This window comes from uncultured Oscillibacter sp. (assembly GCF_910584465.1).
Lineage (GTDB): Bacteria > Bacillota > Clostridia > Oscillospirales > Oscillospiraceae > Oscillibacter.
Genome location: NZ_CAJUBK010000011.1, coordinates 1 through 49,563, shown reverse-complemented (window position 1 = coordinate 49,563; position 49,563 = coordinate 1). Strand labels below are relative to the sequence as shown.

Genomic DNA, 49,563 nt, shown 5'->3' with positions numbered 1-49,563 from the left:
CCACCCTGGGGGGCATCTTCACCATCATGGGCTTCTCCGCCTTCGGCAAGCACGCGAGGAACATCCTCCCCGTCATGCTGGGGGTGTTCATCGGGGCCTACGGCATGCACCACACCCCGGACTATCCGGCCCTCCAGCTGGCGGGCCTCTTCGGCACCACCCTGGCCCCCATCTCCGGGCACTTCGGCTGGCCCTACGGCGTCCTGGCCGGGTTCATCCACGCCTCCCTGGTCCTCCAGACCGGCGGGCCCGTGGCGGGGCTGAACCTCTACAACAACGGCTTTTCCGGCGGCCTGATCGCCATCGTCCTCTATCCCACCATCACCGCCATCAGCCGCAAGCGCCGCCCCACCCTCCAGGACAAGGATTACTACGACCAGTTCCAGGAGAGCGCCCCCATCGACACCTCCGACCTGGAGGAGACCCACGGGGAGGCCGCTCCGGAGGAGCCTCCCGAGAACGAGGAGACCGCCCCTCCGTCCCCGCCCCCCGCCGGGGCGCAGGACGGAGGCTGAACGCCAGGACCGCCCGCCGGATCGTCCCCCGGCGGGCTTTCTCATATGCAGATCTCTCCTATGCAGGTTTAAAGAGCGGGAGATCTGTCCATCCTTCTATCAAGCAAAGGCTTCGAGCCAAGGAAGGGATGGACGGCATATGAAAGCTCTGACTGCAAAGAGGCCCGGCAGGCTGAAATGGATCGAAATCGCGGCGCTGCTGTTCCTGGCGGCGTTCCTGGCCACGGGGGCCCTGGCCCTGCAGACGGGACAGGAGCTCTCGGACAAGGTGGTCCGCCTCCACGTCCTGGCGAACTCCGACTCGGAGGAGGACCAGGCGCTGAAGCTGGAGGTCCGGGACCGCCTCCTGGCCCACGTGGAGCCCATCCTGGAGGGCGCGGCGGACCGCCGGGAGGCGGAGGCCCTGCTCCGGGGCCAGCTCCTGGAGCTGGAGCGGATCGCCGGCGAGGAGATCCGGGCCCAGGGCTACGACTACGCTGTGGACGTCCGGCTGGAAGACACCATGTTCCCCACCCGGGAATACGACGGCTTCACCCTGCCGGCGGGGGAGTACCTGGCCCTGCGGGTCCTCATCGGCCAGGGCGCGGGGCAGAACTGGTGGTGCGTGGTGTTCCCGCCCCTGTGCGCCGCCGCGTCGGCGGAGGTGCCGGAGGCGGCCCTGGCCGCGGGGCTGGCCCCCTCCCAGGTGGGGCTCATCACCGAGGAGGACAGCGGCTATGTCTTGAAGAGCAAGCTGGTGGAGTTCTGGGGGGAGCTCCAGGCGAAGCTGGGATGATCCTGCGAGCGAGAGGGCCCGCCGTCTTTCGACGGCGGGCCCCAGGCTGTCGAAACGTCTTTTCGACAGCCTGAGCAAGTTTTCAGAACTTTCAAAAAAGTTCTGAAAACTTCTTTATTGAAAACGAAAGGGACCCCTCCTGGGTCCCTCTCGTAACTCTCTTCCTTCCCGTTGATGTAATTTCCTCTACTTTTCCGACAGGCTGGGGCCCGCCATCTTTCGACGGCGGGCCCTCTCTCCCGGCCTGGCGCTCCGGCCGGGGTCAATGTCCTTTGTGCTTCTCCTTCCGCTTCTCCTGCCGCAGGGCGTACCTCCGCGCCTGCTCGGCCTCCCGCTCCTCCCGGGTCCGGCGGGCCCGGGCCGCTCTGCCCTGCTCCCGCTGGAGCGCCAGGGCCTGCTGGGCCTTGGTGCCCATGGCGGCGGGGCGGGTCTCGCGGCCCGCCTCCCGGCGGGCGCGCTTGGGGCCTCTCGGCGCCGCCGGGGGCCCTGCCGAGGCGATGGGCGGGCTGAACTCCAGCTCACGCCAATGCTCCAGCAGGAAGGCGTAGACCTCCTGGTCCCCCGGCTCCCCGCCGAAGACGATCCTGCACACCTCATAAAGCCCGCCGCCGTCCCGCTCGTACAGGCAGACCCAAAACGGGTCCTCGAAACGGACGGTCAGCCTCGCGTATCCGGTCTCCATACGCGTCCCTCCTTTTCGTGTCTCTCACGGAGAACGGACGACCAAAGGAGGAAGGTTACTGATGTCCCCCGGAGCGCCGCCGGGGGGCACGCCCGGACTACCGACCGGGCCGTGTTTTTATCTCCGCCCCTCCATCATAGCGCGGACGCGCCCGGGGCGCAAGGGCTCACTCGTCCAGCTTCAGCACCGCCAGGAACGCCTCCGTGGGGATCTGGACGCTGCCCAGGGAGCGCATCTTCTTCTTGCCCTCCTTCTGCTTCTCCAGCAGCTTCTTCTTCCGGGTGATGTCGCCGCCGTAGCACTTGGCCAGCACGTCCTTGCGCATGGCCTTGACGGTCTCCCGGGCGATGACCCGCCCGCCGATGGCCGCCTGGACCGGCACCTCGAAGAGCTGGCGGGGGATGTTCTCCTTCAGCTTCTCGCAGAGCTTCCGGGCCCGGGGGTACGCCTTGTCCTTATGGGCGATGAAGCTCAGGGCATCCACCTGGTCGCCGTTCAACAGCAGGTCCACCTTCACCAGCTCGCTGGGCCGGTAGCCGGACAGCTCGTAGTCCAGGGAGGCGTAGCCCTTGGTATTGGCCTTCAGCGTGTCGAAGAAGTCGTAGATGATCTCGTTCAGGGGCATCTGGTAGTGGAGCTCCACCAGGTGGGTGTCCAGGTACTGCATGTCCTTGAACTCCCCCCGGCGCTCCTGGCACATGGGCATGATGTTGCCCACGTAATCGTTGGGGCTGATGATGCTGACCTTGACATAGGGCTCCTCCGCCCGCTCGATGGAGGCGGGGTCCGGGTAATTGTGGGGGTTGTCCACCCGGACCAAACTGCCATCCGTCTTATATACATCGTATATGACCGAGGGCAATGTCGTCACCAGGTCCAGATCGAACTCCCGTTCCAGCCGCTCCTGGATGACCTCCATGTGGAGCATCCCCAAAAAGCCGCAGCGGAACCCGAAGCCCAGGGCCACGGAGGACTCCGGCTCGAAGCTCAGGGAGGCGTCGTTGAGCCGGAGCTTCTCCAGCGCGTCCCGGAGGTCCGGGTACTTGGACCCGTCCTCGGTGTAGATGCCGCAGTAGACCATGGGCTGGACGGGGCGGTAGCCGGGGAGGGGCTCCGCCGCCGGGGCCGCCGCGTCGGTGACGGTGTCGCCCACGCGGGTGTCCTGGACGTTCTTGATTGAGGCGGTGAAGTAGCCCACCTCGCCGGCCTGGAGGGACGCGCAGGGCTCCATGCCCAGGGGCAGGAGGTGGCCGCACTCGACGACGCTGTAGCTGGCCCCGGAGGCCATCATCTTCACCGTCTGCCCGGCCCGGAGGCTGCCCTCCATCAGCCGCATGTATACGATCACGCCCCGGTAGCTGTCGTACTGGCTGTCGAAGATCAGCGCCTTGAGGGGCGCGTCCTTGTCCCCGGAGGGGGGCGGCACGGTCTTCACGATGTCCTCCAGCACGGCGCCGATGTTGAGCCCCAGCTTGGCGGAGATCTCCGGCGCGTCCAGGGCGGGGAGGCCGATGATGTCCTCCACCTCCTGCTTGGCCCGGGCGGGGTCGGCGGCGGGGAGGTCGATCTTGTTGAAGACCGGCAGGATCTCCAGGTCGTGCTCCATGGCGAGGTAGGTGTTCGCCAGCGTCTGGGCCTCCACGCCCTGGGTGGCGTCCACCACCAGCACGGCCCCCTCGCAGGCGGCCAGGGAGCGGGAGACCTCATAATTGAAGTCCACATGCCCCGGCGTGTCGATGAGGTTCAGGGCATAGACCTCCCCGTCGGCGGCGGTGTAGCTCAGCCGGACGGCCCGGGCCTTGATGGTGATGCCCCGCTCCCGCTCCAGGTCCATGTTGTCCAGGAGCTGGTCCGCCATCTCCCGCTGGGAGACGGCGCCGCACTCCTCCAAAAGCCGGTCCGCCAGGGTGGACTTGCCGTGGTCGATATGGGCGATGATGGAAAAGTTGCGGATATGGTCTTGTTGGATCATATTTGAAAAAACCTCCCAAGAGATAAGTGTGCAGATCAAACTCCCGTCAGCCCCAGCTCCCCGCAGAGGTAGACCAGGTCCACGGTCCACAGCTCCCCCCGGTCCAGGACCTCCCGCAGGTCCGCCCGGGCGGCGTCGTCGTCCTTCATCCAGTGGCGGAAGTAGGCCCGGGACACCTGATAGAGGTCCCGGTTCTCCGGGTCCAGCCGGATGAGATCGGTCAGGTCTCCGATCTGCTGGGGATAGCGGCGGCTGGTGGTGGTGAGGCTGGAACGGCCCCGGAGGGCCATGACGTTCTCCGGCTCCAGCTCCAGGGCCCGGGTCAGGTCCCGGAGCATGTCGGGGACGCGGCTCCGGGTGCTGAGGCCCTCCAGCATCTTCCAGCAGAAGGCCCGGAGGAGGGACAGCCCGGCCTCCTCCGGAGCGGCCCGGACCGCGTCCGTCAGCCGGGCGGCCAGGTCCTGGTACTTCCCGCCCTGGAGGAGGCAGAGGATCTCCTCATAACCTGCCGCCAGGGCCTCCGCCCGCTCCAGGGCATACGGACGGTCGGTCAGGGCATCGGGGAGGATGGGGGTGTCGACGGCCCTCCGCCCCTTGGCCCGGGGCCCGGGCCCCGCGGCGCTCTCCGGGATATCCGCCTTGGTGGGGACGGGCCGGTTGGGCTCCTTCTTTGGCTCCGGCGGCGGGCAGAGGAGGTCATAGTCGAAGCCCAGCGCGTCTAGGAAGTCCGCCATCTGCCAGGAGTCTCCCACCGCGGCCTCGTCCCCGTCGTAGGCATAGCTCCCCTCTTCCAGCCTCGGCCAGGGGATGAGGTAGCGGCAGATCCGCTCCGGCTCCACGCCGAAGCACCGGGCCACGATCCCCGCGTCCCCCGGCATGTCCGGGGGGCTGTCCTCGTCGAAGTAGCCCGGGAGGCTGGCGAACCGGTCCAGGGCCTCCCCGCCCTGCCAGAGGTCATACCCCCAGAAGTCGTCGTCGTAGATGTAGAGGCCCATCACCGGGCCCGCCACCTCGCCGGACAGCATCCCGGCGGTGTCGAAGCCCACGGCCCCCTCGTTGAGCTGCACGGCCGGCCCCTTGGCGAAGCAGTGCCACGAGCACTCCTCCGGCCGGATATCCTGGTCCGCGTCCCAGGGGCCCCCCTCCAGGGCGGCGCGGCACCGGTCCGCGTCCCCGCCGGGGAAGAGCAGCGTATACGAAAACAGTCCCATGTCCATCCCTCCAAGTCATGCCCCAGGGGCCCCGTCAGCCCTCATACCAGTCCGGGGGCGCGTCATGGTCCTCATACCACTGGTCCCAGAACGCCTGGTCCCACAGCGCCTCATAGTCGTAGTGTACCACGAAGTCCCTCCAGTCCGCCAGGGTCTTTTCCACGTCCCCCGCCCGCAGCAGGAACTTCTCCCCGCAGAGGTTGCCCAGTATCCACTTCCCGGCCTCGCCGGAGTGGTGGATATAGTCGCAGTAGTTGTCGAGGGCCGTGCTCATCCCCTCATAGAGCAGCGGCGCGTGGAGGCGGACCTTGCCGCCGTAGCCCGCCAGCGTCTCGCAGGCCAGCTCCAGCGCCGCGAGGCGGGCCTCCAGGTCCCCCTGGCGGATGCAGCGGTCCCAGAAGAGGATGCTGTATGGGGAGAGGAATATCTCGAACTTCGTATCCGGATGTTCCCGGAACCAGCCCTCCATTATTGCCAGGTTCTCGGCCGTGTGCTCCAGATAGGCGTCCTCCGGGACGGTCTCCTCCGCGACGGGCGGGCGCTGGTAGAACTGCAGGGCCGCGTACTTCCCCCAGAGGGAGGTCCTGTCCCAGGTGAAGCCCTCGTCCAGGGTCTGCCGCCCCTCCTCCGGGTCGGCCATGAGGACATAGAAGCTGTAGTACAAGGCGTCCTTGCTCAGGAGGTACTCCACGTCGTTCCAGGGATCTTGGTCATACAGGTGGTCCGGCATGGCCCCGGCGGAGCCGCCGTCGTCCCGGATCAGGAGGTTCAGGTCCAGCGCGAAGAGGATCCGCACGGGGGGATGCTCCTGATAGAGCAGATCCAGCACCTGGCTGAACTCGCTGAAGTGGCCGTCGGGGATCGTGATCCGCAGGCCGGAGGTGCGGTAAAACTCCTCGATCCAGCTGGAGCGGTAGTTGGCCACCATCGAGGTCCCCAGGACGACGGTGTCCGCCGGGAAGTTCCGCACCATGCCCGCCGTCTGATAGCGCTCGTTGAAAAAGACGGCCCGCCCGTCCTCGGGCATCCGGTAATAGAGGCAGGGGTCCACCGTATAGACGACGCAGGCGCACAGGGCCAGCAGGGCCAGCAGGACCGCCAGGAACCAGCAGGTCCAGCGCCGGTAAGTCTTATCCACAGCTTGCCCTCCTCAAAAGTTGGAATAGATGAACGTGGCGACGCTGGTGAAGGACAGGATGGACCAGGCCGCCAGCAGGGCCATGGCCGCCGCCCCCCAGGCGGAGGGCGCGGGCCCCTCTGCCCGCCCGGTCCCGGGCCGGAGCGCGGCGATCAGCGACACGCCGAACAGCCCGCCGCTCAGCGCTTTGCCGATCCAGTGCCTCGCCCCGGGCAGGAGGATCACCAATCCCTCCGCCTCCTTGGCGAACACGTCCGCCGTCAGCCAGGCGGCGGGCGGATCGAGCCCGGCGGAGACAGCAGCCCGCAGCAGCGCCAGCGCCCCGGGGACGTCGGGGGCCCGGAAGAACACCCAGGCTATATTGACGAAGAGGAAGGTCATCGCCCAGCGCAGGGGCCCCGGCACCCTCTCCCGTCCCGCGCCCCAGGCCCGCTCGGCGATCTGGCCCAGGCCGTGGAGCCCGCCCCAGATCAGGAAGGTCCAGCCCGCCCCATGCCAGAGGCCGCTGACCAGGAAGACGATCAGGATATGGAGATAGGTCCGCCCGGTCCCCTTGCGGCTGCCGCCCAGGGGGAAGTACAGGCACTCCCGGAGGAAGCTGGTCAAGGTGATGTGCCAGCGCTTCCAGAACTCGTTTATGGAGAGGCTGCGGTAGGGGGCGTCGAAGTTCGCCGGCAGGCGGAAGCCCAGCAGGCGGGCCGCTCCGGCGGCGATGTCACAGTAGCCGGAAAAATCCAGGTACAGCTGCAGGGTATACCCCAGGATCACCAGCCAGGCGGCGGGGGCGGAGAGCTGGTCCAGGTGCTCCCAGCCGCTGTCCACCACGGTCCCCAGGTTGTCCGCCAGCAGCACCTTCTTCGCGGTGCCCGCGGCGATGGCATAGAGCCCGGCGGCCAGATCCCGCCCGCCGGGCCGGAAGGCCCCCTCCCCATGGAGCTGGGGGAAGAACGCCTGGGGCTTCAGGATGGGCCCGGAGACCACCGTGGGGAAGAAGAAGGCGTAAAGGGCCAGGCTGTCCCCCGGGCCGGGGCGGAAGCCGCCGGTGTACGCCTCCTTCAAGAGCCACAGCTGCTGGAAGGTGAAGAAGCTCAGGCCCAGCGGGGCCCAGCCCGGGGAGATCCGCCCGCCGGTGAGGAAGCCGGTGTACTTGAACGCCGTCAGCACGCCGATGTGCCATGCCGCCGCCAGGACCAGGCAGAGGCGGCGGCGGGCAGCGGACCGGGCATCCCCCCGCGTGCGCGGCCCGCCGCCGCCCGGCAGGGCCCGGACGTCCTCCGCCGTGAGGACACGGACCGCGGCGGCGGACACCGCCAGCCCCGCCGCCAGGACCAGGAGCGCCCCCCAGCCGCCTCCCGCCGCGTAGAAGACCAGGCCGGCGGCGGTCAGGCACCTCACGGCGGCCGGCCGCGACCGCCGGGCCGCGCTCAGGCACACGCCGGCCGCGACCGGGAGGAAGGCCAGGAAACCAAACGACTGAAACACCATATCAAGGCTGCTTCGACAGGGCGGTGAGCCGGGCGTCCGCGGTGCTGAGGACCTGGGTCAGGCTCTGGCAGCGCCCCGGATAGGCGGCGTTGATCGCCGGGGAGGACAGGTCCGGGAACTCCGCCTTTTTGGCCTTCAGCTCCCGCAGGGCGGCGGCGAAGCGGGACTCCGAGAGCTTCGTGTCCGCGTCGGACAGCCCCAGGGCGCAGGCGTTGGGGTCCAGGGCGAAGTACCCCTCGTTGGCCCCGGAGGCCCGGTAGAGGTGGCGGTAAAGCTGGTAGACGGCGCTGCCGAGGTAGGCGGCGGCGGCGTTGATCGCCGCCTTGTCCCCCAGCTTGCCCAAAAGCTCGAACAGCACGCTCACCGCGCCGGAGAGCAGCTTGCTCTGGAGGGTGGCCAGGACGCTGCCCCGGAGGTTGCTCCTGGGCTCGGCGGCGTCCAGGATGTCCTGCTCGGTCAGCATGTTGCCCTCCCGGGAGAGGGTGCGGCCCAGGATGAAATCGGCGGAGACGTTGTAATAGTCGCAGGCCCGGACCACGAAGGCCAGGCCGGGCTCCCGGATGCCGTTCTCATAGTGGGAGAGGAGGGCTTGGGAGATGCCCAGCTCCCCGGCGGCGAGACGCTGGCTGACGCCTTTCTCCTGCCGCAGCAGGGACAGGGTGCGGGAAAACTCTGGATTCATAGTCGGACGCTCCTTCTCGATCGATTCTTATACGCATCGTATAGTTTACCAAAAGGGTTACACGATGTAAAGATATTTTTTTCACGAGATCCCCCTTGTAAAACGGCCGGGGATAGTGTATGATGGATGGGATCCTAAAAATCAGGAGGAAGCTGTTATGAGCAAAACCGCGAGCATGGTCATGAAGATCATCGGCGCCAGCCTGGCCTTCGCCGCCTTCGTCTGCCTGCTGATCGGCGGCTGGCACGACCTCAGCGTCGGCTGCTGCGGCGTGAAGAACCGTCTGCGCAAGAGGTTCAGCTCCGAGTACGACGACTACGCCGACGAGGAACTCTACGAGGCGTGACCCTGCGGTCCCTCCCCCTCCCTACACGGGCGGGGGATCTTTTTACCGGGAGGCGGTTGACAAAGCCGCCGTTTTCCGATATGATGTCTTTTCGAGAAAATCAGGAGAAGGAGGATGTCTATGCGTCTGCTGCTGACCGGCGGGTCCGTCTTCCGCGACGGGGGCTTCCAGCCTCTGGATGTCGCCGTTTCCCAGGGCCGTATTGTTTCCGTTTCCCCCTCCCTTCCCAGAGACGGCGCCGCCGTCATCGAATTGGATCACCTCTCCCTCGTCCCAGGTCTCGTTGATGTCCACGTCCATCTTCGAGAGCCTGGTTTTTCTTATAAAGAGACGGTGGCCTCCGGCACCGCCGCCGCCGCCGCGGGCGGGTATACCGCCGTCTGCGCCATGCCGAACCTCCGCCCCGTGCCCGACGGACCGGAGGCCCTCCAGGCGGAGCGGGACGCCATCGCCCGGGGGGCCGCCGTCCGCGTCTATCCCTACGGGGCCATCACCCGCGGCGAGGCGGGGGAGTCCCTGGCGGACCTGGAGGGCATGGCCCCCTACGTCCCCGGCTTCTCCGACGACGGCCGGGGCGTCCAGTCCGAGGAGATGATGCGGCGGGCCATGCTCCTGGCCAAGGCGCTGGACCGGCCCATCGCGGCCCACGCCGAGGACGAGTCCCTTTTGCGGGGAGGCTGGTGCGTCCACGACGGGGCCTTCGCCAGGCGGCACGGCCTCCCCGGCAACGACCCCGCCAGCGAGTGGCGGCAGGTGGAGCGGGACATCCGGCTCGTCCGGGAGACGGGATGCCGCTACCACGTCTGCCACGTCTCCACGAAAGAGAGCGTGGCCCTGATCCGCCGGGCCAAGGCGGAGGGCCTGCCCGTCACCTGCGAGACGGGGCCCCATTACCTGGTCCTGTGCGACGAGGACCTGGAGGACCATGGGCGCTTCAAGATGAACCCCCCGATCCGCTCCGCCGCCGACCGGGACGCCCTCGTCGAGGGCCTGCTGGACCGGACGGTGGACTGCATCGCCACGGACCACGCCCCCCACTCGGCGGAGGAGAAGGCCAAGGGCCTCCGGGGGAGCCTGAACGGCGTGGTGGGCCTGGAGTGCGCCTTCCCGGTGCTGTACACGGAGCTGGTGGAGACCGGGAAGGTCCCCCTGAGCACGATCCTGGACGCCCTGTGCGTCAGCCCCCGGCGGATCTTCGGCCTCCCCGGCGGGGCCATCGAGGCGGGCCAGCCCGCCGATCTGACGGTGCTGGACCTGGGCTTCCGCGGCGTGGTGGACCCGGAGGGCTTCCGCTCCCTGGGCCGGGCCACCCCCTTCGCGGGCCGGCGGGTGGACGCCGCCGCGGTCATGACGCTGGTGGATGGGGAGATCGTCTTCCCCGCGGGCCTGGCCCCCTCCCCGAACGGGACCATGGGGATCGTCCGGGGCTATGACCGCCCGGAAGGAGGGAGCGTATGAAGCAGTCGGTCTTCACCCTGGAGCGGACCCGGCGGTTGACCGGGGACGTGTGGGAGCTCCGTCTGGCCGGGGACACCTCCGCCGTCACCGCGCCGGGGCAGTTCGTCGACATCGGGCTGCCGGGGAGGTTCCTCCGCCGCCCCGTCTCCGTCTGCGACTGGGACGGGGAGGGCCTGACCCTGCTGGTGAAGGAGGCGGGCGCGGGCACCCGGGAGCTGGTCCGCCTCCCCGCCGGGACCGGGCTGGACACGCTCTCCGGCTTAGGGAACGGCTTCGACCCCGCCGCCGCGCCGGAGGGCGCCGTCCTGGTGGGCGGCGGCATCGGCATCGCGCCGCTGTACGGCCTGGCGAGACGGATGGCGGCGGCGGGCCCGGCCCCCACGGTGGTCCTGGGCTTCCGCTCCCGGCGGGACGCCTTTTATTTGGAGGAGTTCGCCGCCCTCGGGTGCCGGGCCCTGGCCTCCACGGAGGACGGGAGCCTGGGGGCCCCAGGCTTCGTCACCGGCGTGCTGGAAGGGCTCCCGGACTGCCGCTACGTCCTGGCCTGCGGCCCCACGCCCATGCTGAGGGCCGTCGCCGCCCTGCCCCAGGCCGCCGGGGGCCAGTTCAGCTTCGAGGCCCGGATGGCCTGCGGCTTCGGGGCCTGCGTGGGCTGCACCATCCAGACGGAGGCCGGGCCCCGCCGGGTCTGCAAGGACGGGCCCGTGTTCCGGAAGGAGGAGATCTCATGGACCTGAGTGTCCGCCTGGCGGGGGTGGAGCTGAAAAACCCCGTCATCCCCGCCTCCGGCACCTTCGGCTATGGCCGGGAGTTCGCCGAGCTTTACGATCTGGACATCCTGGGCTCCTTCTCCTGGAAGGGCACCACCCGGGACCCCCGTCCCGGCAACCCCCAGCCCCGCATCGCGGAGGCCCCCGCCGGGATGCTGAACGCCGTGGGCCTCCAGAACCCCGGCATGGAGGCGGTGCTCCGGGAGGAGGTCCCCCACATCGCCAAGATCTTCCACGGTCCGGTGATCGCGAACGTCTGCGGCTTTTCCCTGGAGGAATACGCCGGGAACTGCCGGATGCTGGACGCCGTGGACCAGGCGGCGATCCTGGAGATCAACATCTCCTGCCCCAACGTCCACGCCGGGGGGAGGAACTTCGGCTCCGACCCGAAGTCCGCCGCCGCCGTGACGAGGGCGGTCCGGGCCGCCACGAAGAAGCCGGTGTTCATGAAGCTCAGCCCCAATGTCACGGACATCGCCGAGATCGCCCGGGCCTGCGCGGGGGAGGGGGCCGACGGCCTCTGCCTCATCAACACCCTACTGGGGATGCGGATCGACCTTGACACGAAGCGCCCGGTCCTGGCCAACCGCACCGGGGGGCTCTCCGGCCCCGCCGTGTTCCCGGTGGCCCTGCGGATGGTCTGGGACGTGTACGAGGCGGTGGACCTGCCCATCATCGGCTGCGGCGGCGTGGACAGCGCGGAGGCGGCGGCGGAGATGCTGCTGGCGGGGGCCAGCGCCGTGGAGGTGGGGGCCGCGAACCTGCGGGACCCCTATCTCTGCAAGACCATCGTCGAGGACCTGCCCGCCGTGTGCCGGCGGCTGGGCGCGGCGAAACTATCCGATCTGACAGGAGGCGCGCATCATGGCTAAGGACGTTATCATCGCACTGGACTTCCCCACGCGGGAGGAGACCCTGGCTTTCCTGGACAAGTTCCCCCGGGAGGAGAAGCCTTTCGTGAAGATCGGTATGGAGCTCTACTATGCCGAGGGGCCGGACATCGTCCGGCAGATCAAGGCCCGGGGACACAAGATCTTCCTGGACCTGAAGCTCCACGACATCCCCAACACGGTCAAGCGGGCCATGGCGGTCCTCTCCCGGCTGGACGCGGACATGGTGAACCTCCACGCCGCCGGGACCCGCGCCATGATGGAGGCCGCCCTGGAGGGCCTGACCCGCCCCGACGGGACGCGCCCCCTGCTCATCGCCGTCACCCAGCTCACCAGCACGGACGCCGCCGCTTTGAAGGACGAGCTGCTGATCGGCGCGCCCATGGCGGACACGGTCCTGGCCTACGCCGGGAACGCCGCCGCCAGCGGCCTGGACGGCGTGGTCTGCTCCCCCCTGGAGGCGGCGCTGGTCAAGGAGCGCTGCGGCCCGTCCTTCTGCACCGTCACCCCCGGCGTGCGCTTCGCCGGCGGGGACGCGGGGGACCAGAAGCGGATCATGACCCCGGAGCAGGCGGCAAAGAACGGCTGCGACTACATCGTCATGGGCCGTCCCATCACCCAGGCGGAGGACCCGGTGGGAGCCTACCGCCGGGCCGTCCGGGAGTTCCTGGGCTGACGGAGGGCCGGCATGATCGAGATCCGAAAAGCCGCCCCCGCCGATCACGAGGCCGTCCGGGATCTCTACGACGGCCTGATCGACGGCATGGCGGGTTCGAGATACCTCCCCGCCTGGAAGAAGGGGATCTATCCATCGGAGGAGTTCCTCCGTGCCTCCCTGGGGAACGGCGAGCTGTACACCGCCTGGCTGGAGGGGGCCCTGGCGGGGGCCATGGTGATCAACCACGCCTGCACCCCCGGCTATGAGACCATTCCCTGGGCCGTGGACGCGGAGCCGGAAGAGGTCTCCATCGTCCATGCCCTGGGAGTCTCCCCAAGCTTCCAGGGGAAGGGCATCGCCGGGGAGATGGTCCGGGGGGCCATCCGCCTGGCAAAGGAGGCGGGCCGGAAGGCCATCCGCCTGGACGTGCTGCCGGGGAACCTCCCGGCCCAGAAGCTCTACACCGCCGCCGGGTTCCGGTACATGGGCGCCGTCAAGCTCTTCTACGAGGACACCGGCCTGACGGATTTCCTGCTCTATGAGCTCCCGCTCTGAGCGGGGCGGATCGATGAAAAGGAGGATGAAGCTATGACCCGCGAACAGACCATCGCCCACGACCTGCTCTCCATCGGAGCGGTCTTCCTGCGGCCCGACGAGCCCTTCACCTGGGCCAGCGGCATCAAGAGCCCCATCTACTGCGACAACCGCCTGACCCTCACCGCCCCGGAGGTCCGGGGCCACGTGGAGGAGGGGCTGGTGGACCTCATCTGCAAGCACTATCCCAATGTGGAGGTCCTGATGGGCACCTCCACGGCGGGCATCGCCCACGCGGCCATCGTGGGCCACCTCATGGGCCTGCCCATGGGCTACGTCCGCTCCAGCGGCAAGGACCACGGGCGGCGCAACCGCATCGAGGGGAAGCTGGAGCCCGGCGCCCGGGTGGTGGTCGTGGAGGACCTGATCTCCACGGCGGGGAGCTGCATCGATGTGGTGGAGGCCCTGCGGGACGCCGGGGCAGAGGTGCTGGGCATCGCGTCCATCTTCACCTACGGCCTCCGGAAGGGCCTGGAGCGCCTGGCGGCGGCCGGGGTGTCCAACCACAGCCTGTCCAACTTCGACGCGGTGTGCGACATCGCCGCCGCGGAGGGGAAGATCCGGCCCGAGGACATCGACCGGCTGAAAAAGTTCCGGGCGGATCCCTCGGACGAGAGCTGGATCCTACCGGGATAGGCCGCGCCCCCATCCGACCCGACCCGCCGGGCCCGCCGCGGGCCTCCCGCGATCCACCGAACGGCCCCACACCGTGGAAAGGAGCATCTATGCCCAGGAACATCATCGACGTCACCGACCTCTCCGTGGAGGAGATCGACGAACTCATCGCCACGGCGGAGGACATCCTCGCCCGCCCCGCCAAATACCAGGACGCCTGCGCCCACAAGCAGCTGGCGACCCTCTTCTTCGAGCCCTCCACCCGCACCCGCCTCTCCTTCGAGTCCGCCATGCTGGCCCTCGGCGGCAGCGTGCTGGGCTTCTCCGAGGCCGCCTCCAGCTCCACCGCGAAAGGCGAGACCGTGGGCGACACCGTCCACACCGTCAGCTGCTACGCCGACATCATCGCCATGCGCCACCCCAAGGAGGGCGCGCCTTACGCCGCCGCCCAGTTCAGCGAGGTCCCCATCATCAACGCCGGGGACGGCGGGCACAACCACCCCACCCAGACCCTGACGGACCTGCTCACCATCCACCGGGAGAAGGGGCGGCTGGACGGCTTCACCATCGGCTTTTGCGGCGACCTCAAATTCGGCCGTACCGTCCACTCCCTGGTCAACGCCCTCAGCCGGTACGAGCACATCGAGTTCGTCCTCATCTCCCCCCAGGAGCTGAAGCTCCCCCGCTACGTGAAGGAGGAGGCCCTGAAAAAGCGGGGCATCCCCTATGAGCAGACGGAGCACCTGGAGTCCGTGATGCCCAAGCTGGACATCCTCTACATGACCCGGGTGCAGAAGGAGCGCTTCTTCAACGAGGAGGACTACCTCCGCCTGAAGGACAGCTATATCCTCACTCCGGAGAAGCTGGAGGACGCCAAGCCGGACCTGTCCATCCTCCACCCCCTGCCGCGGGTGAACGAGATCTCCGTGGCGGTGGACAAGGACCCCAGGGCCGCCTACTGGAAGCAGGTGAGGAACGGCAAGTTCATCCGCATGGCGCTCATCATGAAGCTGCTGGACATCCGCGTCTGAGAGAGGGGAGGACTCCATGAACATCGACAGCATCCAAAACGGCGTCGTCCTGGACCACATCCAGGCCGGCAAGAGCATGGACATCTACAAGTACCTCCATCTGGACCGGCTGGACTGCTCGGTCGCCATCATCAAGAACGTCCGCAGCGGCCGGATGGGGAAGAAGGACATCATCAAGATCGACTCCCCCATGGACGTGGACGTGGACGTGCTGGGCTATATCGACGACAAGATCACCGTCAACATCATCCGAAACGGCGAGCGGGTGGAGAAGCGCCGGCTGGAGCCGCCGAAGAAGCTGGTGAACATCATCCGCTGCAAGAACCCCCGGTGCATCACCGTGGCGGAGCCCCAGCTGGACGCGGTGTTTTTGCTCAGCGACCCGGAGAAGCACGTCTACCGCTGTGCCTACTGCGACACGGCGAAGGGGAAGAAGAAGGACTTTTGACGCCGCCCCGGCCCGGGCCCGCCGCCCGGGCCGGAGCGCAGACACGAGAGGGCCGCGCTATCGAGATATGGAAATGGAACGTTATGAACTGATCCGCTCCCGCCGGAAGACCCTGGCGCTGGAGATCACGGGGGACGGCCGCGTCCTGGTCCGCTCCCCCATGCGCTGCTCCCAGGCCAGGATCGACGCCTTCGTGACGGCCCACGCCGCCTGGATCGAGGAGCACCTGGCGCTCCAGCGCCGGCGGGCCGCCGACCGCCCCCCCGCCCCCACCGCGGCGCAGATCGAGGCCATGAAGGCGAAGGCCAGGGAGGTCCTGCCTCCCAAGATCGCCTATTGGAGCCAGCGGATGGGCGTGCGCCCCACCGGCTTCAAGGTCACCACGGCCCGCAAACGCTATGGGAGCTGCAGCGGGAAGGACAGCCTGTGCTTCTCCTGCTTCCTGATGGCCTGTCCGGAGGAGGCCATCGAGCTGGTGGTGGTCCACGAGCTCTGCCACATCCGGGAGAAGAACCACGGGCCGGGGTTCTACGCCCTGCTGGAGCGCTGGCTCCCCGACTGGCGGGAGCGGAAGGGATCGCTCTCGATGGACTGAGACCCTTCGACCGATAAGGAGGACCGATATGGAAAAGCAAGACCTGCTGGAGCTGCTGAAAGGCAACCCCTATCCGGGACGGGGCATCGTCCTGGGCAAGAGCGCCGGCGGCGGGCACGCCGTGGCCGTGTATTTCATCATGGGCCGGAGCGAGAACTCCCGGAACCGGATCTTCACCCCCACGGAGGACGGCATCCGCACCGAGGCCCACGACCCCGCCAGGATGACGGACCCCAGCCTCATCATCTATCATCCCGTCCGCAAGATCGGCCGGGGCCTCATCGTCACCAACGGCGACCAGACGGACACCATCCGGGACTGCCTCCTGGAGGGCCGCACCTTCGCCGAGGCGCTGAGGAGCCGCACCTTCGAGCCGGACGCCCCCAACTACACCCCCCGCATCTCCGGCCTGCTGAGCCCCGACGGGAGCTTCCAGCTCTCCATCCTGAAAAGCGCCGAGGGCGACCCCGCCTGCTGCTGCCGGTATCTTTACCACTATGACGCGCCCCTGGCGGGAGAGGGCCGCTTCCTCCACACCTACATGGGCGACGGGGACCCCCTGCCCTCCTTCGAGGGGGATCCGGAGCGCGTCCGCCTGGACGCGGACGGCCCGGAGGCCCTGGCGGACCAGGTGTGGGAGGCGCTGCATCCGGACAACAAGGTGTCCTTGTTCGTGCGCTTCGTCCGCCTGGCGGACGGGAGCCACCAGGACGCGCTCCGGAACCGCTGGTGACCCACCGGAGCGTCGGGGGAGCCTCCCCGACGCCCTGAGGACGAGCGCCGTCTCCCTGACGCAGGAGGCGGCGCTCGTCCGTCCTGATCTAAGCCTTGCTGTAAGACAGCTCCGCGAACGGTCCGTACCGCCGCACGCCGTCCAGGCGGAACCGCCGCAGGGGGAGCCCCTGCGTGAAGAGCGGCACGCCGCCGCCCAGCAGCACCGGGGCGATCTGGACGATCATGCGGTCCACCATGTCCCGCTCCAGGAGCGGCGCCAACAGGGTGTTCCCGCCTACCACCCAGATGTTCCTGTCCCCGCCCAGCGACTCCACGAACTCCGGCACGCTCCCGCAGACGGGCGTGAAGCCCTCCCGGGACAGCGGCCTGTGGGTGAAGACATAGTTCTCCGTGGCGGGATACACGGCGGCGGGATCCCCCGCCGCCTCCAGCTCCCGGAAGGTGCGCCGCCCCATCAGCGTCACGTCCATCTCCCGGTAAAACTCCTCATACCCCGTCTCCTCCACCGTCCCGGTCTCATAGAGCCACCCCAGCCCGTGGTCCCGGTCGGCCAGACAGCCGTCCAGGCTGACGCAGCCATAAAAAAATACGCTCATGACGAAAGCACCTCCCGCAGATAAGGACCTGCATCCATGGCCGGGGATGCCGGATGTGCGGGGATCTTCCCCGCCAGACAAGGAGATCTCCCGCAGCCATACCGGCGTATGGCAAGGGGCGCGGCGCGGTACGGCGGTGGAAAGACCGCTCAGACGGCGTTCAGCGGCCGCGGATACAGGTCCTAAGACCGCGCCATCGTAACACACACGGCGGCGGGCGTCAAGCGGGGCGGCCGCATGGACCTGAAAAGAGCGGACGGTCCCCCATTTCCCTCTTCCCCCCGGCGGGGAAATACGGTATACTGGAGGAAACACTGCCGCCCCGGCGGAACGGAGGTACTCATGGAACAGCTATGCCTCGACATGGCCCGCGCCTTCCGGGAGGAGGCCCTTTTGCGGAAGCTGGCCCGCCCCCAGGCGGACGCGGCGGCCCTCTTCAGCGGTCTGGACTGGCGCGGGACGCTGGCGCCCCTGCTGCCCATCCGGGAGCGCCTCACCTGCGCCCAGGCGCTGGAGCCCTTCCGGCCCCTCCTGGACGCCATCGCCCCGGAGCCGGAGGAGGGCTGGGCCCTCTACGCCTACCGGGTGGCCTGCTCCCTGCTCTATCCTCAGGAGGACCCTGCCCACAGCCCCGCCCAGCGGGACGGCGCGCTGTGCTTCCTCCAGTTCCTGCGTACCCTCTTCGACGCGGAGCGGCAGGCCCTGCCCTTCGACCCCTGGCTGGACTTCGCCTTCTGCACGGAGGGGGAGCAAGCGGCCAGCGCCGTGGCGGAGGATTACCGCCTCTTCCTCCGCCGCTGGCGGGAGGAGTACGTCTACGAGCTCCTCCGCCTGGGCCGGGAGGTGACGCCCTTCCGCACCCTGGAGCACATCGCCGGGGTCCACCACGTCTCCATGACGGTCTCCCGGGCCTTCAAGGCCGGGGGCGGGAAGATCGACCTGGGGTTGATCTCCGCCGCCGCCGCGGGCCACGACATCGGCAAGTTCGGCTGCAAGCCGGGGGAGCGGGTGCCCTACCTCCATTACTACTATACGGACCAGTGGTTCACCTGGCGGGGGCTGGGGGCCCTGGGCCGCATCGCCGCCAACCACTCCGTCTGGGACCTGGAGCTGGAGGACCTGTCCTCCGAGTCCCTGGTCCTGGTCTACGCCGATTTCCGGGTGAAGCAGGAGCGCCTCCCCGGCGGCGGGGAGGCCGCCAGGCTCTTCTCCCTCCAGGACGCCTTCGATGTCATCCTCGCCAAGCTGGACGACGTGGACGCCGCCAAGCGCCGGCGGTACGACTACGTCTACCTGAAGCTCCGGGATTTCGAGGGCTATCTGGAGACCTTCGGCGTGGACGTGGGGCTGGAGACCGCCGGGGGGCCGCCCCTGCCCCAGAAGGACCCCGCCCTGATGGACGAGGACGAGGTGGTCCTGGCCCTGCGGCGCACCGCCGTGGACCACAACATCCGCCTGATGCACCGCCTGAGCCGGGAGCGCCTCTTCGTGGGCACCCTGGAGGCGGCCCGGGGCGAGAAGGACCCCGCCCGCATCCGGGCCTACGTGGCCATCTTCCGGGAATACTTCACCTATTGGACCGTGGAGCAGAAGGAGCAGACCCTGGGCTTCCTCTATGAGCTCCTCCTCCAGCCCGACGGCGACATCCGCCGCCAGGCGGCGGCGCTGATGGGGAAGATCTTGTCCAAGTTCCTCTCCGGCTATAAGAAGGAGCGCCCCCAGGGCGTGCCCCCCAGCCCTCAGGAGGAGCGGCCCTTCGAGCTGTGGGCGGACCACCTGGAAAAGCTCATCCACCCGGACCGCCGCCTGACCCCCCGGCAGATCAGCATGATCCGCTATCAGGCCAAGACCGCCGCGGACGAGCTGCTGGGCGGGTGCTCCGACGAGGACTTCCCCCGCTTCGCCGAGCTGCTCTTCCGCCATTACCAGGACCCCGCCGCCGAGGACCCCGAGGGGGCCTTCGCCCTGCTGAACACGGCGCTGAACCTGCCCATGGAGCGCCTGGACCGCCGGGACCTGGACCGGCTCACGGACTTCGCCGCCTGGTGGCTCAAGAGCGGGGAGGCCCCCCAGCAGGCCGCCGCCATGCGCCTCAGCCGCCGCCTCCTGCCGGTGCTGGGGGAGGGCTCCCGGCCGTGGAACGTTATCGCCGCCGCCGTGGAGGAGGCGGACTGCCGGTCCTCCACGCCCCTGCTCTACCTCCAGTCCCGGCTGGGGCGGCTCCTGGGCCTGGACGTCTCCGCCCACCAGCGCCTGCTGGACCAGGGGGACGCCGCCAGCGGCGTCTTCCTGGACAACCTGAAGACCGCCACGCCCTGGGTGCTGAAGGCCGTGGGCGTGGAGTACCTGCTGGACCAGGCCCGGCAGGGGGAGGCCGTGGCCGCCCTCCACATCGCCACCCATTTCTCCAACCTCGTCAAGGTCAGCGAGAACGTGGTGGTCCGCCGCCTGGCGGGCGGCGCCCTGCTGGAGATCGCCCCGATGCTGTCCCCCGCCCGGCGCAACGAGGTCGCCGTGGAGCTGTGCGAGGCCCTGGAGACCGGCCAGTCGGAGATCGCCCAGTACATCCCCGGCTACCTGGGCCGGTTCCTGCTGTGGCTCCCCCCCCGGGAGCTGGACGAGATCCTGGACGAGCTGCTGCGCTTCCTCTCCTCCTCCAGCGCCTATGTGGCCGTCGTCGCCCTGACCACCGTGGGGGCCGTGCTGGAGCATTACTCCGTCTACGCCAAGCGCTTCCGCGAGCCGGAGGAGGCCCTGCGCCAGCGCCGCCAGCGGATGGCGGGCCTCCTCCTCAAGGGGCTGGCCTCCTGCATGGAGCCCGTGCGGCAGGAGGCCCTGCGGGTCCTGGGCGAGGGGCTCTTCGCCTCCAAGGTGCTGTCCTATGAGGACAAGGCCAGCCTCTTCACCCTCGTGGCGAAAAAGCTCCTCTTCCTCATCGGCGAACAGCCGGAGCGGCCGCTGACCTTCTTCTACACCGCCGCCGCCCTCTCCCACATCTACCGCTTCGCCGTGAAGCACCGCATCGAGAGCGGCCCCTTCGCCTTCGACTGGCGGGACAAGGCCGCGGCCTTCTTCCCCGGCACCTTCGACCCCTTCTCCCTCTCCCACAAGGGCATCGTCACCGCCATCCGGGACCTGGGGATGGAGGTCTACCTCGCCGTGGACGAGTTCTCCTGGTCCAAGAAGGCCCAGCCCTCCCTCATCCGGCGGCAGATCGTCAGCATGTCCGTGGCGGACGAGTTCGGCGTCTACCTCTTCCCCCACGACATCCCCGTGAACCTGGCCACGCCTGAGGACCTCCTCCGCCTGCGGCAGGTCTTCCGGGGGCGGGAGCTGTACCTGGTGGTGGGCTCCGACGTGGTGGCGGGCGCCTCGTCCTACAAAGCGGCCCCCAGCGAGGGCTCCGTCCACTCCATGAACCACATCGTCTTCCGCCGCTCCAGCGACGCCGAGGGCCGGGAGATCGAGGCGGACCTGTCCTGCATCACCGGCCGGGTGGTCCAGCTCCAGCTCCCCACCCACCTGGAGGACATCAGCTCCACCCGCATCCGGGACAACATCGACCTGGGCCGGGACATCTCCATCCTGGTCGATCCCACCGTCCAGGACCTGATCTACCGCAACAGCCTCTACCTCCGGGAGCCCCAGTACAAGCAGCTGGTCCGGGCCAGCCTCCTGGACTTCTCCCAGGCCGAGTCCCTGAGCCCGGCGCTTTGGGAGGAGCTCCAGGCGGCGTTCGGCGGCGCGGCCCCCAGGCCGGACCCCCGGGACCGCCTCTTCCTCCTGCGCACGACCGCGCCCCGCCCCCGGCTGCTGGGCCTGCTGACCGGGCGGACCGTCAGCTCCGGCGGCCTCTACGAGACCTTCGCCAGCGAGGAGCTGGCCAACTACGTCCGCACCCGCACCGCCGGGCGCATCCTCCTGCTGACGGGGCTCTGGGCCGTCCGGACCCCCGGCGGGAACTACGACGTCCCCCAGCTCCTGCTGACGGAGGCGCTGTCCCAGGCGGAGGCGGAGGACTGCGGCTACGCCGTCTGGTGGGGGCAGACCCCCGGCGTGCCGGAGCTCCTCCGGCGCCAGGGCTTCCTCCCGGCGGACATCGGCAGCCCCCGCGACCTGCTGCTGGCGGACATGCGCTCCCCGGCGGTGCTGGTGCAGAACATCGCCACCACCCTGAAAGAGCCCTTCTCCTCGGACCGGCAGGTCCTCGCCGCCATCCAGGAGGCCCACGCCCGCTTCCAGGAGGCCGTCTGCGGGCTGTACCCGGGGAAGCTGGTGCTGTCGCTGAACGCCGAGGTCATCTACCACCGCCTGGTCCGGAAGCTGACGGAGGCCAACGGCGTCCCCGCCGAGCCCCAGACGCCCAGGGTCCTGGGCCCCAAGATGTGCGTGCCCTTCGGCAAGATCCTCCGGGGCAACGCCGTGCCCAACACCGTCACCAAGACCATCCACACCGACAAGGTCTTCGCCCCGGACCTGCGCTCGTTCTCCATCGCGCCCTTCCCCGGCTACGCGCCCCTGGAGAGCCAGATCCGGACCATCCGCTCCTTCCGCCGCCCCGTCATGCTGGTGGACGACCTGCTCCACACCGGCAACCGCTTCAACGCCCTGGACCCCCTCTTCCGGCGGGAGGAGCTGGAGATCGACCGCTGCGTGGTGGGCCTCCTCTCCGGCCGGGGCCGGGACCTGATGACCGCCCGGGGGAGGACGGCGGACAGCGTCTACTTCGTGCCGGACCTGCGGGCCTGGTTCGTGGAGTCCACCATGTACCCCTTCATCGGCGGGGACGCCGTGGACAAGGCGGCGGCCTCCGTCCCGGGGCTGACCCCGGCGGTGAACCTGATCTTGCCCTACGCCTCCCCCCGGTTCTACCAGGAGTGCGCCCAGGAGGCGGTGTTCCGCTTCTCGCGGACCTGCATCGAGAACAGCCGCAGCCTCCTGCTGGCCCTGGAGCGGGCCTACCGGGAGCGCTGCGCCCGGAACCTGACCCTCTCCCGGCTCAGCGAGGCGGTGATCCTGCCCCTGAGCCCGGACAAGGGGGCGGCCCTGCGCTATGACCCGAACCTGTCCGCCTCGGTCTGCCTGGAGAGCGACCTCCAGCAGCTGGACCGGATGCGGGAGTTCCTGCGATGACCGGACGAAAGGGAGGAGACGCTATGCTGGAACGAACACTGTACCCGATCGAGGGCGATCCCGCCCGGGCCCCCGCCGCCTGGAGGCCCTCGGACCCCCGCCAGCTGACGGAGGCCGGCATCCACTGGCTGGATCCCCGGCGGCTGGCGGAGGCCCCGGCGCTGACCGAGGAGGCCCGCTCCGCCCTGGAGGCGGGCCGGCTGACGGCGGTGGACGTCCGGCGCCCCCGCTGGGAGCGGGCGCTGGAGTTCGTCACGCCCAGGGCCGGGAAGAAGCGGGTCCACCTCCTGGCCCTGGGGGACGTGGGCGCCACCTTGCTCACCGCCCTGAAGCTGCTGGGGGGGGACGTGGTCTCGGCCATCGGCATCCGGGACCTGGACGAGGCCGCCGCGGCCCGCTGGGAGGCGGAGATGGGCCAGATCGCCTGGCCCTGGGATTACGGCGCCCTGCCGGAGGTGGAGCCCGTGTCCGAGCGCGCGCTCTTCGACTGCGACGTGTTCCTCTTCGCCGCTGCCAGGGCCGTCCCGCCGGTGGGCAGCGGCGTGGCGGACGTGCGCATGGCCCAGCTGGAGGCCAACCGCCCCCTGGCGGAGCATTTCGCCCGCCAGGCGCGGGAGGCGGGCTTCCGGGGGCTGTTCATCGTCCTCAGCGACCCGGTGGACCCCCTGTGCCGGGCGGTCTGGCGGGCCTCCAACACCGGGGCGGACGGGGCGCTGGACCACCTGGGCCTCCTGCCGGAGCAGGTCCAGGGCTTCGGCCTGGGGGTGATGAACGCCCGGGCGGCCTACTTCGCCAAGCGGGACCCCCGCTTCGCCTCCTTCCTGACCGAGGGCCGGACCTTCGGCCCCCACGGGGAGGGACTGGTCGTCGCCGACTCCATCGAGCGGTATGACGACGGCCTGTCCCGGGAACTGACCCGCCTCGCCCTGGAGGCCAACCTCCGCATCCGGGACCTGGGCTTCAAGCCCTACGTGGCCCCCGCCGTGTCCTCCGGGGCCATGCAGCTGCTGCTGGCCCTGCGGGGGCAGTGGCACTGCGGCTCCGTGCCCCTGGGGGGCGTGTGGTTCGGCTGCCGCAGCCGCTTCACGCCTTACGGCCTGGAGGTGGAGACGCTGGCGATGCCGGACGCCCTCTTCGCCCGCCTCCAGGAGACGGAGCGGATGCTGAGGGGGCTGCCATGAGCGGGGGAGCGCCTTCGGGGCGGGAGCTGACCGTCGTCGCCGGTCCCGGCCCCCTGGAGGGGCGGCTGGGGGAGGTCCTGTCCGCCGCCCTGGCGGGGCGGGAGGTCCGCTTTTGGCGGGAGGGCGGATCTTTGGAGGGCCGGCGGCTCCTCTTCGCCTCCTCCCTGCCGGCCAGCGGGGTCAGCGGGGAGCTGTACGCCCTCCTGGGCCGTCTGCGGGACCATCCCGGCTGTCTGCGGGGCAGCGTGGGCGGCGTGGTCGTCGACGGGGCCGGGGACCTGTACACGAAGGCCGCCGGGCGGGAGCTGGTCCTGGCCGCCAGCCTGGCGGGCTGCGCCTTCCCGGGCCGTCCCCTGGTGGAGGCCACGGGGGACCTGCGGAACTTCACCGTCCAGGCGGGGAACGCCGGGTGCGGCCTCGCCGAAGCCTACCGCCGGGCGGTCTCCTCCCTGGCAGAGCGGGTGCTGGCCTTCGCGCCCCCCAGGCGGGCGCGGCCCAAGGTCCTGGCCCTCCACGCCTCCAGCCGGGCGACCTCCAACACCCTGGCCCTCTGGGGCCGGGTCCGGGAGCGCCTGGAGGCGGCGGGCTGCGCCGTCACGGAGATCGGCCTGCGGAACGGGACGCTGGAGGACTGCGCCGGGTGCGCCTACACCACCTGCCTCCACTTCGGGGAGCAGGGGGGCTGTTTCTACGGCGGCGTCATGGTCCAGGAGGTCTTCCCCGCCATCCGGGAGGCGGACGCGGTGGTCCTCCTCTGCCCCAACTACAACGACGCCCTCTCCGCCAACCTCACCGCCGCCGTGAACCGCCTCACCGCCCTCTACCGCACCACCTCCTTCGAGGACAAGGCCGTCGCCGCCATCGTGGTCTCCGGCTACTCCGGCGGGGACATCGTGGCCAGTCAGGTGGTCTCGGCCCTGTGCCTGAACAAGGGCTTCTGGCTCCCGCCGGGCTCCATCCTCCTGGAGACCGCCAACGACGCCGGGGCCGCCCTGGCCCTGCCGGGGATCGAGGCGCGGCTGGGGCGCTTCGCGGACGGCCTGCTGGCCCGGCTCAAGACCGCCGGTCCCGACCAGGGGCCCTGAGGGGCCTTGCGGTCCTCCGCCGGACGTGGTACGATGGGGACGCATCCAAGCGGAGCGCCCCTCCGCCCCGGCCCCATCCGGGGCACGGCAAAACTTAGGAAAGCGGTGATCTCACATGGCCGTCATCGGCATCGATCTTGGCACCACCAACTCCCTGGCCGCCGTCTGGCGGGACGGGCGCAGCGAGCTCATCCCCAACGCCGCCGGGGAGCCCCTGACCCCCAGCGTCGTCAGCGTGGACGAGGACGGGAGCATCCTGGTGGGCCGCGCCGCCCGGGACCGCCTGATCTCCCACCCGGAGCGGACCGCCGCCCGGTTCAAGCGGTGCATGGGCACCTCCAAGACCTATGACCTGGGGGGCCGGACCTTCACGCCGGAGGATCTGTCCTCCCTGGTCCTGCGCTCCCTGCGCCGGGACGCGGAGGCGTACCTGGGCGAGCCCGTGGAGGAGGCGGTGGTCAGCGTCCCCGCCTACTTCGCCGAGGCCCAGCGCGCCGCCACGAAGCGCGCCGCCGCCCTGGCGGGGCTGAAGGTGGAGCGGCTGGTGAACGAGCCCTCCGCCGCCGCGCTCTCCGCCCGCATCAGCGAGGGGGAGGAGGACAAGGTCTGCCTGGTCTTCGACCTGGGGGGCGGCACCCTGGACGTGTCCCTGGTGGAGCGCTTCGGCGGCGTGGTCAGCGTCACCGCCGTCGGCGGGGACGTCCGCCTGGGCGGGGCCGACTTCGACCTGGCCGTCGCCAAGGGCTTCTGCGAAGACTGCGGGCTGGACTTCGCCGCCCTGGCCCCCCGGCAGCGGGAGCTGCTGATCCGGCAGGCGGAGACCTGCAAGATCGCCCTGACGAGCCAGGAGATGGTCATCATGTCCGTGGACGACGGGACCATCTCCGCCGCCCTGACCCTCTCCAACGAGTGGCTGATCCGCAAGAGCGGGGCCCTCTTCCGGCGGATGACCGCCCCCATCCAGCGGGTGTTCACCGACAGCGGCATCTCCCCCCAGGAGGTGGACGACCTGGTCCTGGTGGGCGGCTCCAGCCATATGCCCGCCGTGCGGCGCTACATCGCCCGCTCCCTCCGCAAGGAGCCGGTCAAGGACAGCCGCCCCGACACGGCCATCGCCCTGGGCGTGGGCGTGTGCGCCGGGATGAAGGCCCGGGCGGAGGGGCTGAAGGAGCTGGTCCTCACGGACGTGTGCCCCTTCACCCTGGGGGTGGCCCGGTACAACGAGAGCGAGCCGGGCCGGGACCTGATGAGCCCCATCATCGAGCGCAACAGCGTCCTGCCCACCAGCAAGATGGGCATCTATCGGACCATCCGGGACGGCCAGGACAAGGTGGACGTGCAGATCTACCAGGGGGAGGGCCGCTACTGCGCGGACGACGTCCTGCTGGGCAGCCTCCTGATCCCCGTGCCCCCGGCCCCGCGGGGCCGGCAGTCGGTGTGCATCCGCTTCACCTACGACATCAACGGCCTCCTGGAGGTGGAGGTGGTCAACGAGGCCGGCCATGCCGAGCGCCTGGTCCTCCAGGGCCGGGACATGACCCCCCAGGAGGCGGAGCGGCGGCTCAAAGAGCTGTCCCGCCTGAAGCTCCACCCCAGGGAGCAGGAGGAGAACCGGGCCATGCTGGCCCGGGGCGAGCGGCTGTACGCCGTCACCGTCGGGGGCCTGCGGGAGCGGGTGGGGGAACTGCTGGACTGGTACCAGCGGGTCCTCTCCAGCCAGGAGGCGCTGAAGATCGCCAAGGCCACCAAGCGGCTGGACCGCTCCTTCGACCAGGTGGAGGCGTACCTGGGGGACGCGGCCCTGCCGCCGCCGGAGCCCTTCGGCGGCGAGGAGGATGAGGAGCTGTGAGCTGGCCCTGGGACGCGCTGGGCCTGTCCGGCCCGGCGGATCTGCACTCGATCCGGCGGGCCTATGCCCAGCGCCTGAAGACCGCCCACCCCGAGGAGGATCCCGAGGGTTTCCAGCGCCTCCACGCCGCCTATCAGGAGGCCAGCCGCTATGCCCGAGCGGCCCGGACGGCCCCGGCGGAGCCGGAGGCCCCGCCCCGGCCCGTCCCCCCGCCGCAGGACCCGGGAGGGCCGGAGGAGGAAGAGGGCCGGGGGCACAGCGGACCGCCGCAGGACCGGGAGGAGCCCCCCCGGCAGACCCAAGAGGACGACCGGGCCCCCGAGTGGGACTATGATGAGCTCCTGGGGGACCGGGAGCGGCCGGCAGCGGAGGGAGGCGCTCCCTCCTCCGCCGACTGGGACTACGAGCGCCTCTTCGCCGAGGGGGAGGCGGAGGCCCGGGAGGCCCGCCGCCGGAAGCTGGAGGAGCTCCGGCAAAAGAACCGCTCCCGCTATGCCGCCCAGCAGCAGGCCCGGCGGCAGCAGGCCGCCGAAGAGGAGGAGTCCTGGTCGGCGGTGCTGACGGCGGTCCACACCGTGGAGCTGCTGTACGCCAGCGGCGCGTCCCCCTCCGTGTGGCGGCGGTTCCTCGATGCGCCGGCGTTCCTGAGCGTCCGGGCCAACATCGACCTCGTCTTCGCCCTGGAGGACTTCCTGGAGCAGCATCCGGACCTCTCCCCGGAGATCCGGAGGGAGATCTTCCTCGCCTACGAGGCCCAGAACGCCTCGAAGTACCCGATGTATGCCCGCCTCTACCGCCTCCTGGATGTGAGCCGGGGGGACAAGCGCCGGATGGCCCGGTCCAAGAGCGCCTGGCGCAATGCCTGGCGGAGCTACCCTCCCTGGCGGAAGGCCGTGATCGCCGTCTGCTCCTCCATCCTGGCGGCGTTCGCCCTCCTGGCCGTCGGCCTCTCCGTCCGGGACACCTATCGGGATCTCCAGGAAAAGGAGTCGGCCCAGCGGTGGGAGGCCCAGTCCCTGGCGTGGCTGGAGGAGGACCTGGGGGAGCCCTTCCTCCGCCCCCTGGGCGGCGAGGACTACCGGCACATCTTCGCCCCGGCCTCGGATCCCAGCCTCTATTTCTGGGTCCAGAAGGACGGGGAACGGAGCGGGGACTGGCCCGGCTACCGGACGGACTATCCCCACATCCGAATCATGCGGGCCATGGAGGACTTCGCGGAGGAGCGGGGCCTGGGCCTGCGCTTCGACAGCGCCGGGGGCTTCGGCGGCGGCATCGGCGAGGCCCCGGGGGCCTATCTCATCGACCTGCCCCTCCTGGGGGCGGAGGAGGCCGTCGCCGCCCTGGGAGAGCTGGTGGAGGAGGCGGAGGCCCAGCGCTGGTACCGCGTCTTCGAGGACCGGTACGGCGGGAAGATCGAGTACCAGATCTTCCTCTGCCACAAGGGCCTGTCCTTCTATGACGCCATCTCCACCCAGGACGGCGGCTTCGATGCGCAGACCGCCTTGGACCGCTACCGCCAGGCCGGCTGCGCCTTCTGCCGCTACATCCTGGAGGACAGCGGCCTGGCCGCCCGGCACATGGGGGAGGACGCGTACCTCCTCCAGGACCAGGGCGCGGTGGAGATCGGCGGCGGGACCTTCTTCCATGTCAGCGGCCTGGATAAGGAGAGCTCCGCGCCTAAGGCCCACTACCTCCTGGCCGCGGGCGGGGGCACGCTCTTCTGCCTGCCGGAGGGGCGGCTGGACGCCGTGGGCGGCATCGCGGACCTCTACCGCGGCAGCACCTCCCACCTCCAGCTGGACAGCGTGGGCCTCGTCATCGTCCTGGACCAGATCCAGACCGGGTGAACGGACAGCGCCGGGCGCTCCGGCTGTCAAAAAATTTTTTGACGGCCGGAGCAAGTTTTCAGGACGTTCCGAAACGTCCTGAAAACTTATCGATCGGAAACGAGAGGGACCCTTCCTGGGTCCCTCTCGTGACTCTCCTCCTTCCCGTCGATGGAGCCTCCACTGCTTTCCCGATACGCGGAGCGCCGGGAGCTTTGCTCCCGGCGCCGATCTTTTTATCCGCTCCATCCGCAGGTGAAGGCGTACCAGCCGTTGTCCTCCCGCCGCTCCCGGACGTCCAGCCCGGCGGCGGTGAGGGCGGCCTGCACCTCGTCCACCCGGCCCTCGATGATGCCGGAGCAGAGGAAGGTCCCGCCCTCGTTCAAAAGCCCCCGGACCCGGGGCGCCAGGGCGATGATGACGTCCGCCACGATGTTGGCCAGCACCACGTCATAGCCCCCGCCCACCGCCTCCGCCACGCCCTCGTCCGTCAGCACGTCCCCCACGAGGACCGTCAGCTCCTTCGGGCCGATGCCGTTGAGCCCGGCGTTCTCCGCGGCGGCGTCCCGGCACTTGTCGTCGATGTCCACCGCCACGGCGGACCCCGCCCCCAGCCGCAGGGCGGCCACGGACAAGATCCCGCTGCCGCAGCCCAGGTCCAGCACCCGCTCGCCGCCCCGGATCAGGCCCTCCAGGGCCGTCAGGCACAGCCGGGTGGTGGCGTGGGCCCCGGTACCGAAGGTCAGGCCGGGGTCCAGGTACACTGCCACCCGGTCCCCGGGGTCCGCCTCTTCCCACTGGGGGACGATCATCAGCCGCTCCCCGACCTCCATGGGCTTGTAATACTGCTTCCAGTTGTCCTCCCAGTCGGCGTCCTCCACGTCCTCCAGGGTCATCAGCAGCGTCCCCAGGTCCCGGCCCTCCTGTTTCAGCTCCTCCAGGGCCATGCGTACCTGCGCCATCTTGGCGAAGCCCGCCTCCTTGGCCTCCAGGTAGAAGGTGATCCGGGACCGCCCGGACATATAGGCGTCCAGCTCCTCGTCCACGTAATCCCAGTAGTCCCGGTTGTCCTCCAGGAACCCCCGGAACTCCTCCTCGTCCTCGATCACCACGCCGTCCACGCCCAGCCCGGACAGCATCGCCTGGACCGTCTCCAGCCCGGCGTGGTTCGTGTCGATGTGTATCTCTGACCAGCGCATCTCGAAAACCGCCTCCCTATCGCGCTCACCGGCTCCTGCCGACGAAGAACAGCGCCATGACGCCCGCCCCGGTATGGCTCCCGATGACGGGGCCCACATAGTTGATGAAGACCTCCTTCACCCCCAGGCGGCGCCGGAGCTCCTCCGCCAGGGCCTCCGCCTCCTCCAGGCAGTCCCCGTGGCTGATGAAGACCGGATAGTCCTCCGGATCCACGGCGTCCTTCTCCATATGGTCCGCCAGGGCCTGCAAGGCGGCCTTCCGCCCCCGGCACTTCTCCATGGGGATCAGCCGGCCCTCGTCGTCCACATGGAGCACGGGCTTCACGGACAGCATGGTCCCGAACAGCGCCGCCGCGGCGCTGACCCGGCCGCCCCGCTTCAGGTGGTTCAGGTCGTCCACGGTGAACCAGTGGCAGATGTTGGCCTTGGCCCCCTCCGCGAAGTCCCAGACCTCCCGCAGGCTCTTCCCCTTCTCCTTCTCCCGGGCGCAGAGCCAGAGCAGCATCCCCTGCCCCATGGAGGCGCAGAGGCTGTCCACCACCAGGATCTCCCGCTCCGGGAACGCCTCTCCCAGCTCCTTGGCGGCGATGACGGCGGATTGGTAGGTTGTGGAGAGGGCGGAGGAGAAGCAGATGCAGAGGATGTCCTCCCCCGCCTCCAGGATGGGGCGCATAGCGGCGTCGAACTCCCACACGTTCACCGCCGAGGTGACGGGCATCTCGCCGCCCCGGACCCGGCCGTAAAACTCCCGGCAGCCGATCTCCCGGCCGTCCAGGAAGTTCCGGTACTCCTTCCCCGCCATCTCCATCCGCAGGGGCAGGACCTCCAGGCCCAGCTCCGCCGCCATCTCCGCGCTCAGGTCGCAGCAGCTGTCAGTCATGATGACAAATCCAGACATAGGGGTTCAGTCACGCTCCTTTTCTTTTTTCCCCTTGACGGGGGCAGGGCCCTCCCGCTCCCGGAGCAGGGCCACGCAGCGGCTCCCGGCCACGCCGGCGGCGTAGCTCAGCAGGGCGAAGTGGATGGCGGCGTCCGCCAGGGCGTCGTCGTCCAGCTCCCCGTCCCCCGCCAGGGCGTCCAACTCGTCGGCGGTGATGTTCAGCGCCTTGTCCAGGCTCTCCCGGAAGGCCGTATAGCCCTCCCGGACCGGGCGGCCGCCCTGGAGCTCCTGCCGGATGAGCAGGTCCATGTCCCGGGTGGACATGACCCGCTTCAGCACGCAGATCGCGGTGAAGTAGGCCAGGTGCTCCCGCCCGTATTTCTTCCCCTCGGCCCGGGGGGCCAGGCCGCTCTTGGTGTAGTTGTTCACCATGGCGGCGGTGAGGCCGTCGTCCCCGTCGAAGCGCAGGACCTGCCGGTCCATGTAGGAGAGGACCTGGTCCATATACAGGGCGAAATCGGGGAGCTGGTCCCAGTCCACAGGCCGCTGCTCCCGGAGGCGGGCCCGGAGATCGGTCAAATCGTTCATGGGTCGTCCTTTCTGATTGGCAGTACGTCCCCTGGCCGCCCGGCGGGCCGGGCGGCTCGGTCATGGTCATTGTAACACCAAGACGCGGTTTTGTAAACCATATTTTGAGGGATCGGGAAACACATCCGGCCGGGACGGCCGGCCCCTGCCCCGGGGCCGCATACGAAGACAGGCCCGGCGGGGATCCCTCCGCCGGGCCTGTCCTCATCCCATGGTCCCAGATCCCGCCGCGCCGGGCAGGCCCCGCGCCGGCGGCCGGGTCAGACGTGGTAGCAGCCCCCGCCGATGAACTCCCGCATGAGGGAGGTCTTGGGGACGTCATCCGCCGGGATGGGCAGGAAATAGTTCAAGAACTTCAGCAGCCGCTTGGCCTCGATATACTCCTCGCTGTCCCGCGGGACGCCGAAGAGCAGGGGCTGGACATAGGGCTTCAGCAGCGCCGTCTCATAGATCAGGGCGGAGTTGAAGATCATGTCCGCGCTGTCCTGGAAGGGGAAGATGTTCTCCTCCTCCCCCCGGCGGACGGAGGGCCACATCTTGATGGTGGCCTGGGCGCTGTAGCCCCGGGTCCGGGCGTCCCGCTCGATGCGCCGCAGGAGGCGGGCGTCCGTGGTGGGGATGCGGTTATGGTCGTCGATGTTCAGCGTGGTGAGGCAGCTGATATAGATCCGGTACTTGCTCTCCTTGGGCAGGGAATAGGTGAACTTGTCGTTGAGGCAGTGGATGCCCTCGATGACCAGCACGTCGTTCTCCCCCAGGCGGAGGAAGTTCCCGTTGTACTCCCGGGCACCCTTCTTGAAGTTGTAGGTGGGCATCTCCACGGTCTCGCCCTTCAGCAGCCGGCCCATGTCGATGTTGAACTGCTCCACGTCCATGGCCCCCAGGCCCTCGAAGTCGTAGTTGCCGTCCGCGTCCCGGGGGGTCTTGTCCCGGTTCACGAAATAGTTGTCCGTGGCGATGGCGTGGGGCCGCAGGCCGCAGGCCCGGAGCTGGGTGGACAGCCGGTGGGAGAAGGTGGTCTTGCCGGAGGAGGAGGGCCCCGCGATCATCACGAAGCGGACGTCCCTCCGGGAGGCGATCTCGGCGGCGATGTCGCCGATCTTCTTCTCCATCATGGCCTCGTGGGCCAGGATCAGCGGCGTGGCGCTGGCCTGGGAGATGGTGGTGTTCAGCTCCGCCACGTTGGAGGCGTTCAGCGCCTCGGAGCGCAGCGTGGACTCGTAAAGCTCCCGGAAGACCTTCCTGGAGGGGCGGAAGTCCCCCAGATGGTGGGGGTCTTTCTGCGTGGGCAGGCGCAGGACGAAGCCGTTCTCGAACAGCTCCAGCCCGAAGCACTTGATATACCCGGTGTCCGGCGCCATATAGCCGTAGAAATAGTCCACGAAGCCGTCCAGGGAGTAGACGTTGACGTGGGAGTTGATCCGGAAGCGGAAGAGCTGGGCCTTGTGGACCAGCCGGGCCTCCTCGAACAGCTCGATGGCGTCGTCGGTGCTGAGGGCCCGCTTCTCGATGGGCAGGGCCTGTCCGGACAGCTCCCGCATCCGGGCCTCCACCCGGTCCAGCAGGGCCTGGTCCAGCGTGAAGCTGCCCCGGGCCAGGATGAAGAGGGCGCTGCTGAGGGAGTACTCCACGGAGATGCGCTCCACGGCCTCCCGGCCGACCACATCGTAGAACGCCTTGAGCATCAGGAAGACCGCGCTGCGCTCATAGGTCTGGATGCCGGGCTTGTCCTGGGCGGTGACCATCTTCAGCGAGCAGTCCCGGTCCAGGACCTTGTGGAGCTCGCAGAGCTTCCCGTCCCGGTTGACCAGCAGGATGTCGCAGGGATGCCGGTCCTGGAAGTCCGCCGCGATGGTCCGGTAGGGCGTCCCGTGGGGGTAGGTGCGGGGCTCCCCGTCCACCGTGACCTTCCACATTCTCTTTCCTTCCATGAGATGACCTCCTCTATGTATGATCGTCCCGCCGGGCGGCGGGCTGCCGGGCCTTCGAATGGCTCTGCTCTTATCATACGATATCCCCCGGGAAAATACAAGGACGATCCACAGGGAAAATGCGCCGGGGACCCGCCCCGGCCTATCCGATCGGGCGGCAGGTGGCCCGCTGGACCACCGCGGGCGTGATCAGCTTCCTGGTGTACTCCCCCTGGTCGCCCCGCTCGATGAGCTCCAGCAGCAGCCGGACGGCGGCCTGGGCCAGCCGGGGCGTGTTCTGGGAGAGGGTCGTCAGGCGGATGTTGGGCAGGGCGGCGTATTCGATGCCGTCGAAGCCCAGGACGGACAGCCGCTCCGGGATGGCCACGCCCAGCTCGTCCGCCACCTGGATGAAGCCCAGGGCCACGGCGTCGGAGACGGCGAACACGGCGGTCTGGGAGAAGGGCCTGGAGAGCAGCTCCCGGGCCAGGGCACACCCGCTCTCGATGGTGGAGGCGGGGGAGGGGCTGGGGATGGTCTCCACGGTCATGCCCAGCTCGGCAGCGGCGGAGAGGAACCCCCGGCGGCGCAGGTCATGGGTGGTGCTGCCGCTGCGGTGGCCCAGGTACACCACGTCCCGGTGGCCCAGATCGTGGAGGTATCCCGCCGCCATCCGGCCCCCGGCGTAGTTGTCCACGCTGACGGTGTTGGCCCGGAGGGGGGACCCCTCCGGCGCGCAGGCGCCCAGGAGGACGCAGGGGACGTTCCCCATGCACCGGCGGGCCAGGGCATAGGCCCGGTCGTCGGCGCTGCTGAGGAGGATGCCGTCCACCCGCTGGCTGTAGAGGAAGTCGAACAGATCCTCCAGGGGCCCGTCCTCCAGCCGGCTGGAGCAGAACATGAGCTGGTAGCCCGCCTCCTGGGCGGAGAGCTCGATGTTCAGGACCAGGGCGGCGTGGAAGGGGTTGGTCATGTCCGGGACGGCGAGGCCCAGCAGGCGGGAGCGGCTGGAGCTGAGGCTCCTCGCCAGGAGGTTGGCGCGGTAGCCCTGCTGGCGGCAGACGCGCAGGACCCGCTCCCGGGTCTCGCTGTGGATCTCCGGGGCGTCGTTCAGGGCGCGGGAGACGGTGGTGACGGAGACTCCGGCAAGGCGGGCGATGTCTTTGATCGTGACGCGCTGCATAAGGTTCCCTCCTCATCCTTCGAAAGAAAACAGACGGTTTTGGTAACGTTTGCGATCGCCCGGCCGGCCGGGACGGGAGAGCGGCGGCGGGGCGGGGGAAGCGGCGCGCGGCCGGGGCGGCGCGCCGGGAGCCCTTCCGGCGGTCCGGGGGATGCGTCCTCTTTTAGAGGCGGATACAGGGTTTCCCCGTCCTTATTATAGCAGAGGATGCACCCCCTTGGCATTGTGCAAACCCGATAAAAAAGAGGAGGGCCCATGCACGTATTCGTGGAAAATCCGAAAGCGTCTTGACAGGATACGGAAGGAAATGGTATCCTATCTCCAGAAAGCCGGAAACGTTTGCATAAACGGGAGCGGGAAGACCGCTCTCCCACCCAAGGAGAAAGAGAGGTTGCCTGTTTGAGATGAGACCGAATGAGCAGAGCTATTCCAAGTCCAGGCGGCTGAAGAACCAGATCCGGGAAGTGGTGACGAACCCCTACAATGTCATCGTCCTCATCGCCATCGTCCTCCTGACGTATCTGATCGTCTTCCCGCTGGTGGACATGCTGTCCACCACCTTCCACCTGGCCCAGCGGGACCTGCGCTCCGTCCCCGGCGGCGTGGCCGGGGAATTCACCTTCTACTACTGGCAGCGGCTGCTGGCCAGCGACCTGACCATGAAGCTGCTGGTCCAGCCGCTGCTGAACTCCCTGGTCATCGGCGCCGGCGTGTCCATCTGCGCCATCGCCCTGGGCTCCGTGCTGGCCTGGCTGATGGTCCGGTCGGACCTCCCGTTCAAGCCCTTCTTCTCCCTGGCGGTGATCATCCCTTATATGATCCCCTCCTGGGTGAAGTCCCAGGCATGGCTGTCCATGTTCAAGACGCCCCGGGTCGGCGGCGCGCCGGGCTTCGTGGCCTCCATCATGCTCGACCTGGGCATGTCCACCGACGCCATCGAGGCCGCCCTGGGCCCCATCGCCTACGGGCAGATCGCCGTCATCATCGTGCTGAGCCTGCACTATTACGCCTATACATACCTGCTGGTCTCCGCGGCGCTGAACTCCATCAACTCCGAGCTGGAGGAGATGGGCGAGATCCAGGGCGCCAGCAAGAGCCTGATCCTCCGCAGGATCACCCTCCCCCTGGTGCTGCCCGCCATGCTCTCGGCGGTCATCCTGACCTTCTCCAAGGCGATCGGCACCTTCGGCACCATCAACTACCTGGGCTCCCCGGTGAACTTCCGGACCCTGTCCAGTGAGCTGTACTCCAACAACCGTTCCCAGAACACCCAGACGGCCTTCGCCATGGCGATCTTGATGATCTGCATCGCCTCGCTGTCCGTCTTCATCAACCAGAAGCTGATCGGCTCCCGCAAGTCCTATGCCACCATCGGCGGCAAGGGCGGGCGGTCCACCCCCATCGGCCTGGGCGGCTGGAAGCCCCTGATCACGCTGATCCTCATCGTCTTCTTCATCGTCGGCATCATCATGCCGGTGATCATCCTGATCGTGGAGAGCTGCATGCTGACGGAGGGCACCTACTCCCTGGAGAACTTCACGCTGTACTACTGGATCGGCGAGGGGAACCCCAACATCATGGAGGGCGTCCCCGGCATCTTCAAGAACAGCAACTTCAAGCTCTCGCTGTGGAACTCCCTGAAGCTCACCTTCGTCAACGGCGTCTTCGGCACCATCTTCGGCCAGATGCTGGGCTACATCTGCGCCAAGGGCCGGGGCACGCTCCACGGCCGCCTGGTGGAACAGCTGGTGTTCATCCCCTACCTGATCCCCTCCGTGGCCTTCGGCGGCATCTACCTGAGCATGTTCGCCAAGGACCAGACCCTCTTCGGCGTCACGCTGGTCCCGGCGCTGTACGGCACCTTCGCCCTGCTGACCCTGACCTCCGTCGTGAAGCACCTGCCCTTCGCCTCCCGCGCGGGCACCAGCAACATGATGCAGATCAGCGGCGAACTGGAGGAGGCCGCCGCCATCGAGGGCGCGGGCTTCTTCCAGCGCTTCGTCAAGATCGTGTTCCCCCTGTCCAAGGGCGGCTTCATCTCCGGCTTCATGCTGATCTTCGTCTCCATCATGAAGGAGCTGGACCTGATCATCCTGATCATGACGCCCACCACCTCCACGCTGCCCTATCTGGCCTTCCAGTACCAGAACCAGAACTGCCCCCAGGCGTCCGACTGCGTGGCCATCGTGATGTTCTCCATCGTGTTCTTGGTGTACGCGCTGGCCAACATCTTCGGAGACGCCGACCTCGCCAAGAGCATGGCGGGCTGAGAGAAAGGAGACGGAACGACATGAGCAAGATCGTTTTGACCAACGTCGATAAATTTTACGGCAAGAACCACGTCCTGAAGGACCTGAACCTGACCATCGAGGACGGCGACTTCATGACCCTGCTGGGCCCCTCCGGCTGCGGCAAGACCACCACGCTGCGCGTGGTCTCCGGCCTGGAGAAGCCCCAGAACGGCTTCATCCACATGGACGGCAAAGAGATCGTCAACGCGGCGGAGGCCATGTTCGCCCCGCCCAGCAAGCGCGATCTGAACCTGGTCTTCCAGTCCTACGCCCTGTGGCCCCACATGACGGTGTTCGACAACGTCTCCTTCGGCCTGAAGATCCGCAAGGAGCCCTCCGACGTCATCGAGAAGAAGGTGGCCAGCGCCCTGGAGCGGATGCAGATCGGCGAGTACGCCAAGCGCTATCCCACCGAGCTCTCCGGCGGCCAGCAGCAGCGCGTCGCCATCGCCCGGGCCATCGTGTCCGAGCCCCGGCTGCTCCTTTTGGACGAGCCCCTGTCCAACCTGGACGCCAAGCTCCGCGTGGACATGCGCTCCGAGCTCAAGCGCCTCCACCACGAGACCGGCACCACCATCATCTACGTCACCCACGACCAGGTGGAGGCCCTGACCATGTCCACCCGCATCGCCCTCTACCGCAAGGGCGAGCTGGTCCAGGTGGCCCCGCCCCTGGAGCTGTACGACAACCCCTGCAACCTTTACACCGCCGACTTCATCGGCAACCCCAGCATCAACTTCATCAAGGGCTCCGCCAAGGCGGACGCCGCGGGCATGACCGTGGACAGCGTCATGGGCCAGCAGAGCTTCGACCGCGCCGACATGACCCCCGAGGCCCCCAAGAGCGGCGCGGTGGAGGTGACCCTGGGCCTGCGGCCCGAGCAGGTGACCATCAGCAAGGTCCAGGACGACAAGCACCGCGTGGAAGCCCGCGTCTATTCCGGCATGCCCGCCGGGTCCGAGACCCTGGTCACCGTCCGGGTGGGCAAGGAGCTGGTGACGGTGAAGGAGCTGGGCTCCACCCACTACGGCAGCGACGAGAAGGTCTTCCTGGGCTTCGACCCGAAGAAGATCAACGTCTTCGACACCGCCAGCGAGAACCTGATCAAGTACTGCGTGTGAACCCGTGCCCCTGCGGCGGGAGCCGCTTCGATATCCGGAAAGAACAAGGAAGGATCTTAAGGAGGAAAAGAACTATGTTGAAGCGCAAGAACATCCTGGCGTGCCTGCTGGCCCTGGTGATGCTGCTGAGCCTGGCCGCCTGCGGCGGCGGCAGCGGCAGCGGCGGGAACAGCTCCGGCGGAGACGCCCAGCCCTCCGGCGGCGGCGACGCCGGCCAGACCGCCCCCGCGGACACCGGCAGCAGCGACCTGACGGAGTGGGAGCAGAGCTCCGGCATCTACAACACCGACGAGACCGACGAGGAACTGTATCAGAAGGCCCTAGAGGAGGGCGCCACCGTCACCCTGTATTCCATCTCCTCCCGCTGCACCAAGGTCGCCGACGCCTTCATGGAGAAGTATCCCGGCCTGGAGTGCGTCCCCTTCGACATCTCCACCAACGACCTGCTGGAGAAGGTGACCAAGGAGTATGAGGCCGGCGCCCCCACCGCCGACGTGGTCCACATCAAGGACCAGGACGGCTCCATGTACCTGGAGTACGTGGCCAACAAGATCTTCTACAACTTCAAGCCCGCCGACATCTTCTCCCACATCGACCCCAGCTACACGGAGACCGCCACCCCGCTGTACATCGAGCTGACCCAGCTCTTCTACAACACCGAGGTCTATCCCGACGGCTCCCCCATCACCAACCTCTGGCAGCTCACCGAGCCCCAGTGGAAGGGCAAGATCATGATGCAGAACCCCCTGGACAACCTGGCCTGGGGCTCCTGGATCGCCGGCTTCTGCGTGGGCGAGGAGCCCCAGCGCCTGGCCGACGCCTATAAGGCCCTCTACGGCGAAGAGCTGACCCTCTCCGACGGCTGCGAGAACGCGGGCTACGAGTTCCTGAAGCGCCTGCACGCCAACGCCCCCATCTTCACCGCCTCTTCCGACGAGATCGCCGAGTCCGTCGGCACGCCCGGCCAGTCCGATCCCCCGGTGGGCTTCTGCGCCTCTTCCAAGCTCCGCAAGGCGGAGGAGAACGGCTGGCTGTTCGCCCCCGTGAACCTGGAGCCCGACACCGGCATCCCCGCCGTCAACACCCTGTACATCGTGGAGGGCAGCGAGCACCCCTCCGCCGCCAAGCTCCTGGTCCGCTTCATGATGGGCGGCGTGGACGGCGACATCGGCGGCTATAAGCCCTTCAACACGCTGGGCGGCTGGCCGGTCCGCGACGACCTGGCCCCGGCCGAGGGCTCCACGCCCTTCGAGGAGATCAACGTGGCCCCCTTCGACGCCACGGAGATCTACTACAACTACAACACCGTCCGCGACTTCTGGCAGCAGCTGGGCTGAGCGGGAGCGCGGTCCCCTTCCTGCCCCGATCGGGGCGGGGAGCGGCGGGCGGACGTCCGCCCGCCGCTTTTTTCCGACATGGCCCCGCGGCGCCGTGTCCCGCCCTCCGGACGTCCATGATGTGCGGAGGGGGAGCGGGCCGTCCGCGCCCGGCCCCGGAGAGGAGCGCCTATGAGCCTGTTCATCGACAAACAAAACCGCAGGAAGAGCCCCCTGGCCCTGGCGGCCTTCGGCGCGGCCCTGCTGTACCTGGGCGTCTTCGCCCTGCTGTACGCCGTCCTGGCGGAGCCGCTTTACGAACACGTGCGGCTGGGCAGCCCGGCGGCGTCCACGGCCGCCCACGGCGCCATCATCGCCCTGGCGGGGACGGCGGTGTGCTGCCTGCTCTTCCTGCTGGAGGACAAACGGGTGGCCCCCCTGGGCTTCGCCGGCCTAGCGGTGGTGCTGGGGATGTTCTGCGCCGCCGCGCTGATGCTGGAGGGGGAGGAGCGGGGCCTGATGCTCCGCCTGATCGGCCTGTACGGCGCGGCCCCGGTGCTGGTGGGCAACGCCGTGGCCTGGCCCCTTTACTGGAAGCTCCGCCCCAAGGCCCCGCGGCGCCGCAAGACCGTCCGGCAGGAGCTGATGGAGGCGGCCGCCAAAGAGGCCGCGGGACCGGAGCGGGGACCGGCCCAACGGACGGAGGCGGTCCGGCCCCCCGCCCAGGACGCGGCGGGAGCCCCGGCCCCGGGGGCCCCGGAGGCGGAGGCCCCTCCGCCGGAGGAGGCCCTGCCCGGCCCGGCAGCGTCCGGCGGGCCCGGCTCCGCCCGCTCCGAGGAAGAGGAGGCCATGCTCTTCTACATGGATGACGGCGATGAAGAGAGCGACGATTAAAGACGTGGCGGCCCTGGCGGGGGTCAGCGCCGCCACGGTGTCCCGCGCCCTGGACGACCGGCCCGAGATCAGCGGCGAGACCAAGGAGAAGGTCCGGGCGGCATGCCGCCGCCTGGGCTACGTCCCCAACGCCGCCGCCAGGGGCCTGACGGGGCGGCGGACCAACGTCATCGGCATGGTCGTGCCGGACGTGTCCAACCCCTATTTCTCCGGCATGGCCACCGCCATCGAGCGGCGGGCCGCGCAGGAGGGCTACCGGCTCCTGCTGAGCAACTCCATGCGCAGTGAGGAGCAGGAGATCCGGGCCATCGACCAGTTCCTGGCCCGGCAGATCGACGGGCTGCTGGTGGCGGCGATCTCCCCCCAGTCCCAGGCCCGCCATGGGGCGCTGATCCGCGGGCTCCCCTGCGTGTACATCGGCGTGAACCACAGCGAGGCGTGCAGCTACGTCATGTCGGACAACACCGCCGGGGCCTATGAGGCCACCCGCTACCTCCTGAGCCTGGGCCACCGGGACATCCTGTTCTTCGGCGGGCGGGACACCTCCCGCACCCGGGAGCTGCGCATCAAGGGCTTCTACCAGGCCATGGCCGAGCGGGGCCTGCCGGGCCGGGAGCTGGCGGCGGTGGGCGACGTGCGGCAGCTGCGCCAGTGGAGCTATGAGCGGGCGCTGGCGCTGTTCCGGTCCGGCCCGGTGCCGGACGCGATCTTCGCCTTCTCCGACATCACGGCCCTGAAGATCATGGAGGCGGCGGAGGAGCGGGGCATCCGCGTCCCCCGGGACGTGTCGCTGCTGGGATACGACAACATCTCCTTCGCGGCCCTGCCCCGGATCGACCTGACCACCGTGTCCCAGCGGAAGTTCCGGGCGGGGGAGATCGCGGTGGCCCGGCTGCTGGAGCAGATCCGGGGGAACCAAGGGCGGACGGTGGACCTGCTCCAGCCGGAGCTGGTGGTGCGGTCCACCTGTATCAAAAAAGAGGAGGCGGACCACGATGAAGGGACTGCCCAATGAAGAGCGGCAGCGCCTGGGGGCGCTGCTGGACGAGACCTCCCAGGAGGAGGTCATGGCCCGGATCGCCCAGTTCTCTCAGGCGGAGATCCACGCGCTGGCCCCGGCCCCGGCGCAGGCCCCGGAGGCCCTGGGGACGCTGGTGTTCAACATGGAACGGGGCGTGTGCCTGGCGGAGCTGGGGGATTTCCTGGAGTCCTGCCCGCAGGTCCGGCCCTTCGACGTGATCTTGGCCAACGAGCTGGACGACGGCTGCGTCCGTTCCGGCGGACGGGACACGACGCTGGAGCTGGCGCAGCGGCTGGGGATGAACGCGGCCTTCGGGCTGGAGTTCATCGAGCTGGTGAACGGCCAGGACCCCAAGGGCTTCCACGGCAACGCCATCTTCTCCCGCTGGCCCATCCTGCGGGCCAAGGCGGTCCGCCTGCCGGAGCAGTACAACTGGTACTTCGACCGCCAGCGCCGCATCGGCGGACGGCTGGCGGTCCTGGCGGAGCTGGACGTGGCGGGGCGGCACGTGGGCGTGGGGACCATCCACCTGGAGAACCGGACCCAAGGCCCGGGCCGTCAGGCCCAGCTGGAGGCCGTGCTGGCGGAGGCGGAGCGGATGTTCCCCGGGATGCCGGTGATCCTGGGCGGCGACCTGAACACCAACACCTTCGACGGCCGGGACAAGGACGCCATCCAGGCGGTGGCGGGGAGCCCGGAGCTCCAGCGCCGCTGCCTGGAGGACGTGGCCTCCTGGGAGGGCTGCCTCCCGGCGGCGGAGCGGGCGGGCTACCGCCTCCTGCCGGACGAGGCCGTGGCCACCCGGCGCAAGCCCCTCCCCGGCGGAGGGCACCTGGACCTGCGGCTGGACTGGCTGCTGGTCCGCGGCGTGGAGGCGGGGGAGAGCCGCACCATCTCCACCCGGAAGGCGGACTGCGGCTTCGCCCCGGAGGGCAGCGCCCTGGCGGCCTTCACGGGGGAGGAGCTGTCCGATCACAATGCAGTCTGGGCGTCCTGCGCCCTGGGATAACGATGGAAAAAGGAGGCGTTCGGATGCTGAACACCGTATTGTTCGACATGGGAGGGACCCTGGAGGACATTTGGAACGATGAGACGACCCTGGCCGCGGTGATGGAGGAGCTCCAGGCCATGCTGCGCTCGGCGGGGCTAGAGCCCGGCTGCGGCCCGGCGGAGTTCCAGGAGAAGGTCCTGGCGGGGCTGAAGGCGTATAAGAGCTGGAGCGAGTCCGTGTGGCTGGAGAAGAAGCCGGAGGAGATCTGGCCGGACTTTTACCTGAAGGATTTCGGTTTCGACCGGGAGAAGCTGCTCCCCATCACCGAGGACCTGGCCAACATGTGGGAGCTGACCTATTTCCACCGGGAGCTCCGCCCCGGGGCCGCCGAGATGCTGGAGTCCCTGGAGCGGCGGGGCTATAAGCTGGGGGTGGTGTCCAACAACGCCTCCTTGTACAACGTCTTCAACGTGCTGGAGGACTACGGCATCCGGCACTTCATGCGGGACGTGACCGTCTCCAGCGTCACCGGCTACCGCAAGCCCCACCCGGAGATCTTCCGCATCTCCCTGCGGCAGATGCAGGTGCGGGCGGAGGAGTGCGTCTACGTGGGCGACACGATCTCCCGGGACATCATCGGCGCCAAGCGGGCGGGCCTGGCCAAGGCGGTGCAGATCGGGTCCCACCTCTCCGCGCAGAAGGACGCGGCCGTCAAGGACGCGGCGGAGAAGCCGGACGCCGTCATCTCGGACATCCGGGAGCTGACCGCCTGGCTGGATGAGGTCTGCCCGGCCATGTCCGCCGGGCGGGCGTGAGGGCGGCCCTATGGATCGAAAGGAAAAGGGGGCCCGCATGGGAGGGCCCTATGACGTCCTGGTCATCGGACCGGTGTCCCTGGACCATAACATCGACTATCAGGGCAACGAGCGCAGGGAGGTAGGCGGCGCGGTGGTGTCCTCCGGCTTCGCCGCCGCCAGGAGCGGGAACCGGACCGCCGTGTTCACCAAGCTCGATCCCGCCGACGCCGACGTGGAGGCCCGCTTCCGGGGCTCCGGCGCGGACCTCTATTGGAAGCCCTCCTCCGCCACCTGCTCCATCCGCAACCAGTACTTCACCGCCGACAAGGAGACGCGCGCCTGCACGTCCATGGGCGTGTGCGATCCCTTCCGGTTCGAGGAGCTGCCGGACGTGGAGACGAAGATCTACCACTTCGCCGGGCTGGTCCACGGCGACTTCGACGGCCCCCTCTTCGCCCGGGCGGCGGAGCGCGGCAAGGTGGCGGTGGACGTCCAGTGCCTCCTGCGGCACGTGGAGCCGGACAGGACCATGGCCTTCCACGACTGGGCGGAGAAGCGGGAGTACCTGCCCTGCATCGACTATCTGAAGACCGACGCCGCGGAGGCGGAGATCCTGACGGGCCTGACGGACCGGGCGGAGGCGGCGAAGCTGCTCCACCGGTGGGGGGCGAAGGAAGTGCTGATCACCCACAACACCGAGGTCCTGGCCTACGACGGCAGGGAGGTCCACACCTGCCCCATCCGGGCCCGGGACCTCTCCGGCCGGACGGGCCGCGGGGACACCACCTTCGCCGGGTACATCACCGAGCGCCAGCGGGCGGACATCCGGGAGGCCCTGCTGTACTGCACGGCCCTGGTGTCCCTGAAGATGGAATCCCCCGGCCCCTTCCAGGGGAGCCGGGAGGACGTGGAGGCGTACATCGCCGCGCTTTACCCCGGATGGACCTGAGGGGACCGGCGGGCGGATCGCGGCGGCTTCCCTCCCGATGAGACCAAGACGCCTGGGGCGGCCCCAAAGGGGCCGCCCCAGGCGTCTCATCGTCCCCCGCGGACGCAGGGGACGCGGTCCGTCACTTCCCCACGCAGAACCGGGAGAAGATGCGCTCCACGATCTCCTCCCGGGCGGTCCGCCCCGTCAGCTCGCCGATGGCGTCCAGGGCCTCCTCCGCGTCGGTGAGGACGGCGTCGGGGGTCATGCCGCCCTCCAGGGCCTCCCGCGCCCGGCGGACGGCCTCCCGCGCCCGGCGGGCGGCGTCCTCCTGCCGCTGGTCCGTCAGGAGGCTCCCCGCCTCCTCCGGCCCCCCCGGGGGGAAGAGGGCCGCCACGGCCGCCTCCAGATCCTCCAGGCCCTCGCCGGTGACGGAGGAGACGGAGACGAAGGCGGCGGGGCCGTTCCAGCCCGGGTCCCCGATGGCCCCCAGGGCCCCGGCGCACGTCCCGGTCAAATCCCGCTTGGAGGCCACGAAGATCCAGGGCGTCTCCTTCCCGCCGACCGCGCCCAGCAGCCCGCGATAGTCCTCCCGGTACGCCGGGGGCCGGGGCGTCCCCGGCTCCGCCAGATCGTCGGACACCAGCAAGATCAGCTCCGCCTCCTCCATGGCCCGGCGGGAGCGCTCCACGCCCAGCCGCTCCACCTCGTCCTCCGTCTCCCGGAGGCCCGCCGTGTCGATGAGGCGCAGCAGCACCCCGCCGCACAGGACGCTCTCCTCCACCGTGTCCCGCGTCGTCCCCGGCACGCCGGTGACGATGGCCCGTTCATAGCCCGCCAGCGCGTTCAGCAGGGAGGACTTCCCCGCGTTGGGCAGGCCCACGATGGCCGTCCGTACGCCCTTTTTCAGCACCCGCCCCCGGCGGCAGGTGCCCAGCAGGGCCGTCAGACGCCCCTCCGCCTCCCCCAGGGCGGCGGAGATCTCCTCCGGCCCCACGTCCTCGATGTCCTCGTCCGGGTAGTCCACCACGGCGTAGAACCGGGACACGATCCCCAGCAGGGCCTCCTGTACCGGCTCCAGCCTCCGGCGCAGGCCCCCGTCCAGCTGGGCGGCGGCGTTCCGGGCGGCGGAGGCGGTCTCGGCGTCGATGAGGTCGATCACGGCCTCCGCCTGGGTCAGGTCCATCCGGCCGTTCAGGAACGCCCGCTTCGTGAACTCCCCCGGCCCCGCCTGCCGCGCCCCGGCGGCAAACAGCGCCGCGAGCACCTCCCCCAGGACCACCGGGGACCCATGGCAGTGGAACTCGGCGCAGTCCTCCCCGGTGTAGCTGTGAGGCCCGGGGAAGCGGACCGCCAGGGCATGGTCGACGACCCGCCCCGCCCCGTCCAGCACCTCCCCCAGGACCATCCGGCGGGGCTCCAGCCCCTCGAAGGGCCCCCGGGACCGGAAGACCCGCCCGCAGACGGCGAAGCACTCCGGCCCGGAGACCCGGACCACGCCGATGGCGGAGGGCGCCCCTCCCCCGGCGGCGATGGCGGCGATGGTATCCATGCTCTCCTCCTCTCTGCGAGATCGGGGCGGGCTCCCTGGCCCGCCCCGATCGGTCGTCTCTCCTGTTTTATACGCGCTGGCTGAACCGGTACAAGAGCACCGCGAACTGGGCACGGGTGACGGTGCCGGTGGGATCGAGCCGGTTGCTGGCGTCCCCGGCGACGATGCCGTTGGCCACGGCCCAGATCATGGCGTCCCGCGCCACGGCGGGGACCAGGCTGCTGTCCGTGTAGCCCGCCAGGTTCAGGCCGCTGGGCCGCGTCCCGCGGCCCTTCAGGACGGCGCAGCGGTAAAGGGCCGTCACCACCTCATGCCGGCTCATCGCCCGCTCCGGGTCGCTGCCGGTGGCGAAGCCGGTCTCCACCGCCCAGCGCCGGGCCTCCGCCAGGCTGGCGGGATAGGTCCCCATCAGCCGGGCCATGACCATCCAGACCTGCTGTCCGGTGATGCCCCCGTCCGGGTCGAACCGGCCGCCGGCGCCGCCCATATAGCCCATCTGGTTGGCCCAGTTGATCTCGCCCGCCGCCCAGTGGCTGGTGGGGACGTCGCTGAACAGCTGGGTCCACGCGTCCGCCCGGGGCGCGCCCGCCGGCGACGTGATCTGCACCGGGACGGTGTCCTCCGTGCGGGTGGGGTCGCTGCGCTCGGAGCTGACGATCCCGCCCCAGCCCGCTTCGTCGGCGATCCGGGCGAAGCTGGCCTGGACCCTCACGTTGGAGGCCGGCATGGTGAAGCTGGGCCGCCGGCCGGTCAGGTCCTGGGCGGTCGTGCTGCCGATGACCCGGATCATGTCCAGCTCATACCCGGCGTCCGGCGTGACGGTGACGCTCACGCTGGTCCCCGCCTTGGCGCTGGTGTGGAAGACCTTGATCGTGCCGCCCGCGCCCTGGACCACCGTGATGGTGTAGGAGGCGTTGGGGTCCGGCTTGTCGGGCTCCTCGGGCTTGTCAGGATCTTCCGGATCTTCCGGGTCCTCGGGCTCCGGCGGCACGGCGGCGTCCCGCTCCTGCGTCTCGCCGCAGACCGTGCAGCTCCGGCTCTCCTTCTTGCCGTCCTCGCTGGCCGTCCAGCCGCCCCAGGTGTGGTCCTGCTTCGGCTCCAGGTCGATCGTGAGGGCCTCCGACTCACCGCAGACCGCGCAAGTGGCGGTGCCGGTGGCCGTGCCGGGCTTGCAGGGGAACTCCCACTTCTCGGAGCCCTCGTCCTTCACGAAGTCCTCCCACTTATGGCCCTGGGGATCGGGGTCGATCGGCACGTTCTCCTTCAGCAGCCGGGGCTTGCCCTCCAGGGGGCAGTTCTCGTTCACGCACACCTCGTAGGTGTTCTTCAGGCCCCCGTACGTACAGTTCGCGGGCTCGAGGATCTTATCCAACTCGGGATCGTAGACCCATTTATGCCCCGTGGCGGGGATGGGCACTTCCTCCTGCTCGCCGATCCACTCCTTGCAGACCTCACAGCGGTAGGCCCCGATCACGCCCACGCCCTCGTGCTCGCAGTCCGGCGGGGTCTTGACCTCCATCTCGACCACATCCGGCTGCTTGTGCCCCGTTTTCGCGGTGACGGTGACCTCCGCCTTCCAATAGATCTTCTCGTCGCCGTCGAATTTCTGGGCGTCCTTGCCGTGGTACGCCCGCAGGTGGTCCACATACCCTTGCTCGATCTTGGTCAGGTCGTCGTAGGGATCCGGCTTTTCCTCGTCCCCGCCGTCTCCCTCGTCCCCGTCCTCCGCGTAGGGCACGGGGAGCGCCGCTCCGGCCAGAGACTGTCCGGCCGTCCCCGTGTTCTCGTTCAAGATGGTGCTGCCGTCGGGGAGCGTCACGGAGGCCCTCCGCTCTTCGATCGCCTCCTCGAACTTCGCGCACCACCCGCACTCATCCGCCTCGGAGAAGCCGCAGACCTTGCAGATGCTGTGGGTCACGACGAGGCCCGCCTCCGTGCACGTGGCCTCCTTCAGGGTCTCCGGTTTGCCCATGTGGCCGTAGCCGAACTCGTGGGGCGTCCTGGGGACATGCTCGTCCCGCTCGATGAGCTCCACATGCCCGCACGTTCCGCCATCATCGCCCACGGGGCGGATACAGGTCTTGAAGCGCTCCGTGATGCCCTCTTCCGAGCAGGTGGGCTCCTGGACGATCTCCTCCTCGATGCGGTCCTTCGTGCTGTCCTCCGGGTCCTTGGCATACTCATGCCCCAAAGGATCGCCGTCCGCCGTGGGATCCACCAGGACCGTCCCGCAGATCGAGCAGGCTTTCCCGCCCTTGTACGCGGGCTCCGTGCAGGTGGCCTCGGTGTCCGCCCGGTCCTCCATGTTGTGGTAGGGGGCGGAGATGTCCCGGATCTGGATGAAGGAGCTGCCGTTGTTGAAGGACTTGCAGGGGATGGTGGTCTCTGTCACGACCTCCTTATTTGTCAGGTTGAATACCGGCTTCCCATCCGGCCCCAGGATGATCTCGCCCGTGGTCGGGTCTGTTTTCGGGTTCGTCGGATCCTCGACCCACTCGGTCTTCCGTTCGATCTTCTTCGTCCCCTCACAGACGAACTTGACCGTGACCTTGCCGTCCTTGCCGTAGTCGCTGCACCGGGGGTCGCTCAGGCCCGTGATCGTCCCCGTGAGGTCCTCGTTGCTGGCCGTGAAGCCGTGGATGTGCGACAGGATCTCGTTTTCGTCCTGATAAATCCCCCACTCTATCTGCTCGTATATGAATTTATAGGTCGGTGAACCCTTCACGCAGTGGAAAAGGTCCACATCCCCCCATTCGAAGGCACTCCTGTCGATGTCCACATCTCTCCTGAGGAAGATGACGTTCTCCAGGCTCCTGCAGCCCCCGAACGCCTGAGAGCCGATCTCGGAAACACTGAACGGGACGATGAGCTTCGTCAGCTCGGTGCAGCCCGAGAACGCGCTGTCCGAGATCGATTCCAGGTTGCCCGGGAGCGTCAGGTCCACCAGGTTCCTGCAGCCCGAGAACGCGCCCTCCCCGATCGAGGTCTCGACGAAGCTCAGTTCGCCGTTCTCGTCCACGGCGTCCAAAAGGGTGACCTTCCGCAGGTTCTTGCAGTTTTGGAACGCATACTGGTCGATGGCGACGCCGCCGGGGATCTCGATCGTGTTCAGGTTCTCCGCCCCGGTGAAGGCGTTCTGCCCGATGTGGACGATGCTGTTGGGCAGCACGATCGTTTTCAGCTCCGAGACCATGTTGTTCGTCGGCGACGTCACCGCGTCGAAGGCGTTGTCCCCGATCGACCGGACGATCCTGCCGTCGGCCAGCACATCGGGGATCTGCACCGTATCCAAGGCCGCGGATCCTTCGGGCGAGCCGACATAGCTCTCCACCTCCGCCGCCGGGACGCCCTTGTAATTATAATCAGTATAGGTGAACAGCGCCTCGGCCTCCTCCGCGCTCAGCGCCGAAGCGCCCACGGTCAGCGCCGCCACCGCGGTGATGACCAATAAGATCCTCCTGATCCATCGTTCCATGCTCGGTCCCTCCTGTCACGCCGGAGCCTCATGCGCTCCTGTCCTTACAGCATACCACAGATCCCCATCCCTTGCAAGGATAAAAGGGGGCGGGCCGCACGGCCCGCCCTGGTAATTTTTCCTTATTTGGCCCGCTCGCCCGCGGCCTCCTTGGCGCGGATCTCCCGGACGGCGTCCTTGTGGCTCAGGTTCACCCGGCCCTTCTCGTCGATGTCGGTGACCTTCACCCACATCATGTCGCCGATCTTGCAGGCGTCCTCCACCTTCTCGATCCGGTGGTCCGCCAGCTTGGAGATGTGGACCAGCCCGTCCTTGCCGGGGGCCAGCTCCACGAAGGCGCCGAAGGTCATCAGCCGCACCACGCGCCCGTAGTACAGCGCGCCGATCTCGGGCACGAAGACGATGTCGTCGATGCACTTCTTCGCCGCGTCGCAGGAGGCGGCGTCCACGCCCGCGATGAAGATGGACCCGTCGTCGTTGATGTCGATCTTCGCCCCGGTGTCCGCCACGATCTTCTGGATGACCTTGCCGCCGGAGCCGATGACCTCCCGGATCCGAGAGGGGTCGATGTGCATGGTCAGCATCTTGGGGGCGTACCGGCTCACGTCCTTGCGGGGCTCGGCGATGCAGGGGAGCATGATCTGGTCCAGGATCTGGCACCGCCCGTCGTAGGTGATCTCCAGCGCGTCCTTGATGATCTCCATGGTCAGCCCGTCGTTCTTCAGGTCCATCTGGATGGCGGTGATGCCCTTCTTGGTGCCCGCCACCTTGAAGTCCATCTCGCCGTGGAAGTCCTCCACGCCCTGGATGTCGATGAAGGTGGTGAAGCCGCCGTCGTCGTCCTGGATCAGGCCGCAGGAGATGCCGGCCACGGGGGCCTTGATGGGCACGCCGGCGTCCATCAGCGCCAGGGTGGACCCGCAGACGGAGCCCTGGGAGGTGGAGCCGTTGGAGCTGACCACCTCGCTGACCACGCGGATGGCGTAGGGGAAGGTCTCCACGTCGGGGATCACGGGCAGGAGGGCCCGCTCGGCGAGCGCGCCGTGGCCGATCTCCCGGCGGCCGGGGGAGCGGGCGGGCTTGGCCTCGCCGACGGAGTAGCCGGGGAAGTTGTAGTGGTGCATATAGCGCTTCTCCGTCTCCTCCC

Annotated in this window: 41 protein-coding genes; 26 read left to right on the top strand and 15 right to left on the bottom strand. The window is 68.8% G+C overall.

Going from position 1 to position 49,563, the window contains the following annotated elements; translation table 11 throughout:
- Together QZ332_RS04825 and spoIIR are read left to right on the top strand one after the other, a co-directional pair.
- The coding region (locus QZ332_RS04825; RefSeq protein WP_295763055.1) for a DUF1576 domain-containing protein at positions 1-515 on the top strand (515 nt) is incomplete at its 5' end.
- Between the two features lie 139 nt (positions 516-654).
- Positions 655-1,290: a stage II sporulation protein R gene (gene spoIIR, locus QZ332_RS04820; RefSeq protein WP_295763052.1), complete on the top strand. Its 636-nt coding sequence runs from the start codon at positions 655-657 to the stop codon at positions 1,288-1,290.
- Positions 1,291-1,552: 262 nt separating this feature from the next.
- On the opposite strand, the gene QZ332_RS04815 is transcribed toward spoIIR, so the two are convergent.
- The 6 genes from QZ332_RS04815 to QZ332_RS04790 form a co-directional block, all read right to left on the bottom strand.
- Complete coding sequence (locus QZ332_RS04815) at positions 1,553-1,972, bottom strand: YjdF family protein (RefSeq protein WP_295763050.1); 420 nt, start codon at positions 1,970-1,972, stop codon at positions 1,553-1,555.
- Between the two features lie 166 nt (positions 1,973-2,138).
- Complete coding sequence (gene lepA, locus QZ332_RS04810; protein WP_295763047.1) at positions 2,139-3,944, bottom strand: translation elongation factor 4; 1,806 nt, start codon at positions 3,942-3,944, stop codon at positions 2,139-2,141.
- Between the two features lie 35 nt (positions 3,945-3,979).
- Positions 3,980-5,155 carry a M48 family metallopeptidase gene (locus tag QZ332_RS04805; protein WP_295763045.1) on the bottom strand — a complete coding sequence of 392 codons (1,176 nt, stop codon included), beginning with the start codon at positions 5,153-5,155 and terminating at the stop codon, positions 3,980-3,982.
- A 34-nt stretch (positions 5,156-5,189) separates the two neighbouring features.
- Entirely contained in the window at positions 5,190-6,293 is a 1,104-nt protein-coding gene (locus tag QZ332_RS04800) for a hypothetical protein (protein ID WP_295763043.1), read from the bottom strand.
- Between the two features lie 12 nt (positions 6,294-6,305).
- Positions 6,306-7,778 (bottom strand): MBOAT family protein, encoded by a 1,473-nt coding sequence (locus QZ332_RS04795; protein ID WP_295763040.1) that lies wholly within the window; start codon positions 7,776-7,778, stop codon positions 6,306-6,308.
- A 1-nt stretch (position 7,779) separates the two neighbouring features.
- Positions 7,780-8,460: a helix-turn-helix domain-containing protein gene (locus QZ332_RS04790; RefSeq protein ID WP_295763039.1), complete on the bottom strand. Its 681-nt coding sequence runs from the start codon at positions 8,458-8,460 to the stop codon at positions 7,780-7,782.
- Positions 8,461-8,617: 157 nt separating this feature from the next.
- Between QZ332_RS04790 and QZ332_RS04785 the strand changes: the two genes are divergently transcribed.
- The 11 genes from QZ332_RS04785 (at position 8,618) to QZ332_RS04735 (ending at position 16,598) form a co-directional block, all read left to right on the top strand.
- Positions 8,618-8,806 carry a hypothetical protein gene (locus tag QZ332_RS04785; protein WP_295763038.1) on the top strand — a complete coding sequence of 63 codons (189 nt, stop codon included), beginning with the start codon at positions 8,618-8,620 and terminating at the stop codon, positions 8,804-8,806.
- A gap of 120 nt (positions 8,807-8,926) precedes the next feature.
- The gene (locus QZ332_RS04780) at positions 8,927-10,264 is read left to right on the top strand and encodes a dihydroorotase (protein WP_295763036.1); all 1,338 of its coding nucleotides are present in this window, start codon (positions 8,927-8,929) and stop codon (positions 10,262-10,264) included.
- Complete coding sequence (locus QZ332_RS04775) at positions 10,261-11,001, top strand: dihydroorotate dehydrogenase electron transfer subunit (RefSeq protein WP_295763032.1); 741 nt, start codon at positions 10,261-10,263, stop codon at positions 10,999-11,001. The genes QZ332_RS04780 and QZ332_RS04775 overlap by 4 nt, the downstream gene beginning before the upstream one ends.
- A complete protein-coding gene (locus QZ332_RS04770; RefSeq protein ID WP_295763029.1) occupies positions 10,992-11,906 on the top strand; it encodes a dihydroorotate dehydrogenase in 915 nt (304 codons plus the stop codon). The genes QZ332_RS04775 and QZ332_RS04770 overlap by 10 nt, the downstream gene beginning before the upstream one ends.
- Positions 11,899-12,600, top strand: a complete 702-nt coding sequence (gene pyrF, locus QZ332_RS04765; protein ID WP_295763026.1) for an orotidine-5'-phosphate decarboxylase — start codon at positions 11,899-11,901, stop codon at positions 12,598-12,600. Before QZ332_RS04770 ends, pyrF begins: the two co-directional genes overlap by 8 nt.
- A 12-nt stretch (positions 12,601-12,612) precedes the next feature.
- Positions 12,613-13,137 carry a GNAT family N-acetyltransferase gene (locus QZ332_RS04760; RefSeq protein ID WP_295763023.1) on the top strand — a complete coding sequence of 175 codons (525 nt, stop codon included), beginning with the start codon at positions 12,613-12,615 and terminating at the stop codon, positions 13,135-13,137.
- A 33-nt stretch (positions 13,138-13,170) separates the two neighbouring features.
- Positions 13,171-13,812 (top strand): orotate phosphoribosyltransferase, encoded by a 642-nt coding sequence (gene pyrE / locus QZ332_RS04755; RefSeq protein WP_295763020.1) that lies wholly within the window; start codon positions 13,171-13,173, stop codon positions 13,810-13,812.
- 89 nt (positions 13,813-13,901) lie between these two features.
- Positions 13,902-14,822, top strand: coding sequence for an aspartate carbamoyltransferase (gene pyrB / locus QZ332_RS04750; RefSeq protein ID WP_295763017.1), 921 nt, complete (start codon positions 13,902-13,904; stop codon positions 14,820-14,822).
- A 16-nt stretch (positions 14,823-14,838) separates the two neighbouring features.
- Positions 14,839-15,270, top strand: a complete 432-nt coding sequence (locus QZ332_RS04745) for an aspartate carbamoyltransferase regulatory subunit (RefSeq protein WP_295763014.1) — start codon at positions 14,839-14,841, stop codon at positions 15,268-15,270.
- Positions 15,271-15,343: 73 nt separating this feature from the next.
- Positions 15,344-15,865, top strand: coding sequence for a M48 family metallopeptidase (locus tag QZ332_RS04740; protein ID WP_295763012.1), 522 nt, complete (start codon positions 15,344-15,346; stop codon positions 15,863-15,865).
- 28 nt (positions 15,866-15,893) lie between these two features.
- The gene (locus QZ332_RS04735; RefSeq protein ID WP_295763005.1) at positions 15,894-16,598 is read left to right on the top strand and encodes an IMP cyclohydrolase; all 705 of its coding nucleotides are present in this window, start codon (positions 15,894-15,896) and stop codon (positions 16,596-16,598) included.
- 88 nt (positions 16,599-16,686) lie between these two features.
- Here QZ332_RS04735 and QZ332_RS04730 read toward each other — a convergent pair whose 3' ends face one another.
- Entirely contained in the window at positions 16,687-17,196 is a 510-nt protein-coding gene (locus QZ332_RS04730) for a dihydrofolate reductase family protein (RefSeq protein ID WP_295763004.1), read from the bottom strand.
- 342 nt (positions 17,197-17,538) lie between these two features.
- On the opposite strand from QZ332_RS04730, the gene QZ332_RS04725 reads away from it, so the two are divergent.
- The 5 genes from QZ332_RS04725 (at position 17,539) to QZ332_RS04705 (ending at position 28,291) form a co-directional block, all read left to right on the top strand.
- A complete protein-coding gene (locus tag QZ332_RS04725) occupies positions 17,539-22,329 on the top strand; it encodes a cytidyltransferase-related domain protein (protein ID WP_295763001.1) in 4,791 nt (1,596 codons plus the stop codon).
- 23 nt (positions 22,330-22,352) lie between these two features.
- Positions 22,353-23,510, top strand: a complete 1,158-nt coding sequence (locus QZ332_RS04720) for a lactate dehydrogenase (RefSeq protein ID WP_295762995.1) — start codon at positions 22,353-22,355, stop codon at positions 23,508-23,510.
- Positions 23,507-24,595, top strand: a complete 1,089-nt coding sequence (locus tag QZ332_RS04715) for a flavodoxin family protein (RefSeq protein WP_295762994.1) — start codon at positions 23,507-23,509, stop codon at positions 24,593-24,595. The genes QZ332_RS04720 and QZ332_RS04715 overlap by 4 nt, the downstream gene beginning before the upstream one ends.
- 115 nt (positions 24,596-24,710) lie before the next feature.
- A complete protein-coding gene (locus QZ332_RS04710) occupies positions 24,711-26,444 on the top strand; it encodes an Hsp70 family protein (RefSeq protein WP_295762993.1) in 1,734 nt (577 codons plus the stop codon).
- Positions 26,441-28,291, top strand: a complete 1,851-nt coding sequence (locus tag QZ332_RS04705) for a J domain-containing protein (RefSeq protein ID WP_295762991.1) — start codon at positions 26,441-26,443, stop codon at positions 28,289-28,291. The genes QZ332_RS04710 and QZ332_RS04705 overlap by 4 nt, the downstream gene beginning before the upstream one ends.
- A gap of 215 nt (positions 28,292-28,506) precedes the next feature.
- Here QZ332_RS04705 and prmA read toward each other — a convergent pair whose 3' ends face one another.
- From prmA to QZ332_RS04680, 5 genes are all read right to left on the bottom strand, one after another.
- The gene (gene prmA, locus QZ332_RS04700; protein ID WP_295762989.1) at positions 28,507-29,469 is read right to left on the bottom strand and encodes a 50S ribosomal protein L11 methyltransferase; all 963 of its coding nucleotides are present in this window, start codon (positions 29,467-29,469) and stop codon (positions 28,507-28,509) included.
- A gap of 25 nt (positions 29,470-29,494) precedes the next feature.
- The gene (locus QZ332_RS04695; RefSeq protein ID WP_295762987.1) at positions 29,495-30,367 is read right to left on the bottom strand and encodes a DegV family protein; all 873 of its coding nucleotides are present in this window, start codon (positions 30,365-30,367) and stop codon (positions 29,495-29,497) included.
- 6 nt (positions 30,368-30,373) lie between these two features.
- On the bottom strand, positions 30,374-30,937 hold the full coding sequence (locus QZ332_RS04690) for a DUF1836 domain-containing protein (protein ID WP_295762985.1): 564 nt from the start codon (positions 30,935-30,937) through the stop codon (positions 30,374-30,376).
- Between the two features lie 260 nt (positions 30,938-31,197).
- On the bottom strand, positions 31,198-32,868 hold the full coding sequence (locus tag QZ332_RS04685) for a nucleoside kinase (protein ID WP_367116649.1): 1,671 nt from the start codon (positions 32,866-32,868) through the stop codon (positions 31,198-31,200).
- 142 nt (positions 32,869-33,010) lie between these two features.
- Positions 33,011-34,030 (bottom strand): LacI family DNA-binding transcriptional regulator, encoded by a 1,020-nt coding sequence (locus QZ332_RS04680; protein ID WP_295762983.1) that lies wholly within the window; start codon positions 34,028-34,030, stop codon positions 33,011-33,013.
- Between the two features lie 404 nt (positions 34,031-34,434).
- On the opposite strand from QZ332_RS04680, the gene QZ332_RS04675 reads away from it, so the two are divergent.
- The 8 genes from QZ332_RS04675 (at position 34,435) to QZ332_RS04640 (ending at position 43,410) form a co-directional block, all read left to right on the top strand.
- The gene (locus QZ332_RS04675; RefSeq protein ID WP_295762981.1) at positions 34,435-36,300 is read left to right on the top strand and encodes an iron ABC transporter permease; all 1,866 of its coding nucleotides are present in this window, start codon (positions 34,435-34,437) and stop codon (positions 36,298-36,300) included.
- Positions 36,301-36,320: 20 nt separating this feature from the next.
- On the top strand, positions 36,321-37,442 hold the full coding sequence (locus QZ332_RS04670; RefSeq protein ID WP_295762978.1) for an ABC transporter ATP-binding protein: 1,122 nt from the start codon (positions 36,321-36,323) through the stop codon (positions 37,440-37,442).
- A gap of 74 nt (positions 37,443-37,516) precedes the next feature.
- Positions 37,517-38,779 (top strand): ABC transporter substrate-binding protein, encoded by a 1,263-nt coding sequence (locus QZ332_RS04665; protein ID WP_295762976.1) that lies wholly within the window; start codon positions 37,517-37,519, stop codon positions 38,777-38,779.
- A 171-nt stretch (positions 38,780-38,950) separates the two neighbouring features.
- A complete protein-coding gene (locus QZ332_RS04660) occupies positions 38,951-39,652 on the top strand; it encodes a hypothetical protein (protein ID WP_295762974.1) in 702 nt (233 codons plus the stop codon).
- Entirely contained in the window at positions 39,633-40,667 is a 1,035-nt protein-coding gene (locus tag QZ332_RS04655) for a LacI family DNA-binding transcriptional regulator (RefSeq protein WP_295762971.1), read from the top strand. The genes QZ332_RS04660 and QZ332_RS04655 overlap by 20 nt, the downstream gene beginning before the upstream one ends.
- The gene (locus QZ332_RS04650) at positions 40,648-41,682 is read left to right on the top strand and encodes an endonuclease/exonuclease/phosphatase family protein (protein ID WP_295762968.1); all 1,035 of its coding nucleotides are present in this window, start codon (positions 40,648-40,650) and stop codon (positions 41,680-41,682) included. Before QZ332_RS04655 ends, QZ332_RS04650 begins: the two co-directional genes overlap by 20 nt.
- 23 nt (positions 41,683-41,705) lie before the next feature.
- Positions 41,706-42,479, top strand: coding sequence for an HAD family hydrolase (locus tag QZ332_RS04645; RefSeq protein WP_295762965.1), 774 nt, complete (start codon positions 41,706-41,708; stop codon positions 42,477-42,479).
- Positions 42,480-42,489: 10 nt separating this feature from the next.
- Complete coding sequence (locus QZ332_RS04640; RefSeq protein ID WP_295762962.1) at positions 42,490-43,410, top strand: PfkB family carbohydrate kinase; 921 nt, start codon at positions 42,490-42,492, stop codon at positions 43,408-43,410.
- A 121-nt stretch (positions 43,411-43,531) separates the two neighbouring features.
- Here the strand turns inward: QZ332_RS04640 and mnmE are convergent, their stop codons facing one another.
- From mnmE to QZ332_RS04625, 3 genes are all read right to left on the bottom strand, one after another.
- Complete coding sequence (mnmE, locus tag QZ332_RS04635) at positions 43,532-44,941, bottom strand: tRNA uridine-5-carboxymethylaminomethyl(34) synthesis GTPase MnmE (protein ID WP_295762959.1); 1,410 nt, start codon at positions 44,939-44,941, stop codon at positions 43,532-43,534.
- A 67-nt stretch (positions 44,942-45,008) separates the two neighbouring features.
- Positions 45,009-48,416: a leucine-rich repeat protein gene (locus QZ332_RS04630; RefSeq protein WP_295762957.1), complete on the bottom strand. Its 3,408-nt coding sequence runs from the start codon at positions 48,414-48,416 to the stop codon at positions 45,009-45,011.
- A gap of 122 nt (positions 48,417-48,538) precedes the next feature.
- The coding region (locus tag QZ332_RS04625; protein WP_295762954.1) for a polyribonucleotide nucleotidyltransferase at positions 48,539-49,563 on the bottom strand (1,025 nt) is incomplete at its 5' end.

Bases quoted from the DNA above. Each gene is read 5' to 3' on its own strand.
- QZ332_RS04690 (WP_295762985.1), bottom strand. From the start codon at position 30,937: ATGAACGATTTGACCGATCTCCGGGCCCGCCTCCGGGAGCAGCGGCCT.
- QZ332_RS04795 (WP_295763040.1), bottom strand. From the start codon at position 7,778: ATGGTGTTTCAGTCGTTTGGTTTCCTGGCCTTCCTCCCGGTCGCGGCC.
- QZ332_RS04710 (WP_295762993.1), top strand. From the start codon at position 24,711: ATGGCCGTCATCGGCATCGATCTTGGCACCACCAACTCCCTGGCCGCC.
- QZ332_RS04660 (WP_295762974.1), top strand. From the start codon at position 38,951: ATGAGCCTGTTCATCGACAAACAAAACCGCAGGAAGAGCCCCCTGGCC.
- QZ332_RS04770 (WP_295763029.1), top strand. From the start codon at position 10,992: ATGGACCTGAGTGTCCGCCTGGCGGGGGTGGAGCTGAAAAACCCCGTC.
- QZ332_RS04675 (WP_295762981.1), top strand. From the start codon at position 34,435: ATGAGACCGAATGAGCAGAGCTATTCCAAGTCCAGGCGGCTGAAGAAC.
- QZ332_RS04735 (WP_295763005.1), top strand. From the start codon at position 15,894: ATGGAAAAGCAAGACCTGCTGGAGCTGCTGAAAGGCAACCCCTATCCG.
- QZ332_RS04650 (WP_295762968.1), top strand. From the start codon at position 40,648: ATGAAGGGACTGCCCAATGAAGAGCGGCAGCGCCTGGGGGCGCTGCTG.
- prmA (WP_295762989.1), bottom strand. From the start codon at position 29,469: ATGCGCTGGTCAGAGATACACATCGACACGAACCACGCCGGGCTGGAG.
- spoIIR (WP_295763052.1), top strand. From the start codon at position 655: ATGAAAGCTCTGACTGCAAAGAGGCCCGGCAGGCTGAAATGGATCGAA.
- QZ332_RS04760 (WP_295763023.1), top strand. From the start codon at position 12,613: ATGATCGAGATCCGAAAAGCCGCCCCCGCCGATCACGAGGCCGTCCGG.
- QZ332_RS04685 (WP_367116649.1), bottom strand. From the start codon at position 32,868: ATGGAAGGAAAGAGAATGTGGAAGGTCACGGTGGACGGGGAGCCCCGC.
- QZ332_RS04670 (WP_295762978.1), top strand. From the start codon at position 36,321: ATGAGCAAGATCGTTTTGACCAACGTCGATAAATTTTACGGCAAGAAC.
- QZ332_RS04715 (WP_295762994.1), top strand. From the start codon at position 23,507: ATGAGCGGGGGAGCGCCTTCGGGGCGGGAGCTGACCGTCGTCGCCGGT.
- QZ332_RS04725 (WP_295763001.1), top strand. From the start codon at position 17,539: ATGGAACAGCTATGCCTCGACATGGCCCGCGCCTTCCGGGAGGAGGCC.
- QZ332_RS04695 (WP_295762987.1), bottom strand. From the start codon at position 30,367: ATGTCTGGATTTGTCATCATGACTGACAGCTGCTGCGACCTGAGCGCG.
- QZ332_RS04815 (WP_295763050.1), bottom strand. From the start codon at position 1,972: ATGGAGACCGGATACGCGAGGCTGACCGTCCGTTTCGAGGACCCGTTT.
- pyrE (WP_295763020.1), top strand. From the start codon at position 13,171: ATGACCCGCGAACAGACCATCGCCCACGACCTGCTCTCCATCGGAGCG.
- QZ332_RS04730 (WP_295763004.1), bottom strand. From the start codon at position 17,196: ATGAGCGTATTTTTTTATGGCTGCGTCAGCCTGGACGGCTGTCTGGCC.
- QZ332_RS04645 (WP_295762965.1), top strand. From the start codon at position 41,706: ATGCTGAACACCGTATTGTTCGACATGGGAGGGACCCTGGAGGACATT.
- mnmE (WP_295762959.1), bottom strand. From the start codon at position 44,941: ATGGATACCATCGCCGCCATCGCCGCCGGGGGAGGGGCGCCCTCCGCC.
- QZ332_RS04630 (WP_295762957.1), bottom strand. From the start codon at position 48,416: ATGGAACGATGGATCAGGAGGATCTTATTGGTCATCACCGCGGTGGCG.
- QZ332_RS04780 (WP_295763036.1), top strand. From the start codon at position 8,927: ATGCGTCTGCTGCTGACCGGCGGGTCCGTCTTCCGCGACGGGGGCTTC.
- QZ332_RS04640 (WP_295762962.1), top strand. From the start codon at position 42,490: ATGGATCGAAAGGAAAAGGGGGCCCGCATGGGAGGGCCCTATGACGTC.
- QZ332_RS04665 (WP_295762976.1), top strand. From the start codon at position 37,517: ATGTTGAAGCGCAAGAACATCCTGGCGTGCCTGCTGGCCCTGGTGATG.
- QZ332_RS04790 (WP_295763039.1), bottom strand. From the start codon at position 8,460: ATGAATCCAGAGTTTTCCCGCACCCTGTCCCTGCTGCGGCAGGAGAAA.
- QZ332_RS04785 (WP_295763038.1), top strand. From the start codon at position 8,618: ATGAGCAAAACCGCGAGCATGGTCATGAAGATCATCGGCGCCAGCCTG.
- lepA (WP_295763047.1), bottom strand. From the start codon at position 3,944: ATGATCCAACAAGACCATATCCGCAACTTTTCCATCATCGCCCATATC.
- QZ332_RS04745 (WP_295763014.1), top strand. From the start codon at position 14,839: ATGAACATCGACAGCATCCAAAACGGCGTCGTCCTGGACCACATCCAG.
- pyrB (WP_295763017.1), top strand. From the start codon at position 13,902: ATGCCCAGGAACATCATCGACGTCACCGACCTCTCCGTGGAGGAGATC.
- QZ332_RS04655 (WP_295762971.1), top strand. From the start codon at position 39,633: ATGAAGAGAGCGACGATTAAAGACGTGGCGGCCCTGGCGGGGGTCAGC.
- QZ332_RS04775 (WP_295763032.1), top strand. From the start codon at position 10,261: ATGAAGCAGTCGGTCTTCACCCTGGAGCGGACCCGGCGGTTGACCGGG.
- QZ332_RS04720 (WP_295762995.1), top strand. From the start codon at position 22,353: ATGCTGGAACGAACACTGTACCCGATCGAGGGCGATCCCGCCCGGGCC.
- QZ332_RS04680 (WP_295762983.1), bottom strand. From the start codon at position 34,030: ATGCAGCGCGTCACGATCAAAGACATCGCCCGCCTTGCCGGAGTCTCC.
- pyrF (WP_295763026.1), top strand. From the start codon at position 11,899: ATGGCTAAGGACGTTATCATCGCACTGGACTTCCCCACGCGGGAGGAG.
- QZ332_RS04740 (WP_295763012.1), top strand. From the start codon at position 15,344: ATGGAACGTTATGAACTGATCCGCTCCCGCCGGAAGACCCTGGCGCTG.
- QZ332_RS04805 (WP_295763045.1), bottom strand. From the start codon at position 5,155: ATGGGACTGTTTTCGTATACGCTGCTCTTCCCCGGCGGGGACGCGGAC.